The organism is Hellea balneolensis DSM 19091, from assembly GCF_000428525.1.
Classification (GTDB): Bacteria; Pseudomonadota; Alphaproteobacteria; order Caulobacterales; family Maricaulaceae; genus Hellea; species Hellea balneolensis.
Genome location: NZ_AUAC01000002.1, coordinates 344,686 through 402,356, shown reverse-complemented (window position 1 = coordinate 402,356; position 57,671 = coordinate 344,686). Strand labels below are relative to the sequence as shown.

The following is a 57,671-nucleotide window of genomic DNA, read 5'->3' as shown; positions in this document are numbered from 1 at the left end:
TTCAGATATATCAACGCCCCACTCATTCGCGGCGGCTTGTGTTAGCATTTGGCGCATGGATGCGCCTGCCATACGAAAACGGTCAAAATGATTGCGCACAGATGTCGAGCCGTCCGTATTCTGATCGCCATATTTTTTATCGCCCACCGCTTGTTTGATGAAAAGGTCATCCCAAGGCACATCGAGCTCATCTGCAATCATTTGCGCGACCGTTGTAATCACTTGCTGCCCCATTTCAGAGCGCGGATTTGTAATTTGTGTGCGACCATCGGCTGCGATTGAGATCAAGACGAGAGGGCCAATATCGATATTGGAATTGTCAGGGATAGGTGCTGCCGCTTGGGCGAGTGTTTCAGGTTTATTTTGTGAACAGGCTCCGAGCGTAACAGCTAAAGCGAGTCCTGTCCCAGCGCCAACGAAGCCTCGCCTGGAGAGATTTAAAAGCGGCTTATTGGCTGTTTCGATTTTGGGCTTAGCGGTTTGCGCCAGATGCATGAACATAATGTATCTCCTGATCTGTTTCTAAAGTCCGGCAATTTGCTCTCGGAGTCAAATCACGTTGAAATTTCCCGTTGCGGCATTTTTAGGCGCTGCCGTATTTTCCATTCTGGATCGATCCAGCTTTTGGCAGTGGATGCGTCTAACGGCATTTTGCCCAAGATGATATCCGAGGCCTTCTCCGCAACCATTATCGTTGGCGCGTTGATATTTCCGTTAGGCACTGTTGGAAACACTGAGGCGTCTACGACACGCAAGCCCTCAATCCCGATAACTTTCAGGTGATTGTCAACAACAGCAGTGGGATCATCATCTGCGCCCATTTTGCACGTGCCGCAGGGATGATAGGCGCTTTCGACATTGTCCAAAATCCAGGCGTCAATTTCGGCGTCTGTCTGAATATTTGCGCCGGGCTGTATTTCATCACCGCGATATTTATCCATAGCGGGTTGCGCCATAATTTCCCGGGTGAGGCGGATACATTTTCGCCAGATAGAGACATCATCAGGGTGTTTCATGTAGTTAAATAAGATACTGGGCGCATCATCAGGCGCGGCGGAACTAATTTTTACGCGGCCTCTGCTTTTGGGTTTATTGGGGCCTACATGAACTTGGAAGCCATGTCCTTTGATCGAAGGCGTGCCGTCATAACGCATAGCGGCAGGGAGGAAATGATATTGGATATCAGGTGATTTTATACCTGCGTCTGAGCGGATGAAGGCGCAGCTCTCAAAATGATTTGTCGCGCCTAGGCCTGTTTTAAAAAGTAGCCAGCGTACACCTATGAAGAGTTTGCTGAACAGACCGAGTTTACTGTTGAGGCTAACAGCTTCTTTGCAATGGAATTGAAAATAGACTTCGAGGTGATCTTGCAGATTTTCTCCAATTCCGGGGAGGTTATGGAGCGGCGTGATTTGTAGAGCCTTAAGCGTATCCGTATCGCCTATGCCGGAGCGTTGTAATATTGCTGGGGAGCTTATGGCCCCTGCAGAAAGAATGATCTCTTTACGAGCGGAGAGAGTTTGTGTTTTTCCTTTATGCTCTAACTTTACTCCGCTTGCGCGATTGCCTTCAAAGATAACTTTATCCACCAGCACGCCCGTCATCACGGTTAGGTTTTTGCGTTTCATGGCGGGGCGTAGATAGGCGCGAGATGTAGATTCTCTGACGCCGCCGCTTACAGTCATATGCATAGGCCCAAAGCCTTCTTGGCAATAGCCATTATAGTCTTTCGTTTCAGGATAGCCCGCTTCAACACCTGCATCGATAAAGGCCTGATAAAGCGGATTGCCTGACATATTGTTGCCGCCGCTAACGCCCAGCGGTCCGTCACCGCCGCGATAATCATCCTCGCCGCCTTGCCATGTTTCTGCGCGCTTATAATAAGGCAAGCAATCGGCATAGCTCCAGCCCTTGGCGCCAGAGGCGTCCCATTCATTTATGTCGTTAGAATGCCCCCTCACATAGACCATGCCATTGATGGAGGAGGTGCCGCCTAAGCCCTTGCCCCGCGGACATGTGATTTGGCGGTTTTTGACGTGGGGTTCAGGGTCAGAATTATAGCCCCAATTGAAGCGCTTTGACGCCATTGGATAAGACAAAGCCGTCGGCATTTGGACGAAGATACTTTTATCGCTCCCGCCAGCCTCGAGCAGGAGCACGTTGTGCTCTCCGCTCTCCGTGAGGCGGTTGGCGAGGACGCAGCCTGCAGAGCCCGCCCCTAAAATGATATAGTCATAAGTCATGTTTTTAGGGCTTTGCGATTTTTGAAGGTGAGTGTGTAAATGGCGACATAAAGACCAATCACGACGAGGCCAACCCATTCAATTTTAAAAGGCGTGAATTGGTAGAGGAGTATAAGGCCGTATAATAATCCTGCGTGGAGCGCGATATATTGTGGCCCGCCCAAACGTCCGACCGTCAGATTGAAATTTTCCGAATAGAGACGAATGAGCGAGTCGAGCGAGTTAATCACAAAGATCACGCCTACGGTGACCATCGCGCCATTTATGAGCGGCGTGAGCGAAATGCCATTGCTGTGGTAATAATAAAGCACGCTAAACCAGAGCGCGATGGGAATGGAGGGCAGGGTGAGCAGGGCGAGACAAAGCTGCCATGTTTTAAGACCGCCCACAAAGCGCGCCACAAATTGCCCAATCATAATGCTCCATGCAAACCACCAGAAGAGATAGAAGGCATGGTAATCGGTGAGGGGCGAAATAAACTTATGGATATTGCCAAAATAACCGCCAATATTTGAACCCGTCTCGGCGAGGCCACCCACGCCCATACCGCTCTTGGCCCATAACCCTGCGATGAGGGCAAAGAAGAGCGCCGTTGAGCCGAGGCTGAGCCATTTTACATATTTGATATCGGTACTTGATAGCACGGCGAGCAGCACAACAAAGGCAACGAGGCCATATCGCAGAACGGGACTGATACCGCTAATATAATCAGGTAAGTAAGAGAGAAAGAGAAAGCCCGTAAAGGCACAGGTCGCGATGATAACCGCCGTGTTAAGCCACTTCACCCAAGAGATTTGAAAGAGCTTTAACTTGGGTTCCACGACGCAAAAATAAAACGTCGTCAGAAAGTAAAATCCCCAAACCAGAAAGCCCCAAAACCCAAACTCAATCGCGAGTGGATTAGTGAATTGATAGGGCGCTTCAGAAGCATAAGTCGGAAACTCGGTCAGCGGAAACATGATGAGGCCAACGTCTAGGCCCGAGGTAAAAAGAATAGCGATAAAGGTCAGGAGCGGGACAGGGTCAGAGCCGTTGAGCCGCATATTCCGAAAACGGATGATAAGGATGAGAGAGGTGAGAAGGGTCGCCGCTATCGCTATGGTGAGGATTAGTTGCATCTAACCTATCCCATGAAATCGACGCCAAGACCGAAGTCTTGGGCCGCAGCTAATAAGCGCTTGTCCTTTGTCCATAGCAGGCAGTTCTTTTCCAACATGACTGAGGCTAGGAGGTGCATATCAACATAGCCAATGCCGCGGCTATATAACTTCTCAGTTTCGATTAAATTCATGACTTCATCATGCGTAGCAATTTCAACAGGCGGCAATGTTTCCATCGTCTCAATGATAAGCGTCCTGTCGGAGAGAGACCCTAGAGCGACTTCCGCTGTCACATAAGGGTGAATGCTTATTTTATCATCGTTGAGATATGTCCCTAACGTAGGATTGTTAAAGGCCAGAAAATCTACCCAAATGGATGTATCCGCAAGATAGCGCATATTTATTCTGGTCGCCGCCGTGGTGCTGCCCTAAGGTGAGGTTGTGTTCCCCCCAAAAGGGCCAAACGGCGAGCACTTTCACGGGACACGAGTGCTTTGAAAGCGACTCTGACAAGTTCAGACTGGCTTTCAATACCTGTCAGTTCTTTAGCACTTTCATATAACTCATCATCGATTGTAACTGTCGTTCTCATGGCCGGCTCCTCTAATATCATCTTATATTGCATAAAATGATGCAGACAGCAATGACCTAAAACTCCACAACACTCCGAATACTCTCGCCTTTATGCATGAGATGAAACGCTTTATTGATATCTTCAATGCCCATTTTATGGGTGATGAGCGGATCGATTTGGATGCGGCCATCCATATACATATCGACGATGGAGGGCACGTCTGTGCGGCCTCTGGCCCCGCCAAAGGCGACGCCTTTCCAGCTGCGACCTGTGACGAGTTGGAAGGGGCGGGTGGAGATTTCTTTGCCCGCGCCCGCCACGCCAATGATATAGCTCTCGCCCCAGCCTTTGTGACATGACTCTAGCGCCACGCGCATAACGTCAACATTACCGATACATTCAAAGGTATAATCCGCGCCGCCGCCTGTGATATCGACGATATGGCCCGTCAGGTCGCCTTTGATTTTTGTGGGATTGACGAAATCGGTCATGCCGAAATTGCGAGCGATGGCTTCGCGTTCGGGGTTCAGGTCAACGCCGACAATTTGCTTTGCGCCAATCATCTTTAGACCCTGAATAACGTTTAGCCCAATCCCGCCGAGACCAAAGACAACGGCTACGCAATTAGGTTCGGCTTTAGCGGAGTAAATCACCGCGCCAACACCCGTCGTCACGCCGCAGCCAATATAGCAAGCCATATCAAAGGGCGCATCTTTGCGGATTTTCGCGAGGGAGACTTCGGGCAGAACCGTAAAGTTCGAAAAAGTCGAACATCCCATATAATGTAATATTTTCTGACCCTTATAGCTAAATCGCGAGGTTCCATCTGGCATCACGCCTTGGCCTTGGGTTGACCGCACGGATTGGCAGAGATTGGTTTTGGGGTGGAGGCAGAAGTCACATTCGCGGCATTCAGCGGTATAAAGCGGGATGACATGATCGCCCACCTCTAGCGATGTCACGCCTTTGCCGACTTCGCGCACAATGCCTGCACCTTCATGGCCTAAAATAGCAGGGAAAGCCCCTTCAGGGTCATCGCCTGAGAGGGTGAACGCATCCGTATGGCAAATACCTGTGGCTTTAATTTCGACCAGAACTTCGCCCGGTTTCGGGCCTTCGAGATCGACTTCTACGATTTCTAGATCTTTTCCAGCCTCAAAAGCCACTGCCGCACGTGATTTCACAATTTTTCTCCCTCACAGTTTTGTTAATGATTTTCATGCTGACTTAGCACAGCTCTTGCAAGCTGTTAATTTAATCTTCGCGCCTTTTTTGTAAGAGCGCATAAGCCAAGGAAAAGCATGACAGCGTGCATAAAACTAAAGCCATATGGCCAGAGTCAGTATTTCGCCGCTCTTGACGGGTTTCGGGGGCTTTTGGCGCTATTTGTGGCTATTTATCATACGATCTGGTTCTCACACATTAACAGCCTGACGTTTTTCAATAATGGGGCGGTTATTATTGATCTATTTTTTGCGCTATCTGGCTTCCTTATGTTTTACCTCTATGATGGTAAGTTTAATAATGATTCCGACGCCAAAGCCTTTATCAAGAAGCGTTTTGCACGGCTCTATCCGCTGCACCTTTTTATGTTTGTGATATTTTTCGGTTTTGCGATTTTGCGCTTATGGGCTCACAAGGTTGGAATCGCGTCTCATGAGATGGGTGAAATTCTGCCTTTCACAGCGGGCGCAAAAGAGGGGTGGGGCAGCCTTCTAAGTCACCTGACCCTCACTCATGCTATCGGCTTGAATAACAGCCTGACGTTCAATCCTCCGGCATGGACAATCAGCGCGGAATTTTTCACTTATTTTGCATTCCTTGCAATTATGCTTTGGGCGCGCCCGAAATCCCTTTTGAATTTTCTTACTTTGGGCGCAATTGCATTGGCGATATATGCTATGCTTTATCAGTTAAAGCCGAATATGGATATCACTTATGATTATGCTGTTTTGCGATGCATGGCTGGCTTTTTCATCGGTATGATTGCGGCAAAAGCCTATAGAGAATTAAAGCCTAAAGTTCAGGTGATGACGTCTAAAACGCGGATCTACACATTTTCTATTTTAGAGGTCGGCATTATTTTAGCTTCAACCCTTTTCATCATTTTTTGCGGCGGGAAATTTCAATTTTTTGTAGCCCCGTTCTTGCTCGCATTCATTTTGATATTCGCCTTTGATGGCGGTATTATTTCACGTTTTATGAGTCGAAAGGTTTTCCGCTACCTCGCTAAGATATCCTACTCGACCTATATGACTCACGTCATTATTTCGATTGCCTTTTCAATCTTGGGCAACACAGTTCTAAGTCATTTTTCTCAAAATTGGGATGCCGGGTGGGGCGGGGATTTATGGTTGATGATCTATCTGTGTGTTGTCATTGGGGTCTCACATTTGACCTATCATTATGTAGAGGTCCCGGGGAGTAAGCTTGTTCGTGAATTAAAAAGTCCGTCTTCAGCAAAACCCCTAACCAAATCAGTGTAAGACTTGCCCTTTGCGGGAAACCCCGCTAACCCGCGCTCATGACGGAAACGCGCTACGACAAACTCGACCAACTCGGACATATGCAAGGGCTTCCAAGCTCACCCGATGAAGCTGTTTTGGAGCGGGTTAAAAACCCATGTGATGAAAACTATATGGTAAGGCTTGTAGCGCCTGAATTTACCAGCATTTGCCCGGTGACCGGTCAACCTGACTTTGCTCACTTGGTTGTCGATTATTGCCCGGATGAATGGATTGTTGAGAGCAAGGCCTTTAAATTATTCTTAGGGTCTTTTCGCAATCACGGCGACTTTCATGAAGCCTGTACTACGGGCATTGGGCAACGGCTTGTCAAAGAGATTAATCCTAAATGGTTACGTATTGGCGGTTACTGGTATCCACGCGGAGGCATTCCCATTGATGTGTTCTATCAATTTGGAAAGGCGCCTGCGGGCCTTTGGATACCCGATCAAGGGGTTCCCCCATATCGTGGTCGGGGCTAGCAGCTGATATCACTTATTTTATGCAAGACATGACACTTAAAGCGGCAAGCCTTGATACTTGGATCAATGATCTTGTGCAGCCACTGACAGATGCGCTCTCAAGATTCATCTTTTTTTCTGTGCCTGTATTTGGCACAGAGCTTCCTCTCATTGTTTTATGGCTTATCTTTGCGGCCAGTTTTTTTACGGTTTATCTGGGATTTATCAATTTACGCGGCTTTAAACATGCGCTTGATATTGTAAGGGGTAAATTTTCTGACCCCAAACATTTGGGCGAGATCACCCATTTCCAAGCTTTAACGGCGGCGGTGTCAGGAACTGTTGGCATTGGGAATATCGGCGCTGTTGCTGTGACAGTCTCCATAGGTGGCCCGGGCGCTATATTTTGGGTTATTCTGGCAGGTTTCTTAGGCATGACAACGAAATTTGTTGAGTGCACATTGGGCGTTAAATACCGCACGGTAAACGCCGACGGCAGTGTTTCGGGCGGCCCTATGTATTATCTTAGAGATGGGCTTGCAGCTAAAGGCATGGTGAAATTTGGTAAGTTTTTAGGGCTGTTTTTTGCCGCCAGCATCGTGATTGGATGCCTCGGCATCGGGAATATGTTCCAATCCAACCAAGCTTATGTGCAGCTTCTTGAAGTCACAGGCGGTCAAACATCAAGTCTACTCGTAGGCTATGGTTGGGCAGTGGGACTAGTCATGGCGGTTTTGGTCGCTTTGATTATTATCGGCGGCATTAAGTCTATTGCGAACACAACAGTCAAGCTCGTCCCCTTCATGGTGGCACTATATATTATCGGAGCTCTTTTTGTCCTTGTTATGAATGCCGCGCAATTACCTTCAGCTTTTGCCAGTATTTTATCCGGAGCTTTCACATTACAAGGCGCGGGCGGCGGCATGCTGGGCGTTATGATTATTGGCTTTCAGCGCGCGGTCTTTTCTAATGAGGCGGGCTTGGGCTCTGCAGCCATTGCGCATTCAGCTGTAAAGACAGAGGCGCCATTGACAGAGGGCTTCGTTGCATTGCTCGAACCTTTTATTGATACTGTCGTTATATGTACATTGACGGGTCTGGTCCTTGTGACCTGCTTTGACACGGCTACAATAATGAATGGGGATGTAAAAGGCATTGAACTGACCTCTGCAGCTTTTGCGTCTAAACTCTCTTGGTCACCCATCCCGCTTTCTATCGCTGCTTTTCTTTTTGCGTTTTCAACCATGTTGGCCTGGGCCTATTACGGGACCAAAGGCTGGACATATATATTTGGTGAAGGCAAAGGCAAAGAGCTAACATTCAGCCTAATATTTTGCCTCTTTATCGTGATAGGGGCGTCGGTACAGCTCAGCGCCATATTGGATTTTGCAGATGCGCTAATCTTCGTTATGGCAATACCTAACCTTATCGGCCTGTACATATTGGCGCCTGAAGTAAAGCGAGATTTGGCTGAATATTGGCGTGAACTTAAAGATTAGCCAGCGGAAGGGCTGATATTCTCGAATAATTTATTTGGCTTTTCTGGATCAGCTCCTTATCTATGAATATAGCGAATAGAAGGGTCACATCATGGGAACTGTAAATCTCGCGGCAGATCGCAATTCCGATATATGCGTGTGGTCGTTACTCAAACAAGAAGCCGCGACTTATGCTACGAAAGAAGTCGCGCTTTCATCACTCTTACACGCCACAATTTTGGATCAAGATAATTTAGGCGGCGCACTCGTAAACCACCTATCAGAGAAACTTGCGACCCCAGATTTTTCGACGCTTAAGCTTCGTAAGATTTTAACAGAAGCCATGGAAGCGGACCCTAAAATTGTTGAATATGCCGCTAAAGACTTGCTGGCCGTTAAAGAACGCGATCCGGCTTGCACCTCTTTCTTACAAGCCTTTTTATATTTCAAAGGTTTCATGGCGATACAGACTTACCGCTGTTCTCATGCCCTTTATAATAGCGGTCGTGATCTGTTATCTTTTCATCTCCAAAACCGAAGCTCCGAACTTTTTGGCGTCGATATTAACCCGGCCGCGAAAATCGGACATGGCATCATGCTTGATCATGCGACGGGATTTGTTATGGGTGAAACAGCTGTCATCGGAAATGAATGTTCTGTCCTTCAAGGTGTAACATTGGGCGGAACCGGTAAAGCGGATCAAGATCGCCATCCTAAAATTGGGAATCGCGTCCTAATTGGCGCAAATGCCTCTGTTTTGGGTAATATTATTATTGGCGACGGGTCAAAAGTGGCAGCAGGATCCGTTGTCCTGAAGGCCGTGCCTGAAGGCTGCACAGTTGCGGGTGTTCCAGCCAAGCCAGTTGGCGGACCTTGCTGTGACAATCCCGCCAAATCAATGGTGCAAACACTTTAAATCAATATAAGGAGCGGCCCTATGAGCCCTGATCAAATTCTCTCTGTTAAAAATTATCTTTGCAAACGTCTCGGCACGGAAGGTATTTCAATAAAACCCCGTAAAGTGGCTGATAGTGTCGAGGTCTATTTGAATGATGAAATTTTAGGCCTGCTCTATATCGATGATGAGGATAAGAACGATATTTCATATGATTTGAATATCTCCATCCTCCAACAAGATCTCGACGACGCTTAATGGCTGTCTATTCTCTCGATGGCGTCGCGCCAAAATTAGCCGATGATGTCTATGTTGCGCCAAATGCCCAAGTCTTAGGCAATGTGGAAATGCAGGAAGGTAGTTCTGCTTGGTTTGGAGCTGTCTTGCGCGGTGATAATGATCTTATAAAAATCGGCGCGCGGTCAAATGTCCAAGACAATGCTGTTTTGCACACAGACCCTGGAATGCCGCTGACTTTAGGTGAGGGCGTCATTGTCGGCCATTTAGTTATGCTTCATGGCTGCACGATTGGGGATAATAGCCTCATCGGAATCGGCGCGACTATATTAAACGGCGCTAAAATTGGCAAAAATTGTATTATCGGGGCACATGCATTGATTACTGAAGGAAAGGAAATTCCAGATGGATCAATGGTCGTGGGTTCACCAGGGCGCGTCATTAAAACGCTCAGTGAACAGCATTTTGCGATGTTGCGTATGAATTCAGAAATTTATGTGGCTAATGCAAAGCGCTTTAAAGAGGGATTGAAAGAAATTTAAGTTTCTAAATCCCAGAGCTCGCGTATTCTTACGTCCATGTCTGAGCCAATATTAAACCAAGCTGTTTCATTCGCAAAGCTATCTAAAAGGAATAAACGGTCATCCTTGGTGAGGGTCTGGCTCAAGCGGTTGCGGAGTTGCTGAACATTGGTTTCACTTTTCAAAAGCCATACGGAATCTCCTATGCGCTGCGCAATTCCTTCTTGTTGTAACGCTTGTAAAAACTGAAATCCATTTTCTGAGCGGATTTCTGCCATCACCATAAAGACAGTTTTCTTTGCGGAATGTGTCGAGGCAACAGGACTTTCTTGATAAGCGATCTGAGGTATAAATTGGGGCTGTTGCGCCGGACTAGGTGTTGGAGCCAGACTTTGCGGTGCATGTGAGGCTGGCTGCATCTGACGTGCTAGTACGCCGCCGCCAACATTAGACATAGGCCGCAAGACAGTTTGCTGGATGAGGGCTTGTGCATGGGCTATATCTTGTGAAGACCAAGCCGAATATTCAGTGAAATGTTGTGCAGGCGCATAGCTCTGTGTTTCTGAAGCGCTGATCAGGGATTGAGGTGCAACACGGCCTTCACGGACATAGGCCTTCATCTGCGCATCGCTATACGGGCCATACGACTGTCCCGCAACTTGAACATACCATGTGTTTAGAACAGATTGCACAGTTCATTCCTTTCAGCACTATATCTTTTCCGATTCTGCTGAAACGCAAAGAGCCCAGATAAAACTTTTACAGAATTGAAAAAAGAGCTAGAGGCGGAACATGACAACTCCCAAGCGCCCTCGTGAACCCATGTTCAATTTTACTGAGAAAGCTCCGGCTTATTTGGCGGGTATATTTATCGCCATACAGATTTTGATCGGGCTAATGCCTTATGTGATTAGGGTGAACTTGGATAAGTTTGGCGTGTTGCGGCCTCTAGGGAGTAGCGGCACAGATATTACAACACATGCCATTAGCTTGATTGGGCATGGCTTACTGCATGGTGGCTGGGGGCATGTTATCATGAATGCGGGTATGACGATTGTATTTGGTATTGCGCTTATCCGCGGCGCAAAATTACAGGCGGCCTCCCGAGGAAAGGTTTCAAGAGCGAACAGAGATTTTTTAATTATCTTCTTTGCTGGCGTGATTATCGGAGGTGTTTTTCAATGGGGATGGTGGGCTGCCACGAATGCGCAGCTTACCTTGACGGGGGCTGTTGGCGCCTCAGGAGGTGCTTCCGCATTATTTGCGGCGGGCGGCTGGGCAATCGGCGGCCGAGACAAGATGGTTCAATTTGGTGTTGGATGGGCCGCAATCAACCTCGTTATGGTATTGCTGGAGAACTTCATCGGAATAGGTATCGCATGGCCCGCTCATATTGGGGGTTATGTTGCAGGTATGATACTGGCACCACTTTTTGTAATGCCTAAATCTACTCGCCTAACTGTGCTTTAACCGAGGTGCAGGGGCTTGATGGGCCAGACTTGAGCCAGCAATGGCTGCGCCGATAGCGAGAGATATGAGTGTTCCAGCCGTGAAGATGATCGCATTATCGAGTGTCATAAGGTCTGGCTTGTAGAGAAGGGCAGCTTCGGCAAACAACATAACAAGTCCCATTCCTATCATGACAGGGGCGTGACGCCTGACGCCATTAAGCATCATACCAAGTGCTGAGGCTATAATGGCTGAGCCAATAAGAATACCCATTGTTGGGACAACGCTCAAGCCGGGTATGGCTGCTGTAAGGTTTTGAGGCCAAGACGGAATCCATAGCATTAAAGGTATAAGTGCCGATGCGGCTGTCAGCAGAAAAATTCCGGCAAGAGAGATTTGCGTAAATTTATAGCGTATAATTGCGCTGCAAAAAACTGTTGCAAGCGCGAATGAAACAATGGCTTTCCATATTAATAATCCGTTTGAACTCAACGAGGCCGTTTCAGTTGCAATTGCGTCCGGAACCAACCAGAAATATTGAAACCCTATCGCGCCAATTACCGCGGCAAGCCATCCCGCATAAATATGGACTGAACTACCTGTAATCAAATTATCCTCTGCGGCTTTGCCCGCCCTGTGATGAGCTAATCCGCATATAAAAACCGCGGCTGTTCCGAATGTGAGGGGTAAGTTACCCACGCTCCAGTGTGTGAATATTATATTTGCGGCCCAATAATAGGCCGTTAGAACTGCTAAAGTTATAACCATTCCGGATCGAATTTTAGTTCCAATGAATATTTGTGCAGCCCAAATTGCGGGAAACAAAAACATTATATCGGATTGTTCAGTAACGCCTGAGAAATTCAAAGCGCCCCATATGAGTGACGCGCAGATAGATGCTAAAACACAGATACGTGATTTAAGTATAAACCCCACGAAAAGGGGAATAATACTCATTAAAATAAGGCCATCGGTAATAGTGAGGCCTACATTGAAATAAGCCGCCGAGACTATGACTGTTCCCAAGAGACCGCACATGGCTGTGACGACTGAAAGTTCACTTACACGCCATTTGCCGTAGTCCGCAGAGACGTAGCTAGCCCACATACCTGTCCAAAGAAGTGACAAGCTTGCGAATACTTTAGGACCTGTAGACGCATTTAGACTGAACGTCCCAATCGCGAGAAGGAGTGCGGCCAACCAGCAACCCAAGGTTAGTTTTAGGCTAGTTGTCAGGCCTTGATCTTCTTGTAATTCGTCATTTGTGATTAAATCAGGAATTGAGCTTGGGTGATTATCTTGTACCGCTCTTTTAGAAACGTGATTTGAGGGAGACAGAGCAAAGTTTGTTCCATGCTGCTTTACAGTTTCGGAACTTGGGGCATTGTCATTAGCCGTTTTCATGTGATTCTGTTTCACCATCAGAACCAATATGCATTATTTATTCCGAACGCACATCATTTGCACTTATAAGGGGCAAGAAAATTTATTCATCCCCCACTGAGGGGAGGAATGCCTATGAAATATCTACACGGAGCTGTGGATTAAACGATGTCTTTGCTGATACCGAATTTGTAATCCATGATTTTGTTCTCAATTTCATCTGCAACGCTGTCATCGGGTTTCGAAATATCAGGAGAAATATCAGGGTTTGAAGAGGGGCTTTCTGTCCGTCGGCGTGTCTGGTTCATAGATAGAGCTGCGGCAATATCTTTATATTTCTTATCAAGCTCACTTTCCGCTTGTTTGGCTTCAAAGAGAGCTTTCTGAGCTTCTTCGAGCTGATATGTTTGCGTATGGATGAGATCTTCCAAGCGTTTTTTCTCGGCCTGTTGTTCTTTATGAGCCTTTCTAAGCTCAGAAACATCATGCGCAGCGCTTTTTACAATATCGTCTTTTACATTTAGCTGTTCTTGTAAGCTTCTTATCTGGGCTTCTAGCTCAGATGTAGGATCATTTATCATCATACCTTCTAAACGGCGTGATTGTTGATCAAGATTAGATTGAAGGCTGTCGCGCTCCATCGTTAAATTTTCAAACTGGTCTCGCAACTCAGCTCTTTCTTTTACCTGATGTTCAGCTTCTTCGTCGCGGCGCGCGATTTCTCTCTGCAAGTCACGAATAGTGGTTTGAAGCTCTTTCGTTTGCTCGGTGCTACGTTTTTCAGCCAAAGAGGTAACGTCGCGCATCTCGCTTTGGGCGGCAGCTAGTCTTTTTTCGAGACGATTTCGTTCTATATCTTGCTCGCTTCTGATCTTACGTAATGCGGCTAGCTCTCTTGTTGCGGTATTAGCGAGCTCAGTTTTTTGATCAATTTCTCTTGAAAGGGAGGAAATTTTTGTTTCTAGATCCGTGACTTTGTCTTCGCGATTAATAACGTTGAACTCATATTGGGTTTTAAAGGTTTTGATATCTTCATGCAGAGTCTGCATTTCACCTTTCATGGCGTTATTTTGTCTTTTGGCTGTGTTTAACGTAATTCTCAGTTCTTGAGCTTCGGTTCTGAAAGTATCAGCCTGATCTCTGAAATCGGCACAATCCGCTCTGAGCGACTCAACCATTTTTGAGGCTTCGAGATACTCGGTCTGACGTAATTCCAGGGCTGATGAAAGCTCGCTAATTTTCTCGCGTAAAACCTTATTCTCTTTACCTTCCACGCTGAGGGCTGTTTTGTGACGTTCAAGCGCAAGGGCATGACTGTCTGTTTCGGCTCTGGATTTTCTGAGGACACCTTCATAGTCACGTAGTGATTTTGCTGCTTTAGTTAGCTTCCCGCGGGCGTCTTCATATTGCTTTGTTTTTTCATCAAGGCGTTCTTGATGATCTTCGAGATCTGCAGAGATAAGACTGACTTTAGCTTTTAGGCCTTCTACCTCGCCATTTGACGTCCGAATGCGGGCCTTGAGGCGGCGGTTTTCAGGCTCGAGACGATTGAGGACTGAGAAATCAACCTCTGCCTTTTCGACAAAGCCCATCAAGCCTTCTACGCGCTGTAGAGCGCGTCGGTAAAGTTCTTCGCCGCCTTGGATATCAGCGCTAATCTTTGCTACGTCTAAACGCATTTCACTCATATTTAGTCGGCCAGGACCTACCAAGTCTATATCGGGATCAATATTAGCCAATGAACCGTCTTCACTCTGTTCTGTAGTTGCGGTGGAGGAGTCTGGTGCATTGTGGCCTTCAACATCTTTGCGGGCATTTGCTAAAATGTCGTCGATGTTGACCTCTTTTGGCAAATTTCCCGTAGTGACATCGATATTACCAGTTTTGTCTTCAAGCGTAGCTTTAAACTCGGGCGATACAAAATCGTTAAGGCTGTCAGTAAGAAAACGCTCTTTTTCACTATTTTCTGAGGTATTTGTGTCGGAGGCCCCTCCGGATTCATCATTGTCTTTGTGATTTAGTTTTGCGTTTAGTTCTTCTAATTGTTCATCGAGAAGGCGTTCATGGTCCATTTTGGCGATATCTTGCTCAATTTTTGATTTTGGAAGCTCTTTAGTTTTTTTAGTACTAGATTTTTTTTTCTTGAAAAAAGACACAACAACCCTCGATTCTAAAACATACGCCCAGACACAAAATGTCTAGTTAGCTAGAGTTAAAGAGTGCTTAATAGCTCGCATATCTTCCTGCCTCTCTTAAGGGCAACTTTCCTGTTGACCTGACAAGTCGATAAACTATTCCCATATTTTAGCAGTTATAGGGAATTTTATGACACTTGCATTCACTTTTCCAGGCCAGGGTAGTCAATTCGTAGGCATGGGGCGGGAGCTGGCTGAGTCTTTTTCAAGCGCACGAGCTGTTTTTGAGGAAGTTGACGACTCTCTGTCTCAAAACCTATCAAAAATGATGTGGGACGGACCGATTGAAGAGCTGACTTTAACCTCAAATACGCAACCGGCTTTGATGGCCTGCGGTATTGCGGCCATGAGGTCACTTAAAGCTGAGTTTGGAGTCGATATTACTGAGGCTAAATATGTAGCTGGGCATTCGCTTGGTGAGTATACGGCTCTATGTGCGGCAGGGTCGCTCTCATTGTCTGATACCGCTAAGCTATTACGTATTCGGGGGGATGCTATGCAGGCTGCAGTTCCTGTAGGCGCTGGAGCTATGGCTGCGCTCTTAGGTGCCTCTGTCGAAGATGCAGAAGCCGCTGCAAAAGCAGGGCAGACAAAAGGCATATGCCAAATAGCAAATGATAATGCGGTCGGACAGATTGTGCTGTCGGGCGAAAAAGATGCCGTTCAAGCTGCATGTGACGCGGCTAAGGAAATGGGTGTCAAAAAAGCGATGATGCTAAATGTTTCGGCGCCTTTTCATTGTGACATGATGGCGCCAGCGGCAAAGGCTATGAAAGAGGCTTTAGCTGACACTGTTTTTGAGGCGCCTTTATTGCCAGTTATAAATAATGTTCAAGCTTCGCCCGTTACTGACCCCGAAAAATTGCGTGATGACCTTGTAGCGCAAGTCACTGGCCGGGTTAGGTGGCGTGAGTCTGTACAGTGGATGCATGCTAACGAAATTGAGACATTAGCAGAACCTGGCTGTGGTAAGGTTCTAACAGTGATGTTGCGCCGTATTGTTAAGGGCATGAAAGGCGTGACGTTAAATACTGCTGAAGGTCTTGAGGCTTTTGCAACTGAACTTAAAGGATAAAAATAATGTTTAACTTAGATGGAAAACGGGCCTTAGTCACAGGGGCAACTGGTGGCCTTGGCGGCGAAATTGCAAAAATGCTCCACGCAAGAGGGGCGCATGTTGCTATTTCAGGAACGCGGGCTGAAAAGCTACAGTCATTAGCATCTGAATTGGGTGATCGTGTGTCTATTGTGCCTTGTAATCTATCTGACGGAGATGCCGTTGATGCTCTGCCAAAAGCAGCGGAAGCAGCTATGGGCGGGGCGGTTGATATCCTTGTTGCGAATGCGGGTATCACCCGTGACGGGCTGTTGATGCGCATGAAGCAAGACGATTGGGACTTGGTTCAAAAAGTTAATCTTGAGTCCTATTTCAGGCTCTCAAAAGCGTGTTTGCGTCCTATGATGAAATCACGTTGGGGGCGTATTATTGGAATCACATCCGTAGTCGGCGTTACCGGGAATCCAGGACAGACTAATTACGCAGCTTCGAAGGCGGGCATGATTGGGTTTTCAAAGTCTTTGGCTCAAGAAGTGGCCTCACGCGGCGTAACCGTAAACTGCATTGCCCCGGGTTTCATTGCGTCTCCTATGACGGATGCCCTAAATGAAAGCCAGAAAGAAGCGATTCTTACGAAGATCCCTGCAGGTGACCTTGGTTCCGGTGCTGATATAGCCAATGCCGCGCTTTATTTAGCGTCCAACGAAGCTAGTTATGTGACTGGACAAACACTTCACGTAAATGGCGGTATGGCCATGATTTAATTAGAGTTTTACACTCTGGTAACCAATATTTATCTGTGCTATCTACGGTTAAATCACAAAAAAGGGTTGTTTTTAGGACTTTTCGCCTTACTTACGCCTAGCAAATCGCCACAAAACACCGTGGCACTGAAAAAGGAAAAATTATGTCAGACGTACTTGCACGCGTTACGAAGATGGTCGTTGAGCATCTTGATGTCGAAGAAGATAAAGTAACAGGGAATGCTCACTTCATCGATGATCTTGGCGCAGACAGCCTAGACAATGTCGAGCTTGTTATGGCGTTCGAAGAAGAATTCGATATTGAAATCCCTGATGATGCGGCCGAGCACATCCAGACTGTCGGCGATGCCGTTAAGTTTATCTCTGAAAAAGTCGGTTAAGGCCGACTTTTGACGTGCCCGTATCTGAACGCCGACGTGTCGTTGTTACAGGTTTAGGCCTCGTCACACCCGTTGGATGCGGTGTTGAAACCGCATGGGACAATATTCTTTCCGGGAAATCCGGAGCTTCAAAAATAGAACACTTCGATACCAGCGATCTTGCTTGCAAGATTGCTGCTGTCCTGCCGCGCGTTGACGGCCGCGCAGGTGGCTCCCCTGATATGAAGGGCGCATTTGATCCTGATACAGTTATGAGTCCGCGCGATGCCAGGCGTGTTGATGACTTCATTCTTTATGCAATTGCCGCAAGTGATGAAGCCCTTAATGACGCGAATTGGACACCGGCCGAGCAGGGCGATGAGGCCCAAGAACGCACGGGAGTTATGTTTGGCTCTGGTATTGGGGGGCTGCAAGCCACTTATGATGCCTCTATTCTTTTGCATGAACGCGGACCACGGCGTCTTTCGCCGTTTGTCGTTCCTAGTATGCTTATAAACCTCACTGCGGGACAGATATCTATTCGTCACGGCCTAAAGGGGCCCAACCATTCGGTCGTTACAGCTTGCGCGACAGGTGCACATGCTATTGGCGATGCCGCGAGGCTTATACAGCACGGAGATGCAGACGTGATGGTGGCAGGCGGAGCCGAGGCCTCAATTTGCCGCTTGGGTATTGCAAGCTTTGTAGCCTGCCGCGCTATGACGACCGCATATAATGATACACCTGAGAAAGCCTCTCGGCCTTACGACTCCGGCCGTGATGGGTTCCTAATGGGGGAGGGATCCGGCGCAGTCGTTCTCGAAGAATATGAGCATGCTAAAGCCCGCGGCGCAAAAATTTACGCTGAATTTAAAGGCTATGGTCTATCAGGTGATGCGTATCACATCACAAGCCCTGCCCCCGAAGGCGAGGGAGGCTACCGCGCTATGAAAGCCGCTTTGCGCAATTCCGGCTTAGAGGTTACGGATATTGGTTATGTAAATGCGCACGGCACATCCACCCCTATGGGAGATGAACTTGAAGTGAAAGCGGTCGAGCGCCTCTTAGGAGATCACGCCAAAGATGTATCTATGTCATCGACTAAATCCAGTACGGGGCATTTGCTTGGCGCCGCTGGTGCAATTGAAACAATTTTCTCTATCTTAGCGCTGCGCGATCAAATGGCGCCGCCTACGCTAAACCTAGAAGATCCCTCACTGGAAACGGATATTGATCTTGTGCCATTGAAAGCCAAGCCTTTTAAAGGCAATGCTGCAATGTCTAACTCATTTGGATTCGGCGGAACCAATGCAGCGGTAATATTCGCAAAGCCGCCTACAGAGTAATGGCCCGAAAAAATAAGATAAGAAATCGGGCGCAAACCGTGACACACAATCCTGAAACGACAAAGCTCCCTAAAAAGCAAAAGCGCATGTTGGGCTTTATAGCCTTCACATCTATTGTTACGATTTTAGGAGCTGTAATTTTGGGAGCCTATGCTGTCGTTAATTACAGATATGAGGCCGCACCAAAGGGTGAAGTCAATGAAACTGTGTTTGTAGTTCCGCGCGGAAGCGGGTTGTCATCAATTGCCTCGCGCCTTGAAGAAGATGGCCTCATAAAAAGTGCTTTTATTTTTAAACTTGTGACTAAATTACGTGGTAATGAAGGGAGCTTTAAAGCCGGAGAGTTTGTAATTTCTCAGCCTGCATCCATGAGTAAAATTTATGAAACCTTAGCCGAAGGCAAGGCCGTGCTCTACCCTTTTACCGCCCCGGAAGGCTTAACATCAGCGCAGATCATGCGCCTAATGGGAAGTGTGCAGACACTTACAGGAGACATGCCCGAAACTCCAGCTGAAGGTACGATGCTACCCGAAACTTATATGACGCCCAGAGGCATGGCACGAGCGGCGTTGGTTAAGCAAATGCAGGATGCTCAAAGACAGGTGATTGATGAGCTATGGGAAACGCGCCAAGAAGGTTTGCCCCTAAAGTCCAAAAATGAAGCACTCATTTTGGCATCCATCGTTGAGAAAGAAACCGGAGTTGGGGCAGAGCGTGACGTCGTGGCAGGTGTGTTTATTAACCGCCTAAAGATAGGTATGCGTCTACAGACTGACCCGACTATTATTTATGGGATATCAAAAGGTGAGCCGCTGTACAACAAAAAGGGTCAGCGCCGAACACTTTACCGATCTGAGATAGACCGTAAAACACCTTGGAACACCTACCAAATTGATGGTTTGCCGCCGACACCGATTTGCAATCCTGGCGAGGAAGCTATTGCCGCTGTTTTGCAACCTGCCAAGACGGACTATTTGTTTTTTGTCGCTGATGGAACAGGAGGTCATGTCTTTGCCAAGACTAATCGTGAACATGTCAATAACGTCAATAAGTGGCGCAAAATTGAGCGCTCTCGTCAACGCAAACAGCGAGCTGGCCAATGAGTAAACCTTTATCAGGCATGACAGGATTTGCGCGAGCAAGCGGCACGCATGAAGAGATTAGCTGGTCTTGGGAAGTTCGCAGCGTTAATGGTAAGTCTCTTGATATACGGCTCCGCTTGCCAAGTGATTTATCAGAAATGGATGGGGCCATCCGCAAACGCATGAGTAAGGACTTCTCGCGTGGCAACATGCAGGTGAGCTTAAATTTACAACGTGGGGATAGCGGTAAGGCTTACCGTATCAATGAAGCTCTGCTTGATAAGCTTGAAAAGAAAGGCGCTAAGGATTTATCCGTTCTTATGACTGTGCCTGGCATTATCGAAGAAGTGCCGAATAATTTGTTATGTGAAGATAAGAAGTCATTGCATATCAGTCTTCTATCAAGTTTTGATAATCTGTGTAAAAAGCTGAAATCAGCGCGTGACGATGAGGGGAAAGCGCTCACGCCTATATTGCTCGACAATGTCGCCGAGATTGAAACCCACGTTGCAACTGCGAGTCAGCTTGCCGCTGTGCTTCCCGAAACACTTAAGCAAAAGTTGAAAGAAAAGTTTGAAGCTCTTTTGGCAGAGGCTTTACCTGAAGAGCGATTGGCGCAAGAGGCGGCTATGCTCGCTATGAAGGCGGATGTGCGCGAGGAATTGGATCGCCTTAGGGCTCATTGTGTTCAGGCGCGGGACCTCATGTCACAAGGGTCACCGATTGGCCGAAAGCTTGAATTCCTCTCACAAGAATTTAACCGTGAAACAAATACGCTCTGCGCGAAATCCGCTGACATAGAGTTGACACGAACAGGGCTCGCGCTGAAAAGCGTTATTGAACAATTCAGAGAGCAGGCGGCGAATGTCGAGTAAATTAGGTCCATCCCCTTTGGAAGAGATGAAAGCCAATCGCCGCGGCATTATGGTTGTTTTGTCTTCGCCTTCCGGGGCAGGAAAGACGACATTGACGCGCATGCTCTTAAAGGAAAATCCTGATATGGCGATGTCTGTTTCGGCGACTACACGACAACCCCGCCCCGGTGAAAAAGATGGAGAGGATTACTATTTCATCTCTAAGAACAAATTCACTGATATGGTCGATGATGATGAGTTCCTTGAATATGCCAAAGTCTTTGATAATTTTTACGGCACCCCCCGCGCGCCGGTCGAACAAGCCTTGGGTGATGGCCGTGATGTTGTATTTGATATTGATTGGCAAGGCGCGCAGCAACTCACCCAAGCGGCTGCCGATGATTTGGTCAAAATATTTATCCTTCCGCCGAATATGGTCGAACTTGAAAAACGCCTACGTACCCGTGCTCAAGATAGCGATGATGTTATCTCAAAGCGTATGTCGAAATCTGAAAATGAGATTAGCCATTGGCCCGAATATGACTATGTCATCGTCAATGAAAATGTTGAGACAGCGATGGAAGAGTTGCGGACAATAGTGGCTTCGGAAAGAATGCGCAGAAGACGTCAGCCTTGGCTTAGTGGATTTGTGAAGAGCCTTACAACGGGTGGTTAAACAGATGGGTTAGATAATTAAGGGAATGGGGTAATCTCATAACCTGCATGATTCAAAACACGCCTAACCTCTGCGATATGAGACGGCCCGACTTCACAGCACCCGCCTATAATTTTAACGCCAGCTTTTGCCCACTCAAGAGCATATTGTGCATAGAGTTGAGGCGTTAGATCTTGCCGTGCTTTCAGGTTAGCTGTAGTGCCGCCAACTTCTAACAGGGCTACTGATTGGAAGCCATTCGCGTAGCAGCCAATGATCGGAATTTTCTTTGTCATTAAGGGTAAAGCAGCCGTCACCGTTTCGGGCATTGAACAGTTAACAGATACAGCTTTAACCCCAAAGGGAATTACGGTCTCAATGGCATCAGAAAGGCTTTCGCCAGAACGCAATGCCTCAGGATTATTATCGTCGAGCGTAAAACTCACAACTGTGTCTAGCCCTACTTCTGTTGCAGCTTTAACTGCTGTGAAAGCCTCGCGAATGGTTGCCAGTGTCTCGCAAAGCATGATGTCGATGCCGTCTTTTTGAATATTTACAAGACGCCTATATTGGTCGAGGCACTCTTGTTCTGATGGGACTAAACTCGGTTTATAACTCGCAACAACAGGGGGTAAGCATCCTGCGATTTTTATGCCGCCTTGCCCTGATTTTTGCTTCGCACTTGCCGCAATTTCTTTTGCGGATTGGTGAATAGGTTCAAATAAATCAATGCTGGCATCTCTGCTTAATCGCCAAGGAGTAGCGGTGTAATTATTGAGCGCGATGACTTTTGCGCCCGCCTTTATGAAGTCTATGTGAAGCTCTTCTACAAGGCTTGGGTTGTCCAACATAATACGCGTTGACCAAAGGGGCGTTGGTGCAATACCAGATCGGCGTACGAGCTCTTGTCCCATTCCGCCGTCTAATAGTATGACTGATTTATTCATTTTTTAAGGCACCTGCCAATATCTGAAACTCGGCCACACTCAATGTTTCGGGCCGTCTTTGTGGGTCTATGTTACAGGTTTCGCACCAGCTTTCCGACTCAACGCCATATTTTTTGGCAATTGGCTTTAGTGATTTCCTCAGCATCTTTCGTCTTTGTCCAAAGGCAGCCATGGTTACTTCGCCCAATAACTTTAAATCCCTAAAGCGTTTAGCTTCAGGCAAGGGTTCTAGAACTATAACGGCGCTATCAACCTTTGGTGGAGGGCTAAATGCATTAGAAGGAACTTCGAAGCCAAGACGGGTGTCGCATACGCTTTGGGCGAGGATAGCAAGGCGGCCATAGGCGCTATCTCCCGGCGATGCGACCACACGTTCGGCGACTTCTTTTTGAAACATCAATACAGCTTGCGACCAGAAAAGTGGAGTGGCTGTGAGCCAGTTAATAAGCATTTTTGTGCCGACATTATAAGGCAGATTGGCGACGATTTTTATCTCACCGTCTAATTCTTTTCCAATATCGACTTTCAGCGCATTGCCGTGAATGACGCGGAGTTTGCCGCTCGCTCTTGCAATATCATCAAGAGGGGCAAGAAACCGGTCATCCATCTCAATCGCGAGAACTTCAGCCCCATTTTGTACGAGCGCGCGGGTTAATCCGCCAGGGCCAGGACCTATTTCTGCGACACTGACGCCGTCCAAGGGGGCGGCTAGGCGCGCGATCTTATCCGTCACATTCATATCCAAGAGGAAATGCTGCCCGAGCGTTTTATTGGCGCGCAGTTTATGGATTTTGACTGTCTCTGAGAGGGTTGGCAGATTATCCAGAGACATAGGCGGCTCTGTTATTGGCGATGTCTCTGGCGGTTTTGATGGCGGCTATAAGGCTATCTGGTCGGGCTTTGTTCTTACCAGCAATTCCAAAGGCTGTGCCGTGATCGGGTGAGGTGCGGACAATAGGCAGACCGAGCGTGATATTCACACCGCCATGGAAGTCGAGTGTTTTGACGGGTATGAGACCTTGGTCGTGATACATCGCAAGCACCGCGTCGTAGTTTTCGCGTGCCTCGGCATGAAATAGCGTATCGGCGGGTTGGGCATCTGTGACGGTCAAGCCTTCTTCGCGCAGAAGGCGGGCCGCAGGATTAATGATATTGCGCTCTTCCATACCCAGAGCGCCGCCTTCGCCTGCATGAGGGTTTAGCCCTGTTAGGCTGATGCGAGGTTTTGCAATACCGAAGTCACATTTTAACGCGCCGTATATGACACGGGCATTATTTAAAATAGCGTCAGCAGAGAGCTGCGCGGCGGCGTCTTTGAGGGCGAGGTGTACAGTGGCAAGACCGACACGCAAGCCACCGCCTGAGAGCATCATGACGGGGCCTCTGGCATAAGGCGGCTCAATGGATTGTGTTAGCTCGCCGAGATATTCTGTGTGGCCCGGAAATTTAAAGCTAGCTTGGTAGAGAATGTCTTTTGCAATGGGGTTGGTGACCATACCGTCCGCTTCCCCGTTCAAGCATCGCCTAACAGCTCGTTCTATAGACTCAGTTATGGTCATGGCATGATCCAGGGATGGTTGACCTGCCGTCGCTATTCTCCCGTCAAGAGGCAGGACGGGAATGGCTTGTGAGAAAACGTCATGCGCCTCTGCAAGGTGCGATATGGGCCGGACATTTCCGCCTGCATTTTCAATGACGCGGGGCGGAGCTATGACTGCAAAAGTAAATCGCGCCTGATTTTTCAGCGCGTTCCAGGCTTTAACAGTAATTTCGGGGCCAATTCCGGCGGGATCGCCCATTGTTAGAAGGAGCGGCTTTTGAGGCACTACCGCACAACAACGGTCGCTTGGCGGCGAAGATCACGTAAGTGGCGTTTAGACGCCTGCGCGAGCTGTTGATCCATCAGGCGATCTTCAATCTGATCACGCGTAGGAATGTCGGAGCCAGACGCCTCGCGCGAACAAACCATAATGCCTGCCGCGCCGCCTGGACGTTCAATCGGATCGCCTAAGGCACCGACATCAGTGCTTGATAGAACAGCTAAGACTTCATCGGTCAGCTCGCTACTTTTAATCTCGCCCATATCCGCCTGTTCGACGCCGTCTAACGCCTCCACATCATCCTTAAGGGTTTCGCATGACGTCAGCGTATCTTTTAAAGCAATAAGTTGTGACTTAGCCGCTTCAACATCTTCACTGTCAACACGGACTTGCTTTAACTTATAAAGCGTATCTGCTTCTGAGATTTTCTTATCTAAAAGCGCAACAACATAAACGCCGCCCGGAACTTGAATGGGTTTTGACAAGTTGCCTTTTTCCATTTGTTGAATGATTTGATCGATTTCAGGCCGGAGCTCACCTTCGCGAACCCATCCCATATCTCCGCCTTTGGCCGCTGTTGGGGAGCTTGAGAATTGTTGTGCTAAAAGCGGGAAAGGTGCGCCGTCCGCGACTTGTTGCACCATGGCTTGCGCACCTTGCATTGCGCCTTCCATGCCACCAATATCTTCAGTGGCTTCGATATAAATTTCAGCGACGCGGTAATTGGGTTTCGAAGCGTTGGCGGTTAAACGGTTGAGCGTTTCATCGATTTGGGCGTCCGAGATACGAATGCGTGATCCATAAAGGCCATTGATGATACGCTGCCATGCGATTTCAGAGCGAACTTGATCACGCAAAGTTTCAATTGAAACACCAGCTGATGCGAGGCGCTGCACGACTTCATTGGGGTCAAGACCATTCCGGCCAATCAATCTTGCAACACTTTGATTAATCTCTTCATCAGAAATTGTTTGCTCATATTTATCGGACTCTTGAATTTGGATGTGCTCGTCAACTAGATTGCGCAATGCTTGCTGCTGCGCACGGGCAATAGCTTCTTCGGTGCGCTCAATCCCTGTTGTAGCAACCATGAATAATGTGCGTTGCCTCAGATCATGAGTAGTGACGATGTCATCATTCACAACGGCTGCGATACCGTGTGATGTTTGAGCAAAGGCTGTACCTGTAAACAGGAGAGCCGCCGAAGCTGAGAGCAATAGTGTTTTCATCATAAGAGTCATCTTATCCGCATTCGCGTCATTCTGTAATTTGGCTGATTTATACGCCAATTTGCGTTAATGGCAATTCGCCTTTGAGTCTTTATTACACTGATGCGATGATTAGTTTTGTTAAAATTCAGTCAGATATCAGCCGTCTTCAATTTTAGCCAGATAACTGATACCAAAAAACAGGACAAAAAGTGGAATCGTCCAAGCTGCTAATAATATTGGCAGAGCAGATGCTTCCCCAAAAGCGCTCACGACATTATCGGCAAAATAGACTGCAAAGCCCAAAACGCCGCCAATTATCAAAAGCCGTAAAGTTCCGCCTTCACGTGTTAAATGCATCGAAACCCCAGCGGCAATGATTGTCATGGCAATCAGCATGATTGGTAGGGCCAAGAGTTTATTGAGCTGCATTCGCAAGCCGACCGTTGAAAACCCCGCGCGTTCAGTTTTTTTGATCGTTTCAGGAATATCCCAAAAAGGCGGTAGCGTATTATTGCCGGTGGTGTCTTTTATATCATCTATGGTAATAGTAGTTGGTAAAGATACCGCTGTTTGGGTTTGCGACAGCTCGCCTTCCGCGTTTTCAATTACATTGCGAAGTTGCCAATAACCTTGGGTCACGAGTTCAGCCTCTTTCGCATCGAGTCTACGTTCAAATTCAGCCGTACCTTCGGCGTTGATTTCGAAAATATAGAATGTTGCGTTGAATAGTTTCCGTGCCAACATATCTACACGTTCTGCATAGATAACAGTCTGTCCAATATCGTTGCCCTCCCGTAACCAGATATTCTCATTTTTGGCGGATGTGGCTGACCCGGTCACGCGCTCAACAAGATTATCATGTGCATTCATTGCGGAGGAGGCGAGGGGGTTAAAGGCAGCAGCCCATATGACGCCGAGCGTTGCTGTGACGATGATAGCGGGGGATAAAAACCTCCAAGCGGACAGGCCGGACGCTCTAAGGACTATCAGCTCACTTCGGCGATTGAGACTGTAAAGCGTTCCCATGACGCCAAATAGGACTACAAAAGGAATTGTTTGCTCTATGAGTTTGGGCGCTTTTAAAAGTGTCATAAGAAAAACAGTGCCGGAGCCGATATTCTCGTCCGCGCCTATGTTCCGCGTTCCCTCAACAAAATCGACAAGCATGATGATACTTGTGACGACCATAAAAGCCAAAAGTAGCCCTTTAATTATGCGCTTAATGATATAGCGGTTTAGCGTAGAAAACATCATGACGGTGCGTAACGCTCCCGCTTGGATGATTTGGATTTTCGCGTGAATAAGTGCTTTAGGTTGCGGATGCGGCGCCTGCGGAGCAGATACCAAGTGCATCCCGCGCAGACACCCAGTGGAATAGCATATTGAACGATGTTCAAAGAGGGATCGCTTTCTGCCGCGGAGGCAAGGCCAAACCCTGTCAGGCGTATGATAAAGCCGATTGCAACGCATATGGCTATCTTACGTCCATATCCCATCCGTTGGTGCTCGCCGCGTATCATAAAGCACAAGGCTAACATAACCAGAGCCAAATTATATATTGGGGTTGCTAAACGATTATGCCCTTCAGCTTTAAGCTCTTGCCGGTATTTACGGTTGGCATAAACGCGTTGGTCAGGTCGCAGGAGCTCATGTAAATAAAGATCAGAGGGCTTTTTACGCAGGACAGAGTCCATCGCCATGACATCCGATAAGTCGATTTGATAATCGTCAAAAGCGACAAGATCCAAACTTCCGTCATCGAGTATCTGCTGAACATTACCTGTTTTGAGGATGAGGCGCGCGGATTCTTCGCCCCGCGTTAGATAGCCGGATTTGGCTGTATGAGTCGTGGCGCCACTGTCATCGCGCGTGTCGTAAATGATCACATCCTTCATAGCCCCATCAGGCGCAATTTCTCGTGCATAAACGGTCAGGCCTACTGTTGGCGTTACAAATTCACCCGCTCGAACCATTTGGGAAGCGATATCAGTGCGCACCTTTAAAATTTCGCTTCGCATTTGGCTAAAAGCAAAAGGCTGAATAACAAGATTGATAATTAGATGCGCGATAAGGGCGTACATACCAAGTCGCAAAGCGGGGCTAGCGATTTGCCAAGGACTAAATCCTGAGGCCTTAGCGACTATCATTTCGCTGTCCATATTAAGGCGGTTTAACGCATAAAGAGTTGCCATAAACACAGCCAATGGCATTATGATGCTGATCAATTGGGGTAGGGCTAAAATCGTAATATATAAAAAGGTGAGTCCTGATTGACGATTTTCAACTATCAGATCAAGTGTTTGTAGGCTTTGAGTCAATAAAGCTAGGGCTGCGAGAGCAGAAAGCGATAAGAGTAAGGGATAAAGGACTTGCTTCCAGAAATATCTCTGTAGAAGGGTCACTTTATACACTCATACCGTTAAATTAATTAAACTCTAGAATTTTGCTTCTATTACGCGTTGCCTTGCTTTACCACAGTTAAAACAATGAAAAAGTGATTAGAGTCACAACTAAGCTTAGGAGCTTCCCGCATGAAAATTTCATTCGTCGCTGATAAATTGGCCGCCTCCGGATGTGCTGTTATTCCCGTAAAGAAATCGTTGAAGACTGGCGGGGCTGGAGTTGACTACATAAAAGCGCAGGGCAAGCAATTTGCGCAGGCTGCCAAAGCTGCTGGATTTAATGGCGAGAAAGGGAAGAGCTTTAGCCTCTATGCCCCATCTGGCCTTGAAGCTTCACGTGTATTCGTAAGCGGTATTGGTGATGGAAAAGATTTTGACGCTGAAATGTTCGGCGCTAAAGCCGCGAAGTCTCTCATGATGCAGGAGAGTGCTATAACACTTCATTTAGGCGGTATGGATGTTTCCCCAGACGCGGCGGCGCGAGCGGCGGTTGGAATGCGCTTGGCGGCCTATCGTTTTGATCAATATCGAACAAAACTGGCGGCCAATAAGAAGCCTGTTCTTAAAACGATTAAAATTGCGTGTGATGATCCGGCAAAGGCAAGGGCGTCATATAAAAATTATCATGGTCCTGTTTGTGACGGAACGGTTTTAGCCAGAGATCTCGTCAACGAACCCCCCAATGTAATTTATCCAAAAGCCTATGCGGCGCGTATTAAAGAGCTCGAAAAACTTGGACTAAAAGTTCAGATATTAGGTGAAAAACGCATGAAGTCGCTTGGTATGAACACGCTGCTTTGCGTCGGACAAGGCTCAGTTCGTGAGTCTCAAATGGTTATAATGACGTGGAATGGCGGTAAGAAAGGGGACAAACCGGCTTGTATAGTTGGCAAGGGTGTTACCTTTGATACGGGCGGAATTTCATTAAAGCCCGGCGCCAATATGTGGGATATGAAAGGCGATATGGGCGGATCAGCTGCTGTGGTCGGCGCTATGGCAGGACTTGCAGCGCGTAATGCCAAAGCCAACGTCGTGGGTATTGTGGGGTTGGTTGAAAATATGCCGGATGGGAATGCGGTCCTGCCCGGGGATATCATCACATCAATGTCAGGACAAACTGTTGAGGTGCAAAATACAGATGCAGAGGGACGCCTAGTTCTGGCCGATTGCCTGCATTATGCTTCTACTAAGATAAAACCGAAAGCCATGATCAATCTCGCGACGCTGACAGGCGCGATATTAGTGGCCTTGGGCACTGAACGTGCAGGCGTGTTCTCTAATAATGATGGCTTGGCCGCGCAAATCGCAAGCGCGTCTGAGACAACTAAAGAGAAAACGTGGCGTCTCCCAATTGGCCCAGAATATGACCGCCTTCTGGATAGCCCTAATGCGGATATGAAAAATATAGGCGGGCGTTTAGCAGGGTCTATTACGGCCGCACAATTCTTGCAGCGCTTTGTTGGAAAGGGAATCCCTTGGGCCCATATTGATGTAGCGGGGACCGCAATGAAGCCGTCCAATCGGCATGATCCCCGCGAGACGACATTTGGAACCGGTTTTGGTGCGCGTCTGCTTAACCGCTGGATCGCAGATAATTTTGAAGGCTAAGTTTTAAAATCTTTATGGAATATTGGTTTTACCACCTTGAAGCTTCGACCGTAGAAGGCGTTCTGCCGGGCCTTTTGGAAAAAACACGCCAAAAGGGGTGGAAGGCTCTGGTTAAGCTCCCCGTGGAGCAGCTTAAAGAGATGGATGATTATCTCTGGACTTACAAAGATGACAGTTTTCTGCCCCATGGGCGCGATGACGAACCGATGTCCGAGCAACAGCCTATTACGCTCAGTTCCTCAGCGGTAACAGCCTCAGGCCGTCAAGCTGTTTTTTTGCTAGGCGGTACGGATCTGGATGATATGAGCGGAGTTGAACGCTGCATAGTCATGATCAACGGCCGCTCGCAGGACGATGTCTTGCAAGAGCGAAAACGTTGGAGGGCTTTGAAAGAGGCCGGAGCAACACTATCTTATTACCAGCAAAACGATCGAGGATCATGGGAGAAGAAAGCTTGATAAGCTTATGAATAAAAAAGAAATTTATAATGAGGTGGCGCTTCAAATCTCTGCGGTCATTGAAGGCGAAACATCTAAAACTGCTAGATATGCGACAGCGGCGTGTTTGCTGAATGAAGCTTTTGATTATTTCTTCTGGACGGGGTTTTATGTTGTAGACCCGCTCAAAACAACAGAACTTGTTGTCGGACCCTATCAAGGCTCCTTGGGATGCTTGCGCATTCCTTTGGGTAAAGGTGTCTGCGGCACAGCAGCTGAGCTAGGTAAGACTGTAATTGTGGAAGATGTTCATGAATTTCCGGGGCATATAGCTTGTGACAGTCGTTCAAATTCTGAGATTGTTGTGCCTGTCTTTGATAAAGAAGGAAGCCTGGCCGCGGTTTTGGATATTGATTCGACGCAACTTGGCTCTTTCGACACAGAAGATAAAGCGGGTTTGGAGTACATCTGTAAGACTTTGCTAGTTTAAACTTTTTTATGGATATCGAGGGGCTCTCGAACATTCGGACTCGCGATCTTATTTGCGATAAAAATTAAAGCTTCCTGTGCGGTTGAGGCTGAATGGATATCTTTAGCAAAGCTTTCCGGAGCAAAACCTTTTTCAATAGTATGATGCAGCCCGCGAATGATAGGATCCCAATAACCTGTATCATCTAAGAAAACTAAAGGCTTCTCATGCAGGTTGAGCCGCATCCAAGAGAGTATTTCAATCGTTTCCTCCAATGTGCCTATACCGCCGGGCAATACAATAAAGCCGTCAGACTCGTCATACATCATGATTTTTCTGGCATGCATGTCTGGGACCATAATGTGCTCAACATCTGTAAGCGTTTTTTCGACTTCGGCTAAAAACTCGGGCATGATACCTAAGACCTTACCGCCTGATGTGTTCGCAGATCGTGCCACGGCTCCCATTAAACCTAAACCACCGCCACCATAGACGAGGCGATGTTTGGCCTTCGCCAAAGCTTTTCCGACACTTTTTGCTAACGCCATATGCTTAGGATCATGGCCGGGGCTTGCGCCGCAAAATACACAGATTGATGTCATAATTAGGTTATTTCATTTGCGTTATGTCAGTTACGACTTAGGTTACGGTGATTGAGATGACAACGTTGAAAAGACACTAAGTAAAATGAAATCACGTCTAATTTGGATGGTAGTTACAGGATTGGCTTTGGCCTTGATATTACTTGTTGCTGTCCAAACCACATCATTCCTGTCGAGCGTGCCTATTTTTTCTGGTGATGTAGAAATATCAGAGCCCGCTGAGAAAAGTGAGCCTGTAACAGATACGGGCTTTACGCCTGTAATTTTTCGAACTGTAAACGAATTTGGGACCGGGAGCTCTCGCCTGTTGCGCGTGAATGGAACGAGCGAACCTAACGCTGTTCTTATTCTACTAAATCGTAATCAACGTTTGCGTCAGATCAGAGCGGATGACGCTGGTAATTGGGCTCTGGATGTTAATGTTGAGCGGGATCAAACAATGGTACTTGAACTTGTTATGTTTGTTGACGGCGGACTGAATGTTAGAGGGGATGAAACCGTTTTTCGCGTGCCTGTACCCCCGAAAGACGCCGAAGAAATCGATTTAGATAAGCCCGCTTTAATCATGGTCACGGCCCCCGGTGGCCCGACACGAATTGTTCAAACGCCCTTTGGGGGGAGTCCAACAGACGGTCCGCTGACGATGGGGCCAATCGATTACGATGATAGCGGCGGCGTGATTTTTTCGGGCACTACAGAAGAAGAGGGACGCGTTAGAATTTTTGCAGGGCCTTCTGCTATCGGTGAAACTCGTGTTGGTGCAGGAGGGCGCTGGAACTTCATTGCTGGTAATATGTTGCCTTTGGGCGAATATGAGATCGCTGCGGAACTCATTAAATCGGACGGTGTTAAAGCAAGGGTGAGTGTACCTTTCGAAAGATTACCTCCCTCAAGAAATACTGAACTCTCTTTTGTTCCCGATATCAGATATGAACCCTTTCGATGGCAAATACGCCGGCAGCTCTTGGGTGGCGGCGCGCAATATACAGCTATATTTGCCCCTCAGGAAGCCGAGGCGTTAATCGTGGACTAGTAAGCGCGCCTTACTCGGCTGCAATTGGCTGGGCGTCGTCTATAGCCAAGCTTGGATCCGCATCGTCTTCCGGCTTCATATTTGTATCTGTCTTTTTGCCAAAGAGCTTCAGTAGACGTTTCTTCATGACAGTGGGCATAGCGAGCATAACGGGCGTAACAATAAGTGTAAGTATTGTTGCGAAGCCTAAACCGCTAGAAACAACGTAAGAAATAGGCGCCCAAATATCTGATGTACTGGATCCACGCGTAGAAAACTCACCTGTAAAGATATTAGCTTGCCACCCCAAAACCAAAGGCATGAGACCAACAACAGTCGTAAGGGTGGTAAGAATAACGGGGCGTAATCTTTGGGCGGCTGTTCTAAGAGCAGCATCTTCGGGGCTAAATCCATTGGAGAGTAAGCGTTGATAGGTGTCAATTAAAACAATATTGTTATTCACCACAATTCCGGCCAAAGCGATGACGCCTGTTAGGACAAGTATCATGGAAATATAAGGATAGAATGTCAGGCCTAGAATGACGCCAAAGACAGATAGAACAACGGCAGAGAGTGTCAGGAATACGTGATAAAAACTGTTAAATTGCAGCAATAAAATCACGCCCATCATAAACATAATTGCCATAGCCGCATTTTTCCCAAATTGCGCAGCAGCTGCATTTTCTTCGGCCTGCCCTAGAAACTTAATTTGGGTGCCAGGGGGAAGTTCTGCTTCTTCGTCGAACCATTTTTGAAGCTCTTCTACCTGCAAGTTAGTCGCATAATCCTTTCTCGTATTGCCTTGGACGACATAGAAAGGAAGCAAATCACGGCGTTCAATTTTATCTTGGCGAGGTTTCGCGACGCGTTTGACTACGGATGAAATAGGTAACGCGCCCTGCGGGGTTTGAATACGCAGACTATCAAGCTGTGCGAGGTCGCGGGAGGTGCTAGGATAGCGCACGCGAATATCAACTTCTTCCTCCACATTAAGCGGGCGATATTGCCCGACCAGCGCGCCTTCTGTTACGAATTGTAAGGCTGCGCCTATCCGCCCAACATCAAGCCCCAGTCGCCCGGCTTCTGCGCGGTCAACTATGATTTCCCAATCCACGCCGGGGAGGGGAAGGCTGTCTTCAATCTCATAGACACCTTCTATTGAAGCGAGCTTTTCACGCACATAAATTGCGGTTGATTTCAATTGTTCGCGATTTTCAGCCGATATCTGAATACCAATATCTTTGGCGATAGGCGGGCCTTGATCGATAGCTGTAATCTCGGTCAAGACACCGGGTATGCCCGTAGTGACTTGCTCAAGCTCCTCAATTATCTCAGCAAGAGGTCGCGAGCGTTCGTTAAAGGGAAGCAGTTCAGTATAAATTCGCACTGTTGAATCTATGGGAACATTTGACGGACCGTTTAAGCCCTCTCCACCGCCTCCACCACCCGCTGCACCGGGACCTGCAACAGTGTAGATTGAGTCCACGCCATCAACCTTGACAAGCCGGTTCTCTAGTTCTTTTGCAATGGTTAGGCTTTGTTCAGCTGTTGTGTTGCCGCGCGTTCTGGCCAAGACAAAAACCTGGTCGCTGGGTGTCTGGGTGAAAAATTCAACGGGTTTTGGGGGCGGGCCTTTGACGCTGGCACCGAAGACGCTGATGATCAGAAATCCAAGAATGCCCATTGCGAGCAAGACCAAAAGCGGGAAACGAATAAGTTGACGTATCACCTTCACATATCCGCCAGTAAAACCGGTAAGTTTAGAAGGGTCACCATCAGCGCCGGCTAGTAACGCCGCGTTGGAATTTTCTTTTTTCTTTGGTTTAAACCCAATAACTGCGCCTAATGTTGGTAGAAAAATCAAGGCCATCAACATTGAAGCTGTGAGAACATAGATCATGGTACGCGGGAAATAGGACATGAATTTGCCGGTGATCGTTTCCCAAAAGAGAAGCGGTATAAAGGCGGCGAGCGTTGTTGCTGTCGACGACACTATTGGCCAGAACATGCGCTCACCGGCCGTTTGAAAGGCTTCCTTTCGGGGCAGACCTTCATCCATTTTGCGGTCGGCATATTCAATAATGACAATGGCACTGTCTACCAACACCCCAACGGATAGAATAAGCCCAAAGAGGATCATCATATTGATGGTTTCGCCTTGGACGAAGAATAAGAAAAATGCGATCAAGAAACTAGCGGGAATGGCCCAGCCCACGAAGATGGCTGAACGCCAACCGAGTGCTGCAATACAGACTATGAAGACAAGGATAACAGCATTGATAATGGAAGAGGATAATTCGCGCCGCATATCATTGATGTAAACAGACCGCGATTGGCTATAGGTGACATTGATAGTCTCAGGCCAGTCTTCCCGTGAGCTGATATTATCGACCATTTCTTGCACTAAAAGAGCGGTGTCGAGAATATTCTCGCCTTGTCGTTTTGAAATTTCCAGAGACACTGATGTGCGCTGGTTGAAGCGAGCAATGTTCTCAATATCTTTGTACCCACTCCGTACTGTCGCGATATCGCTCATGCGGATTATACTGTTATTTTCGCCGCGGCGCACCACGAGATCAGCAAGGTCTGCGGGGTTCTCTATCAAGCCGGGAAGTTTGATATTGAACTTACCGCTATCTGTTTCCAATGCGCCCGCCGGGATAAGACTGTTATTGCGGTTCACCGCAAGCGCAATTTCATCATATGTAATTCCAAGGCTCTCAACAGTCGGTGGATCTAGTATAGCTTCGAGAACATTTATACGCTCACCTGAAATATTGGCTTCCAAGACCTGAGGCAGACTTTCAAGGCGCGATTGAAGGTCTTTGGCACGTTTTTGTAATTCGCGTTCCGGTACATCACCCCACAGATTTACCGTAATTATAGGCAGCGTTGAGGTTGAGACTTCTTCGACAACAGGTTCTTGTGCTTCTTGTGGGAATTCCGACCGGGCACGGTCAACTTTTTCAAGCACGTCGCGTATGGCTTTATCCTGGTCGTGGGATATATCAAATTCGATAATGACATAAGCGACATTTGTGGCTGCAATGGAGTCTATTTGCTTTACACCTTCGATAGACTTTATCTCGGTTTCCAAAGGCCTGATAAGCAATCGCTCCGCGTCTTCAGGTGAAATCCCCGGCAGGACGACACGCACATTTACAAAGGGCACAGGAATATCGGGTTCGGCATCGAGGGGCAGACGGTCAAGGGCCAATAATCCGCCTATGACAGCAAAAATCATGATGCCGATGGTCATCCGCCAGTTGCGGATTGAGAAGCCAACAATGCCGACAATGCCGCCCATAGCTATTCAGTGGCCCCGCTATAATCCGCGACATCCGGTTCAACTTCTGTGCCATTGGACACAAAATCTTGTCCCTGTACAATGATGCGCGTAGAGTCAGGTAGTCCCGTCACCCATATGCCTTTGCTGTCTTCGTCAATTTGCGAGACGGTTGAGAACTCAACGCGATTATCCTCTGTAAGATGCCGAACTCCTATTGTGCCGTCCGAGTCCAATGTCAGTATTTTGGAAGGGACATGCTGTGCTTTCACAGTTCCAGCTCTGATGGCGACTGTCGCGGTTACGCCGCCTTTAAGGGCATAATCAGCGTTGGGCACCTCGATCTCCGTGCGGAAAGTGCGGGTTGACGCTTTCGCATTGGCTTCGATGAAGCGAATTTTACCATTTATGGTTTGGCCTGTTGCCAGTTCGACATTTGCCTCTTGTCCAATGCTGATCTTCCCGACTTGCGACTCCGTAAGTTCGACCGACACAATTAACGGGTCCATCTCAATCAGTTTTCCACAAGGTTGACCCGGGAGTAAGTAATCGCCGACTTCGGCGATTTGCGAATCGAATATCCCTGAAAACGGGGCGCGCATGTTCACATTATCAAGCTCTATCTGTGCCTGTTTCACAGCAGCGTTCGCCCCGTCCACAGCAGCTTGTAAGGATTTCAGCTGCACTGAAGAACGATACCCTTTTTCAACAAGAGTTTTCGAAGATTGATAATCAAGTTTTCTAGCGTCCAGATTAGCGCGAGCTTGGTCCAGATTGGCTTGACGCGCATCGACATCTTGGCGGCAAAGCGTTGTGCCGCGTTTTATGCGGCGGCCTTCTGTAACAGGTGTGGCTATCACAAGACCGGCGGTCTCGGCCTTAACATCGACTTCACGGTTGGCTTCGGTGCGGCCAAAGAGTTTAAAGCTGTTTTGATGGTCTTCGGCATCGCGATATTCGACCACAACTGTTGGCATAGCCGTTTTTTGTTCGATTTTGGGGGCAGGCGCTTGTGATACGTCTTCTTTGATCGCTGAGTTATAAAAAAACCACAAAGCGATAGCGAGGACAGCTCCTGCCGCAAACAAATATGATCTATTGATTTTCATGGATTTCATACGCCCTTAACTGGCGGAGGGTTTGCAATACGTGACTCAATCTAGGCTTATCCGCGCCAAAGGCAACTGACAATCTTGCAAGAGCGATGGTCAGAATTGCATGGATTTTTCTTTCGACAAGCGGATAGATTTTAATCGCCTATATGATTTGACCCAAATCAGGGTTGACCCTTGCGCGGCGATTAGTAGGGTAACAGATTAGCTTTATTAGACTGGGTTTAGGGGATTAGGTTTGAGCGAGATTATAAACCAATTGGAACTGCGCAGAGACGAAGCGCGGCTCGGCGGCGGGGAGAGCAGAATTGAGGCTCAACATGCTAAGGGCAAGCTTACGGCGCGGGAACGCTTAGAACTTCTGCTTGATCCCGGTAGCTTTGAAGAATTCGATATGTTCGTCAAACACCGTTCCACTGATTTCGGGATGGAGAAGAAACATTTTGCGGGCGATGGCGTCGTCACAGGGTGGGGCACGATTAACGGACGTAAGACTTTCGTCTATGCGCAAGATTTTACCGTTTTTGGCGGCTCTCTCTCTAAGACACATGCGCAGAAGATTTGCAAAATCCAAGAGATGGCGATGAAAAACGGCGCGCCCATTATCGGTTTGAACGATTCAGGCGGCGCGCGCATCCAAGAAGGCGTTGAGGCCCTCGCAGGCTATACAGATGTGTTTCAAAACAATATCTTAGCGTCAGGTGTTGTCCCGCAAATTTCCGTCATTATGGGCCCAAGCGCGGGCGGCGCGGTGTATTCACCCGCGCTGACCGACTTTATCTTTATGGTGCGCGATAGCTCTTACATGTTCCTGACGGGGCCGGATGTTTTGAAAACTGTGACCAATGAGATTGTCACGGCGGAAGAGCTGGGCGGTGCGAAAACCCATACGACCAAATCCTCTGTGGCGGATGGCGCGTTTGATAATGATATGGAGGCGCTAGCGGAAATTCGGCGTCTTTTTGATTTCCTCCCGCTCAATAACCGCACAGGTTCTCCCTCGCGGCCTTTCTTTGATGAGCATGACCGCATTGATACCAGCCTTGATACGATTGTCCCTGATAATCCCAATATCCCCTATGATATGAAGGAACTGGTCGAGAAGGTCGCCGATGAAGGTGATTTCTTTGAGATACAGCGCGACTTTGCCAAGAATATCCTTTGCGGCTTTATCCGCCTCGAAGGCCAAACCGTTGGCGTGATTGCCAATCAGCCTATGGTGCTGGCGGGGTGTCTCGATAGTGATGCCTCACGCAAAGCCGCGCGTCATGTGCGTTTCTGTGACGCCTTTGAAATTCCGATTCTTACGCTTGTCGATGTGCCGGGTTTCTTGCCGGGAACGTCCCAAGAATTTGGCGGCGTGATTAAGCACGGCGCGAAACTGCTCTATGCTTACGGGGAAGCGACAGTCCCGAAGGTCACCGTCATTACCCGCAAAGCTTATGGCGGGGCCTATTGCGTGATGGCGCCCAAACATTTGCGCGGCGATATCAACTATGCTTGGCCCACCGCCCAAATCGCGGTGATGGGGGCGAAGGGGGCAACAGAAATCCTCCACCGCAAAGATTTAGGCGACGCTGAAAAAACTGCCGCCCATATCGCCGATTATGAAGACAAATTCCTAAGCCCCTTCCGCGCCGCAGAACTCGGCTATATTGACGAGGTGATACAGCCGCAAAGCACGCGCAAACGCGTGAACAGAGCCTTTGCAATGTTGAAGGATAAGCAACTCCAGAACCCGTGGAAGAAGCATGGGAACTTGCCGCTTTAAATGGTTGCTCACAACAAATTTGCTTTTGGGCTTACCCCAAGTCAACTTGAGTTTATGAGAGAAAACTCTGATCTGCTACATTTTCAGTTAGGTTTGATTGATACTTATTGCATCCAGTGCGCGAATGTAATCTGTGATGAAGAACTCGAAAAATGGAAACAGTTAAATTTGCTTCAAGCTCTCCAAAAAAGAATTCGTGACGTCTTATATCCCAATAGAGATAGATCGAGGAAATTCCCTTGGGTGAAAGTGAATATTTATCGAGGAGATGTTATTCGTCACTTGTTAGGCCTTAAAAAGTCCGAATTAGAACCGTTTTGGTTACATTATGATTGGTCCGATATTTCTGAATATTATGACGTCGCATTCCAGACACGAAAGAATGACCTATTAATTGAATACCAAGATTCAGCGACGACAAACTACATCAAATTTGGTTTGTTAAACTTTTATAGCGAAGGCAAAATGAGTTTTCCGTCAATTCCTATTAAAATAGATGAAACATTGGAACAGATAACTTTACTACGCAGTTCTGTAACTAATGGGCAAACAAAGTTGCAAGAGATTTTAAATGTCTGAGATTAAAAAAATACTCATAGCGAACCGCGGCGAGATAGCCTGCCGCGTCATTAAAACCGCCCGTAAAATGGGCATCAAAACCGTTGCGGTTTATTCTGATGCTGACCGCAACGCGCTTCATGTCGAGATGGCGGATGAGGCGGTGCATTTGGGCCCGCCTGCGGTGAACCAATCCTATTTGGTGATGGATAAAATCATTGACGCGATTGAGCAAACAGGGGCGGATGCTGTGCATCCCGGCTATGGCTTCCTCTCGGAAAATCCTGAATTTGCAAAACTCCTCGCCAAGAAAAAGATTACTTTTATCGGGCCAAACCCTCACGCCATTGTCTCTATGGGCGATAAAATTACCTCTAAGAAACTGGCTATGGATGCGGGTGTGTCTTGCGTGCCGGGTCATATGGGCCTGATTGAGGACGCCGAAGAAGCCGTTAAAATTTCAAAACAAATCGGCTATCCTGTGATGATTAAAGCCTCTGCTGGTGGGGGCGGGAAGGGCATGCGCATTGCCTATAATGACGAGGAAGCGCGGGAAGGATTTCAATCCTCCAAAAACGAAGCCGCCAATAGCTTTGGCGATGACCGTATTTTTATCGAAAAATTCGTCGAAGAGCCGCGCCATATCGAAATCCAAGTGCTGGGCGATAAGCATGGCAATGTGATTTATCTCAATGAGCGTGAATGCTCTATTCAGCGCCGTAACCAGAAAGTCATTGAAGAGGCCCCGTCGCCTTTCCTAGATGAAAAACTCGTGCGGCGATGGGCGCGGAATCCGTCGCCCTCGCCAAAGCCGTGGATTATGACTCTGCAGGGACGGTGGAATTCATCGTCGATAAGGATAAGAATTTCTACTTCCTTGAGATGAATACACGCCTCCAAGTCGAACATCCTGTCACGGAACTTATCACAGGTGTGGACCTCGTGGAGCAGATGATTAAATCCGCCAATGGCGATAAGCTCGCCATTAAACAGAAAGACGTGAAACTTAATGGCTGGGCAATTGAATCGCGTATCTATGCCGAAGATCCGTTCCGTAATTTCCTCCCGTCTATTGGCCGCCTGAAACGCTACCGCCCGCCTGCGGAAGGCACGCTGTCCAATGGCGCGATTATTCGCAATGATACGGGCGTCTATGAAGGCGGCGAAATTTCCATGTATTACGATCCGATGATCGCCAAGCTCTGTACATGGGGCGAGGATCGCGGCGTGGCGATCAATGTTATGAAAGAGGCGCTAGATAGTTTTGAACTCGACGGTATTGGACACAACATTCCTTTCCTCCAAGCCGTTTATGATCATGACCGTTTTGAACGCGGCGACATCACAACCGCCTTTATCGCTGATGAATATCCTGATGGGTTTATGGGAGCCGATCCTAATAGCGGCCATATGCGCAAAATCGCGGCGGTCTGCGCGCTCATGCATGACATAACAGAGCACCGCGCGGCGGAGATATCCGGGGCTTTACCAAACCATGCGCGCCATATTCCAGATGAGTGGGCGGTGCAGATTGGAGAGCTAAACTTCACCGCCGATATTAATGGTGAGCGCGGATTACGCACTATCGTTATGGATAATCCCGAAGAGGATAAAGCCGCGATAGAGATGGAAGTTATGACGGCGTGGAAGCCGGGCCAAGAGCTTGTGCGGGCCTATGTGGATAATGAGGCGTTTACCTTCAAAAATCATAAATGCGCCGAGGGCTACCGCGTATGGCATCGTGGCTGTGAGTTTAAAGTCGCTGTGCGTACGCCGCGCGGGGCAGAGCTTGCTAAGCTGATGCCGATTAAGGTCGCCCCTGATACGTCCAATCTGCTGTTATGTCCAATGCCGGGCGTTATCGTGTCTGTCTTGGTCGAAGAAGGTCAAGAAGTGCAAGACGGACAGGCCCTTGCCGTGGTTGAGGCCATGAAAATGGAAAATACATTACGGGCCGAAAAGAAGGGCGTAATTTCTAAAATTAATGCGGCGGCAGGAGACAATCTGGCCGTAGATGAAGTGATTATGGAGTTTGCAACGGAGTAGCTTAACGCCTTGGAAAGCTAATTATTAACAAAACCTTGCTTTTTTAATGTTAGGATGTTACTAGAGTTTCATGCAAATTACGCCAACCATTTTTAGAGAGATTTTTGCTTTCTTTTAAGGTTCTGGTTCCTCCGCAGTAAATGCTGCGGGCCTTCTTTGTATTTTTCACCTCTCATTTCCCAAAAGGATCTCATGCTTTATCATTATAACAGACCCGTTAATCAACAACGCCGCACACTTGCCGAACGCTTCTTTCAATGGCGTACATTTAAATCCGACACGCAAGATCTGCGCGAGAAAATAGAATCTGATTTTAAATCTGTTAAATCCGAAACCCGTACAGAAAAGTATTTTCTCATACCCGGACGTCGCAATGTCATGCCGCGTATGATTGATGACGAGCTTTTCGAAGTTCGCTCCAAGTTGAATGACAATGAACCTGTTGAGCTCTGGGAGCGGTCCATAAGTACATCGTTCCCCATGAAACGGACAACATCTGCCACGATTGGGTCTGCTATTCCGCGTTTTAGAGGCTCTTTGAACAGTGTCGCGACACCGGATAGCTTGTGCGAGTCTTTGCAACGCAAAAGCAAATATTTTGAAGCTAAAAAATCGCGAGAAGTTTTCAAAAAAGGTAAAGTGACTGCCGAAATTTCCGAGATAGAAATAGATGGTGAAATCCAATACAGCATAGCTATCCAAAGCACTGAGAAAAAGCCAATTATGGACCTTATCGAAGCTTATGGCCTTAAATCAGCAGATAATACAAATATTGCTGATCATCTTTTGACCGCATAGTTTTAACAGTACATCACCTAAAATAGGCTTGAGTTTCTAATCCTCAGGCCTATTTTTATGCCATGTCGTCAACCATTACACATCAGGACCAAGAGCTGGGTTACACCCCCTTTGAGCCGCCATTTTGGTTGAGACCTTCCCTTGTGCAAACCGCTTTGGCCTCATTTAAATATCGTAAACGCGGTAAGAATCCGATGCTAGATGTTGCGATACCCAAATTATTGAACTGCGAGGATGGCGTAAAATTACGTGGAAGCTATTCACGACATCCGCAGAATAAAGCCCTGGTCATATTTCTTCATGGTTGGGAAGGATCTCAGGACAGCACTTATGTTGTGGCGGGTGGTCGCAGGGTGTTTAATCAGGGCGCGTCTGTCTTTCGGCTGAATTACCGTGATCATGGCGATACGCATGAGCTTAATGAAGGTATATTCCTATCCACCAATTTTAATGAAGTCTTTGATGCAGTTAAACAAGCCGCCGAACTTGCGGATGGTGCGCCCGTTTACATTGTCGGGTTTTCACTTGGCGGAAATTTCAGCTTGCGTATAGCGCGAAGCCTTCGCGATCTAACCATTAAAAACCTCAAGCATATTTTTGCAATTAGCCCCGTTGTTGACCCATGGGCGGCAGCCCCTCTGGTGGACGTAAATCCCATTTATAGGCGTTACTTTTTAAAAAAATGGACAGCATCCCTACGCAAGAAGCAAGCCGTCTTTCCGCATCTCTATGACTTTGACGATATGATCAAAACGAACCGTGTTCTGGCGATCACAGAACAGATTATGCCGCTCTATTCCGATTATCCGACAATGGAAGCTTATTTTAATGCTTACCGGGTTGATCCGCATGATTTAAAGACGTGCCCTGTTCCTATAAGCATCATTACGGCTGCGGATGACGGTATTATTCCGCCGGATGATATTTTGAAACTAGAGCTGAATCATAATGCCCGCCGTATCATTCATAAATATGGCGGTCATAATGGTTTTTTCCAAAGCTTGACGGGGCCGACATGGTATGATGATTACGTGTCAGACATAATATTTGCCGAGTCATAAAAAGATATCATTATGAAATTCATTCTTGGAGCTATTGGGGTTATAATTGTGGTGTTTTTTTTACTCGGTTTGAAATCCCAAAAAGGTAAGGCCAAAGGGCTAGTTGATGGGCATTTAGCAGCGCCTGGATCTGCCCCAAATTGTGTGTCTTCCGAAGTCGACGTGCAGCCCGAGAAAAAAGTGGCGCCTCTTAATGGAACGCTCGACGCCATCAAGGCGGCTATCATTGAGACGGGCGGAACTATAACTTCCGAAACGCCAAATTATGTTTCGGCCACTTATATGTCGAGTATTTTTAAATTCGTCGATGATGTGGAAATCCGGCATGATAAAGAGAATATTTGGCATATTCGTTCGGCGTCACGTGTCGGGTATTCTGACCGCGGGGTCAACCGTAAGCGCGTTGAAGCTATTCGCGCCGAGATAAAATAAAACGTTAGCCTCTCCTAAGTCGTAAATAAAATAAGAGCTAACGCACACCTCAGCACAAAGAGATATAGATGCCATCACGATATAACGAACCTCCACGCAAAATAGATCATGAAAAGGTCAAATCACTAGTCACCGAACTTTTAGCTGCGCTGGGCGAGGACCCAGAGAGAGAGGGCCTGAAAGAAACGCCGCGCCGTATAGCGAATTTCTGGCGGGAATTCATCGAATATGATGCGGGTAAACTAGATACAACATTTAGCGCGGTTAAACACAATCAAATGGTGGCGGTTACGGGGATGCGCGTCTGGTCTATGTGTGAGCATCACATGTTGCCCTTTTGGTGTGACGTATCCATCGCTTACATTGCAGATGATAAAGTTTTAGGGCTGTCAAAATTTGCCCGTATTGCGCATAAGCACGCGCACAAGCTTACCCTTCAGGAACAACTTGTCTCTGATATTGCTAACCACGTTAAAGTCATCCTCGGAACGGATGATGTTGCGGTCATGGCAAAAGGTGAGCACCTTTGTATGACCATGCGCGGAATTAAGACCCCGCATAAAATGATTAGTTCCGCCCTGTCAGGAAAATTCCATAAGGCCGAACAACGCGCAGAGTTTTTACGCTTGGTGGATTAGGCTAACAGGGCTAGTCTTTCTCTATAAAAACAGGAGGAAGGTATGCCAAAATTAACAGGAAACTGCCTATGCGGAGCTGTTCGCTTTGAAGCGGATGGCGACATTGCTATGCAGGGTAATTGTCATTGCACAGATTGCCAACAGGTTTCGGGTTCACCCTTCGCGACGCTCGTATTTATGGAGAGTGATAATGTGGAAGTTACTGGTGAGCTAAAATCATTTAGCCATACCGTTGATAGCGGTAACCAGCTCACAAAAGAATTTTGTACTCATTGCGGCTCTCAAATGTTTGCCAAAGGACGACCCGGAATGATCGGGTTACGCGCCGGGAGTATAAATGAAAAAGAACACATCCAGCCACAGTTCAATGTTTATGCGGGGTCTAAGCTGCCCTGCACTTTGATGGATGATGACATTCCGGCTTTCGATAAGATGCCTGGATGATATATATCATGATGCCAAGTCAATCGATTGCAGATATATATATTAGGAACCCTGGCTTAGCCGCATATTGACGACATCGAGCACTTCAAGCACTGCTTCGGGGATATTTGTCCCTGGTGGGAAGACAGCTTTTGCGCCCATATCTTTTAGCGTTTCGACGTCCTCTGGAGGAACCACACCGCCAACAATAATCATGATGTCGTCATGGCCCTGAGCTTTTAACTCATCACGTAAGCTTGGAACGAGATTGAGGTGACCTGCGGCGAGTGAGCTTGCCGCTATGACATCCACATCATTTTCTATGCCCATTTTTGCGGACTCTTCAGGGGTCTGGAAGAGAGGGCCTATCACTACATCAAAGCCAATATCTTTAAATGCTGTGGCCACGACTTTCTGGCCGCGATCATGGCCGTCTTGGCCCATTTTCGCGATCATGACCTTCGGCTTGCGGCCCTCCAGTTCAGAAAAGGCTTTGATACGTTTGACCGCTTCGGCATAACTAGGGTTACGCTCGTCAAAGGCAGATGAATAAACGCCCGTCACGCCTGCCGGTTTGGCTTCATAACGGCCCCAGACTTTTTCAAGTGCATAGGAAATTTCGCCTACTGTGGCTTTCTTTCGCGCGGCATCCACGGCGAGGGCGAGAAGGTTGCCATGTCCTGTGTCAGCTGATTTTGTAAGAGCGTCGAGCGCTGCCATGGTTTCATCCGTATCGCGGTCGGCTTTGAGTTTATGAATCCGCGCAATTTGCCCCGCGCGAACTTTGTCATTATCGACCTTTAGGATAGGGATGTCGTCTTTCTCGTCGCTAAGATATTTATTCACGCCGACCACGGTTTGTGCGCCGCTATCTATGCGGGCTTGGGTGCGGGCGGCGGATTCCTCGATGCGCAGTTTAGGAATACCTGCTTCAATGGCCGCCGCCATTCCGCCTAGGGCTTCGACTTCCTCGATATGGGCGAGCGCCCGCGCGGCGAGATCATGGGTGAGACGTTCAACATAAAAACTACCCCCCCAAGGGTCGATTTGATCGCAATGTTTGCCTTCGGTTTGGAGGAAGATCTGCGTGTTACGGGCGATTCGGGCTGAGAAATCAGTAGGTAAGGCGAGGGCCTCGTCGAGGGAATTTGTATGGAGGCTTTGCGTGCCCCCATCCACCGCTGCCATGGCTTCGATATGGGTGCGACCTACATTGTTGAACACATCCTGTGCCGTAAGTGACCAACCGGATGTTTGGCAATGAGTGCGTAGCATTGTCGATTTAGGGTTCTGCGGATTAAACGGCGTCAGGAGCTTGGCCCAAAGCAAGCGAGCGGCCCGCATTTTGGCAACTTCCATGAAATAATTCATACCAATCGCCCAGAAGAAAGAGAGGCGCGGGGCGAAGCTATCAATATCCATTCCGGCTGCGATACCTGTGCGAACATATTCAAGGCCATCGGCGAGGGTATAGCCTAGCTCAATATCTGCGGACGCTCCGGCTTCTTGCATATGATAGCCTGAGATGGAGATAGAGTTGAATTTGGGCATGTGTTGAGATGTATGCTCAAAAATATCCGATATTATTCGCATGCTGGGTTTAGGGGGATAGATATAGGTGTTTCGTACCATGAACTCTTTAAGAATGTCGTTTTGGATTGTACCTGCGAGCTGTTCTTGTTTAACGCCTTGTTCCTCGGCCGCCGCGATATAGAGGGCGAGTACGGGGAGAACTGCGCCATTCATTGTCATGGACACGGACATCTTATCCAGAGGAATTTTATCGAACAAAACCCGCATATCGTAGATAGAGTCTATCGCAACGCCCGCCATGCCGACATCACCGGGCACGCGTGGATGATCAGAGTCGTAACCCCGATGGGTCGCGAGGTCGAAAGCCACCGATAGTCCCTTTTGTCCTGCTGCCAGGTTGCGGCGGTAAAAAGCGTTGGAATCCTCAGCCGTTGAGAATCCAGCATATTGACGGATGGTCCAAGGGCGCTGCGCATACATGGTCGGGTAGGGGCCGCGAATATATGGGGTCAGGCCAGGATATGTATTGAGATTTTCTAAACTCGCTATGTCAGAGGCATCATAGGCCGTCTTTATGTCGATGCCTTCGGGAGAGAGCCAAGATTCGCCCTTTCGGTTATACCCAGTCGGAATACCAAGGTCTATTTTCGTGAAATCGGGGTGGCTCATGATGGGACCCGTCGCACTTTCGCCTCGCGATAGGCTGTACTGTCTTTTTCGAGAGTGTGTAAATTCACGCCGAGAATAGGGTTGGCTTTATCTTTACGCGCTTTGGCTGCAGCTTCGATTCTTGTTTTAAATGCATCAATATTTTCTATGCCGCCCTCGCTTTCAATCTGCTGAAATTCTGCCCATGCCTTTTGCGCCAGACTTTCTGTCATGCGCTCATGGAAATAGCTGCCATATGCAGCATCTTTTACCTGGCCCAGATGGCTTTCTTCCATCATCATGAGCTGCATATTACGGGCAATGCGGTGTCCAAAGGGTGTGGCGAGTCCTATAGCATCAGTGAAAGGGCGGGCCATGATGAAATCTGCGCCGCCAATCACAGCGCCAAATCCAGCGCTCATCACGCGGAGCATATTTGTCCAAGGGTCTTTGCTTTGCATCATCCGTTTCGAGGTCACCACGCTAATGGAAAGGGCGCTCTCTTTAACGCCGAAGCTTTCAGCAATGCGAGCGTAAATGCGTCGAGCTGCCCGGAGTTTTGCGATAGTTAAGTGTCCGTCTTGGCTGGCCGAAAGTTCAACGCCTATATGTTTGGCGCCGCTTTGCCCCAAGGTCCGATAAGCGTGCGTCGCAGAAGCTGCTAAATAGGCGAGCTCCTGGGCTTCCGTTCCCCCTCTGTCGTGAACTCCTGCCGCATTGATCGTAATCAGCCTCCATGTCTCAGGCAGTTCTTCGGCAAGTTCTGTAAGGCCTTCTGTTTTTGGGCCAAGGCCAAGACAAATATCCGCGGTCTTAAAGTCCTTAAAAAGCTCTGCATTACGAATGTCGTTATTTGGCGCAATCATTATGGGGATCAGTTCTGAGTAAACCTTATCCATCAAGCGCTTCATTTCATTAGCATTTTTGATCTGTACACCTTTATCGCCAAGTGTAATTCGCAAGGCGCTGGCACCGCCCGTTAGGTCTTCAAGAGCTTGCTTATTCGCATGGGCTATTTCAGGGTCTTGCACGGGCGCGGTTATGTGCCAAGCTCGTCCTTCTAATAGGGGAGCTCCAGCACGAGGAAGGGCCGCTATGTCTTGGGGCCTTTCATTCAGTGTTGATAGCGGTCCGCGTGCGAGTCCGTCATCTGTAATGCGCATTAGGCTGTCTAAATCAGCCCCGCGCAATCCTTTTTCAACAAGGGCTTGCCAACTTTCTTGGGAGGATGACGGGAAGTTATCTGTGAGCTCAAAATTTGACATGCTCTTGTTCTAAGACATTTGAGCGCGAGTTCAACTTATCTCATATCAATCATCCGCTACATGATTGTAAAATCAGAGCGTTCTATATAAAGAACAGTTGTTTTTTATAAAGGATATTGTAATTTGACTCATTAAGCCTTATCTCGCGCACGCAACACAATTTAGAAGAATTTATGTCCAACGCCCCTACAGAAGAAAAAGTCCTTTCCGTCGAACATTTTACGGATCGCCTTTTTCGCTTTGAAATCAGCCGTCCTGCGAGTTTTCGCTTCCGCTCGGGCGAGTTTATTATGATAGGACTTCCAAAAACTGAAGAGCAGCGCAAGCCAATTATGCGCGCTTACTCTGTGGCAAGTCCATCATGGGATGATAAGCTTGAATTCTATTCCATTAAAGTTCCTGATGGGCCGCTCACATCACGGCTTCAGAAAATCCAAGGAGGCGATACTATTCTCTTAGGCAAGAAGCCTGTAGGCACGTTGGTTTTGGATGCGCTTTTGCCGGGTAAACGTCTTTACATGTTTTCGACAGGGACGGGCATTGCGCCTTTTGCTTCGCTTATCCGTGATCCTGAAACCTATGAGCGTTATGATCAAGTAATCTTAACGCATACCTGTCGCCAGAAAGCGGAGCTTTCTTATGGGCTGCGCTTGGTGAATGATTTGAAAGATGACCCGCTTGTGGGAGAAATGGTCGGGGACAAGCTATTGCATGTCGCGTCACTTACGCGAGAGGATTATCCGCTAAAAGGGCGTATCACGACGCTTATCGAGTCGGGTGAGCTCTTTAATAATGCAGGGACGCCGCCATTAAACCCCGAAGAAGATCGCGTCATGATTTGCGGCTCCAAGGATATGATTGATGATACAGCCGCTATTGTTGAAAAATTTGGCCTTAAAGAAGGCTCAAACTCCAATCCAGCTGAGTTCGTAGTTGAAAAATCTTTCGTCGGATAAATCTATTCAGGCTCAAAATCGCCAAGCGTCAATAGAGACACTCTGATTCCAAAGCCGGAATTGTCGCGAATGACGTCACTATCGAAATTATTTCTGTTATAGATAAACTCAACAAGTGTGCAGTCATCCTGATACATAAGACCCAGTTCTTGACGGCGCGTGACTTTGCGGTCCAAGTCTCGATTGGCTTGATAACGAAGACTCCATTTGTCGCTCAATTTTAATCGAACATTACCTGAAACCTCTTCTGGCGGAGCTATGGCGTCAATATCGAGGAGGTTTGCATCTGGATCTGGATCATTAGTCTCTGAGTCAATACGGTAATAACGCCACCCTGTGCTGAGACGCTCGCTACGGAACGTAAAGCCTGTATCAATCCTACGAAACTTATTCGTGTCATCGTCATAACGCAGGCGCGTATTCCAAGAAAATTTGTTATTTATATCGAGTTCAAACAAACCAACTAAATCAGATTTATTCCCAGACAAACCAGTCCCTAGAGCATAATTTACATCACGATTGTCAATGTAACTTTGTCCTAGAAATAAGTGCGCGCGTGTTTTCCCTGCATCGGCAATAAATGAAGCGCCAACATCTGCACGTGTACCTTCTTGCCAGAAATCATATCCTGTAGCTTTGTTGCTTTGCCAGAATAAGGCTTGGTCAATATCAACATTCTGGACGATGCGGGCTGTGGCGGGGTTGCGTCCTGACAATGTAAGGCCGTCTTGTGAGGTTGAGATGACAGACGTACCGTCATCATTGAGAGACAGAAAACGCTCTTGCTTCCCGTCTCCAAAACTTCTTGTAACTTGTGCTCTGGGTTCAATGATCCAATCTACTCCGCCACCTGTCTTTATAAAGGGATAGCGAATATCGACGCCAACTTGGCCAACATTGCGATCAAAGCTAACGTCTTCATAGACATTATCATCGCGGTCTTCGGGTTTAATATCGAAGTAGTCAAAACGCGCATTGGCGAAAGGTTTTACTTCAATCCCTCCTGGAGCGATGAAAGTTTTGCTGTAATCCACGCCAGCTGTGGCGCGCATATAATCTGTTCCGATGTCCCGTGTTAGGGCTGTAAAGTCACCAAAGGCTTTGAGCCGGCCACCAATGGCAGGATCCGTCCAATATTTTTCAATCTCAATTTTTGGTGCGATGATTGGAAGCTCGCGATCATTAGGTTCAATAATGGTTATGAGCCCTGTATCTTCATTTTTTCGGAAGGTTGTGCGCAAATCTTGAAATCCAAAGGCAGATGTGGCGAAGCGGAAGCTGTCATCTTGTCCTATGATAAAAGCTTGTGAGATATTTCGGCGGCTTTCAGCCTCGTAAAGACCAAAACGCTCAGGGTTTTCTTCTTGATCATAACGGTTAAGGTAATTATCATCTGTGGAAAGCTGGGCTCCAAATCCGTATGTCCAGGTTTTATTCGGTGTAAACAGCCCTTTGGCGTAAATGTGAGATCTAAGTTTTCGGCCGCCAGGAAGTTGCGTGGGGTCTGCGAAGTCTTCTGCTTTAAATGTATCGCCATCGCGGTCAAAAAAGCTTGCATAGGTAAAGCTGCCATCGACATCCACAGTACCGGTATTGAATTGACGGGCGAATTGATACCCAATCAGGGGGTTCACTCTTTGGAACACGTGCGGCGTGATCGTGGCTTCGGTGTAGTCATCTATCGCCCAGTAATATGGAACGCGTATATTCAACCCTTTACTTGCAGAGAGGCCCCCAAATGGCGTTAAGAAACCACTCGCGCGACCTGCACTTGGGTCTGGGTGGGCGAGATAAGGAGTCCAAAATAAAGGTAAGCCCAAAAATTCAAAAACGGCATCATTATAGCGTACAGTCCGCGTGTCCTTATCCTGCCGTACTTTTCGTGCTTTGATGCGCCAAGACGGCTTTTTGACTTCACCATCGTCGCCGCGGCAAGGCTCGCAGGCTGTGTAATAGGCATTATAAAGTTCAATTTCGCCGTCTTCAGTCCGCGTTGCAAATGCGGCGGCCATAATGCCGCCATCGGCCTGTCTTGCAGTGAAGTTTGCCGCTTTACCGGCTTCAAGTTCATTAGAGAGTTCTAATTTTTCAGCATATTGTGTTGAGCCATTGGCGTCTATCAGAACCACGTTACCACTCGCGATTACCAAGCCCGTATTCAAATCGTAAACGACCTTTTCTGCACGCAAAGTTCTGTCTTGATATCGGCCCTCTACTTCTCCTGAAGCGGTAATAATGTTTTCGACCTCGTTATTCACGAGTTCATCTGCTTCTAAGTAAATTATATCGGGATCTCGAAAGGGGCTGTCCGCACTCAAAGTGAGTGGCCTGTTTGTGCCGTCGGCGGTTTGCGTAAATTGTGCTGTTGCAGGAGTTGCTAAAAGAATAGGCAATAAGCAGGCCGAAAGCGATAATACACTTTTGTATATTGATTTAGACAATTGTCCCACCTCTATCTCTACAAGCGCTATCCCTAAACGCTTTTTGTAATACCCTTGGCATAGCGAAACCTCTCTATGACGTCTAATGGTTTCATGATGAAAAACACAAAAACGGCATGAAAAATCAGTTATATAATGGACTAGCATAGCGCTAGTAATGTTGAGAGGTTTCGTTTACTTAGGCTTATGACTTTTAAGCTAAACTTCGAGTAGAGTCGCTAATTCGAAGATCAAGGCAATATTTTGGCAATTAAATCTGCAAATTCAGCTGATAATACGGGATTTAGATCAACCGTTGGTCAAGCCTTACTCACAGCTAAGAAGGCCTTTTGGGGCATTGGTATATTTAGCTTTTTTGTAAATTTGCTGATGCTTACGGGACCAATATACATGCTTCAAGTATACGACCGTGTTTTAGCGAGTCGTTCTGTCGAGACACTGTTAGTGATTTCCCTTATAATGGCTTGGCTATACATCTGTATGGGGTTTCTTGATTTCTGCCGTTCACGCGTATTGGTGCGCGTCGCAAATAAGTTTGAGAAAGCTTTAGGCAAGCGAACATTTCGGATTTGGTTGAAACAAGGCTTGATGGGACGCGGGGCTGCCCGACATCAGCCGTTAAATGACCTCAGCACGATGCGTCAATTTTTGTCCGGCAATGCCCCTGGAACATTTTTCGATCTGCCTTGGGTGCCCATCTACATCGCTGCGATTTTTGTTCTGCATTGGCAATTAGGTATTCTGGCTGTTGCAGGATCAATCGTTATTCTTATTTCGGCTATTTACAATGAATGGGGAACCCGAAAGCCTATGATGGAGAGCCTCAAATTACGCCGTGCTGAACAGGCTCTGGCACAACAAGCCCATAGAAATGCGGATACGATTGAATCAATGGGAATGGGCGACCACATGCGCCGCCGCTGGGAAGACTTAAATGCTAGAGGCAGCCAAGAGGGGCAAATATCCAGTGACCGTTCAGGCGGATCTACGGCCTTTTCCAAATCGTTTCGTATGTTCATACAATCCGCTATTCTGGGGCTCGGCGGATATTTGGCTGTAAAGCAAATCATTACGCCAGGAGCCATGATCGCGGGTTCAATCATTTTGGGTCGTGCTCTCGCCCCTATTCAGATGATTATAGGGCAGTGGCGGGGCTTTAATGCGGCTCGGGATGCATATACACGTCTTAACGCTTTTTATGAAATGGTGCCCGAAGATGGCCAGAACACGCAGCTGCCAGCGCCGACAGGACAATTGGCTGTTGAGAATGTTATTGCAGGACCTCCGGGTGCGCATACGGCAGTTCTTACAGGGTTAAATTTCGCCTTGAAGCCTGGGCAAGGTCTTGGTGTGATCGGGCCTAGCGCTGCGGGCAAATCAACACTTGCACGCCTTTTGGTTGGTATTTGGATGCCGCAAAAGGGTGCTGTCAGGCTAGACGGGGCCACATTTGATCAGTGGGATAGGGACGAATTAGGTAATTATATCGGATACTTACCGCAAGATGTTGAATTATTTGACGGAACTATTGGCGAGAATATTTCGCGCTTCAAGCCTGATGCCACGGATGAATCGGTCGTTGAAGCGGCGAGATGGGCGGGTGTACATGAGCTAATCCTGCGTTTGCCGGAAGGCTATGATTCAAAAATTGGCGAGGGCGGTGTTGTCCTGTCGGGAGGACAAACACAGCGTGTGGCTTTGGCGCGGGCTTTATATGGCGAACCAGCTCTGATCGTGCTTGATGAACCTAATGCCAGTCTTGATGCAGAGGGAGACGCTGCTCTGACAAAAGCGATTGCTGAAGCCCGCAAGCGGGGTAAAACGGTCATTGTTATGGCACATCGTCCAAGCGCGATTGCGGCTGTCGATATGCTGCTTATGTTGCGGGATGGAAAACAAGAAGCCTTTGGACCAAAGGATGAGGTCATTAAACATCTGCAACACCAAAAATCCAAGTCGCCAAAAAATCCTGGCCCTGAAGGAAGCTCTCCCAAAAGCAAATCTCCAATAAAACCAAGCGGTAGCGGAGGGTTTTCAATTTCCGCGCCTACAGTTACGGGGCGCAGGTCATGAACATGCAGTTAGACACTAATATGTTAGCGACTATGGCAGAACAAAAACCGGCCAAAGAGCCCTATGACAAGTTTTTGCGCATGGGCTTTATCGGAATCTTCCTTTTAGTTGGCATTGGCTTAGTTTGGGGTTCCTTAGCGCAAATTAAAGGTGCCGTTATTGCGCCCGGTGTTGTCGTTGTTGAGGGAAAGCCGAAAACATTGCAGCACCTTGATGGCGGGATCGTTGGTGAAATATTCGTCAAAGACGGAGACGCGGTCATGGAGGGTGATGTCGTCATGCGCCTCGATCCGACGATGCTTGACGCTAATGAAGACCTTGTGAATACACGCCTGAGAGAAACTATGGCACGCGTTGCTAGGCTCGAAGCAGAGCGTGATGGCTTGGATGTGATTGTTTGGCCAGAAGAACTCACACAAACAAAAGATGACCCGATAGTTGCCTCGGCGATGTTGGGGCAAGAAAAACTGTTCAATGCGCGCCGAATTGCTGCCTTAGGGCAGGTTGAGCAGCTTCAACAAAGAATTGCACAATTCAAGGATCAGATTAACGGTCTTACTTCCCTCATCAATTCAAAAGAAAATCAGGCTATGAAAATACGTGAAGAAGCTGATGCGAAACGAACCTTGGTGGAGAAGGGGTGGTTGGCAAAGCCTGTGATACTTACTTTAGAGCGTGAAGAGTTGCGTCTCAAAGGTGACGTGGCGAACCATCAGTCCGAAATCGCGCGGATTATGAATTCGATTTCTGAAACCGACGTTCAGATATTGCAGTTGCGTCGTGAACGCCAAGCGGAAGTCTTAGCAGAACTACGTCAAGCCGATACCGAGGCTAGCGATTTTAAGGAACAGCTTACAACGGCTTCAGATCAGTTGCGCCGTATTGATGTTATTGCGCCTGTTTCTGGTAAAGTTCATAATATGACTATTACAACACTTGGCGGTGTCGTCACGCCCGGACAAGAAATCATGCAAATTATACCAGCTGATGACCGCCTAATCATCGAAGCGCAGGTTGATCCCGCTGATATCGACCAAATTTATGCCGGACAGAAAACGACAGTCAGGCTTTCCGCCTTTAATATGCGCACGACACCTGAAATGAACGGACTTGTTATTCAATCTTCACCGGATCGGATTATCGATCAAGTGACAGGAATGCCCTATTACTCAGTTAAAATAGAAATACCGCCAAATGAGTTGGCGCGCCTTCCTGAGAACCTGACACTCCTTCCGGGAATGCCTGCCGAGAGTTTCATGCAAACGGATAGTCGTTCTGTTTTAAGCTATATTTTGAAACCCGCGACAGATGCCATGGACCACACCTTCAGAGAAGAGTAATCACACAGGACGCGCGGGATAACCTGTCCAACGCTTTACAGTTTTCATAACCAGTGAGCTTTGTATGCGGTTGACGTGGGGCAGGGCCGCAATGATGCGTTTGTAAATTTGCTCATAACTTTCTGTATCGGGGGCCGCGACTTTGATAAGGTAATCCGCCGAACCCGTAGTGAGGTAACATTCCAAGACTTCCGGACGGGCTAGGGCTGCTTTTTCGAAAGCTGCTAGAACGGCTTCGGATTGGCTTTCCAATGACACTTCGACGAAAAACGTCATGGCATAGCCAAGTTTGCGGCCATTAAGCCGTGCCGCATAATGTTCAATCACATCGTTTTTTTCCAAAATACCGATACGTCTATGTGTTGCCGATGGTGAGAGGCCAACCTGATCGCCAATCTCAGAGACGGATTGCCGGCAGTTCTTTTGTAATGAATCGAGTATTTTATAATCAATTGCGTCTAGCATGGAATATTATCTCTAAAATTATGTATTATATAATAAATCATACGAATAAAATCGTTTATTGCCAGTAAAATTGATATTTCCCGCGCATAAAGGTTTGATATGCGTGGCTTAAATGTGAGGGAGATAAAAATGCTTATTGGGGTTCCAAAGGAAATTAAAAATCACGAATATCGTGTAGGGCTAACGCCTGAGTCTGTGGCTGAGCTTGTTCAAGATGGACAAGGCGTCATCGTAGAGACAAAAGCGGGCGAAGGTATTGGTGCTTCTGATGCAGAATATGAAGCCGCAGGAGCTAAAATCGTAGCCACAGCCCCTGACGTTTTTGAGCGGGCTGATATGGTCATCAAAGTTAAAGAGCCGCAGCCCAATGAATGCGCTATGCTGCGCCCAGGTCAAATTCTATATACCTATCTCCATCTGGCGCCCGACCCACAGCAGACTAAGGCTTTGATAAAGTCCAAAGCGGTTTGTATCGCCTATGAAACAGTTACCGATGACAAAGGACATCTTCCGCTTCTAAAGCCTATGAGCCAAGTGGCGGGGCGATTAGCAATCCAAGTGGGAGCCAAAGCACTCCAGAAGGATAGCGGAGGGCGTGGTGTTTTACTCGGAGGTGTTCCCGGTGTAGCACCTGCAAAAGTAGTTGTTATTGGCGGCGGTGATGTTGGCTTCAATGCTGCGCAAATGGCAGTCGGTTTAGGTGCTGACGTGACTATATTGGAACGCAGTAATGACCGTATGGAGGCCCTTGCAAACTACTTTGGAGTCCAAGCAAAAGTTGTGCGTTCTACGCCTGTAGTATTGGCCAACTTACTTAAAGCAGCGGATATGGTTGTAGGTGCCGTGCTTATCCCCGGCGCGGCTGCGCCTAAACTCGTCACGCGCGATATGTTACCGACCATGCTCGATGGGTCAGTCTTAGTCGATGTTGCTATTGACCAAGGCGGGTGTTTTGAAACGTCTAAAGCGACGACCCATGATGATCCTACTTTTATAATTGATGGTGTTGTTCATTATTGTGTTGCAAACATGCCAGGTGCTGTGTCGCGTACATCAACATATGCCTTAAATGCGGCTACTTTGGTTCATGCTAAACGCATTGCTAAGTTGGGATGGAAAGGGGCGCTTAAGGACGACCCTAACCTCCTAAATGGCTTAAATGTGTGTGAAGGTAAGCTGACTTATGCCGCGGTCGGAGAGGCTTTGGGCATAGACTATATTGACGCCAAAACTTGCCTCTGATGGTTTAGCTCGCAATAAGGTGGGCTATGATTTTAAATTCGTATTTGCCGATCAAGGCATGGCTCGACTCGCGCACAGCAAGACTGCCGGGTGTTCAGCCTGTTGCAATCGATGGTTGGTTAGTCAGGTCTGACACATTTGAAGCGCAGATGACTTACCGGCACGAGTTGGTCACAAAACGGCGAGAAACAGTCTTTCAAGCGATGGATGTCGCTACGGAAGCTTGTCACGAACTCTGCAATTTACTTGGTGAAGAGAATGCCGATGATCACCCTCTTATAAATGCTGCGCTGATTGTTCAGGAAGACCTATGTATTTTGCAAAAACAAGGCGACAGGCATATTTTGACTGCGGCTGTGATGTGCTTCCCATCGAGTTGGGATTTGCATCAAAAAATCGGGCGTTCCATTTCAGCTATTCACGAGCCTGTTCCTGAATTCTCGCCTGTTACAAAAAGTGTTGAAAGGATGTTATCGGCTATTCGTGTTGACCAACCCTTAGGGCGCGCAAACTTTCTGATCTATACCGATCCGGAATTGCATCAACCGCGCGGCGAGGGCATTTCGAAACCTATTGATCCTCAAGCTCCACGTTTCATTCGAGTTGAACGTCAGACTTTTCGCAGAATGCCCGAAACTGGGGCTGTGGTTTTTGCTATTCATACTTATGTCGTTCCTGAGAGTTCATTAACTGCCGAAGAACATAGAGTTTTGGCTCGCCTCAAGCCGGAGCTTATTCGCTCTTAAATGTATAGCTTATGTTGTGATTATATCTATCTCCTGGCTGTAAAACATTCGTTGGGAAATGCTCGATATTTATTGCATTTGGAAAGCCTTGAGGCTCAAGAGCAACGCCATGATTGGCTCCATATGTATTTCCACCTTTACCTTTTAAACTTGGTATGGCTGCCCCTGTGTAAGCTTGTAAGCATGGATAGGTAGAGCAAATGATGACTTTGCGGCCAGTGATGTCTGAACTTAGCTTAGCCATTTTTCGCTTTTTGCTATTATGCTCAAAAGGCGGGCTAACGACATAGTTCTGGTCAAGTGTGTTGTTTTTCCTAATTGATTTGCCGGCATGATAGTCAAGATCAGGGCTGTTATCCGTGAATGATATTTCACCTGTCGGAAGGCCGTCATCATTTTTATGCGTATGGCGATTTGCGAGAATTTGAAGTGTATGATCAGAACATGGGGACGCCCCGCCATTTGTTAGATTAAAATAGGGGTGATAGGTAATATTGACTGGGCAAGCTTTGTTGGTTTGGGCTTGGATATTTAAAGATAGGGTTTTGTCTTGAAAGGTGAAATGCAATTCTGTCATCAATTCACCTGGAAAGCCTTGGTGACCATCAGGGCTTGTGTGCCTTAAAATCAGAGTTTCGCCTTCAATTGTACCCATCCAATTTGCACGATCAAAGCCTTCTGGGCCGCTATGCAGATTATTCTTACCTTCATTCTTGGGAATGTTATATCTTTGACCCGCAAGGTTAAAAGAGGCTTGGCTAATACGATTGGCGACACGGCCAATAGCTGCTCCAAAATAAGGGTGCTCGCCAAGATAATCTTGCAGTGTTCCAAAACCTAGCGTGACGTCTGTTCCGTCAGGAAATCTAAGCGACTGGAGCGTTGCGCCATAACTTAAAATCGTGGCGCGAAACCCTAAGGCTGTTTCGAAAATGTAAGCTTTTACCGTTTCGCCATTGGGAAGGTATCCAAAATTCTCAACTTTTATCATAACTCTTGAATACGCAATTTTACTCTGGATGTAATCACCTTGTCAGCTTACTTCTATGGGGGCATACATGTTAAAAAAGTTTGGAGAACAGCCATGAACGCACAATCTGATTTATCCGCAATGCAAGTCGATGCCGGCTTTAATATTCCTGACCCTATAACTGTGCCGAGTTTAAACGGAA

At 47.6% G+C, this 57,671-nt stretch carries 55 protein-coding genes and 1 pseudogene (2 of these 56 only partly in view); 33 read left to right on the top strand and 23 right to left on the bottom strand.

Annotated elements, in window-relative coordinates:
• The 6 genes in view from F569_RS16060 to F569_RS0102075 are tightly spaced (at most 56 nt apart) and all read right to left on the bottom strand, a layout consistent with a single transcriptional unit that may run on beyond the window.
• On the bottom strand, positions 1 to 501 hold the 5' end (the start) of the coding sequence (locus F569_RS16060; RefSeq protein ID WP_233353569.1) for a xanthine dehydrogenase family protein molybdopterin-binding subunit. It extends 1,839 nt beyond the left edge of the window; 501 of the gene's 2,340 nt are visible here — the first part of the coding sequence; the start codon lies at positions 499 to 501; its stop codon lies off the left edge, out of view.
• Between the two features lie 53 nt (positions 502 to 554).
• A complete protein-coding gene (betA, locus tag F569_RS0102095) occupies positions 555 to 2,243 on the bottom strand; it encodes a choline dehydrogenase (protein ID WP_026940834.1) in 1,689 nt (562 codons plus the stop codon).
• Positions 2,240 to 3,361: a BCCT family transporter gene (locus F569_RS0102090; RefSeq protein WP_026940833.1), complete on the bottom strand. Its 1,122-nt coding sequence runs from the start codon at positions 3,359 to 3,361 to the stop codon at positions 2,240 to 2,242. The genes betA and F569_RS0102090 overlap by 4 nt, the downstream gene beginning before the upstream one ends.
• A gap of 5 nt (positions 3,362 to 3,366) precedes the next feature.
• Positions 3,367 to 3,741 (bottom strand): type II toxin-antitoxin system VapC family toxin, encoded by a 375-nt coding sequence (locus tag F569_RS0102085; protein WP_034387085.1) that lies wholly within the window; start codon positions 3,739 to 3,741, stop codon positions 3,367 to 3,369.
• Positions 3,742 to 3,743: 2 nt separating this feature from the next.
• Positions 3,744 to 3,935 carry a type II toxin-antitoxin system VapB family antitoxin gene (locus F569_RS0102080; protein ID WP_026940831.1) on the bottom strand — a complete coding sequence of 64 codons (192 nt, stop codon included), beginning with the start codon at positions 3,933 to 3,935 and terminating at the stop codon, positions 3,744 to 3,746.
• A gap of 56 nt (positions 3,936 to 3,991) precedes the next feature.
• Complete coding sequence (locus F569_RS0102075) at positions 3,992 to 5,101, bottom strand: S-(hydroxymethyl)glutathione dehydrogenase/class III alcohol dehydrogenase (protein WP_026940830.1); 1,110 nt, start codon at positions 5,099 to 5,101, stop codon at positions 3,992 to 3,994.
• Between the two features lie 117 nt (positions 5,102 to 5,218).
• Here F569_RS0102075 and F569_RS0102070 point away from each other — a divergent pair, with 117 nt between their 5' ends.
• The 6 genes from F569_RS0102070 (at position 5,219) to F569_RS0102045 (ending at position 10,034) form a co-directional block, all read left to right on the top strand.
• Positions 5,219 to 6,403: an acyltransferase family protein gene (locus tag F569_RS0102070; RefSeq protein WP_026940829.1), complete on the top strand. Its 1,185-nt coding sequence runs from the start codon at positions 5,219 to 5,221 to the stop codon at positions 6,401 to 6,403.
• A gap of 38 nt (positions 6,404 to 6,441) precedes the next feature.
• Positions 6,442 to 6,903: a preQ(1) synthase gene (queF, locus tag F569_RS0102065; protein WP_026940828.1), complete on the top strand. Its 462-nt coding sequence runs from the start codon at positions 6,442 to 6,444 to the stop codon at positions 6,901 to 6,903.
• 20 nt (positions 6,904 to 6,923) lie between these two features.
• Complete coding sequence (locus F569_RS16055) at positions 6,924 to 8,381, top strand: alanine/glycine:cation symporter family protein (RefSeq protein ID WP_051279127.1); 1,458 nt, start codon at positions 6,924 to 6,926, stop codon at positions 8,379 to 8,381.
• 91 nt (positions 8,382 to 8,472) lie between these two features.
• Positions 8,473 to 9,276, top strand: coding sequence for a serine O-acetyltransferase (gene cysE / locus F569_RS0102055; protein WP_026940827.1), 804 nt, complete (start codon positions 8,473 to 8,475; stop codon positions 9,274 to 9,276).
• A 21-nt stretch (positions 9,277 to 9,297) separates the two neighbouring features.
• Complete coding sequence (locus tag F569_RS0102050) at positions 9,298 to 9,513, top strand: DUF3126 family protein (RefSeq protein ID WP_026940826.1); 216 nt, start codon at positions 9,298 to 9,300, stop codon at positions 9,511 to 9,513.
• Positions 9,513 to 10,034, top strand: coding sequence for a gamma carbonic anhydrase family protein (locus tag F569_RS0102045; protein WP_026940825.1), 522 nt, complete (start codon positions 9,513 to 9,515; stop codon positions 10,032 to 10,034). The genes F569_RS0102050 and F569_RS0102045 overlap by 1 nt, the downstream gene beginning before the upstream one ends.
• Here the strand turns inward: F569_RS0102045 and F569_RS18640 are convergent.
• On the bottom strand, positions 10,031 to 10,705 hold the full coding sequence (locus tag F569_RS18640) for a DUF4339 domain-containing protein (protein ID WP_154813609.1): 675 nt from the start codon (positions 10,703 to 10,705) through the stop codon (positions 10,031 to 10,033). The genes F569_RS0102045 and F569_RS18640 overlap by 4 nt on opposite strands.
• Positions 10,706 to 10,805: 100 nt before the next feature.
• Here F569_RS18640 and F569_RS0102035 point away from each other — a divergent pair, with 100 nt between their 5' ends.
• On the top strand, positions 10,806 to 11,483 hold the full coding sequence (locus F569_RS0102035) for a rhomboid family intramembrane serine protease (protein ID WP_026940823.1): 678 nt from the start codon (positions 10,806 to 10,808) through the stop codon (positions 11,481 to 11,483).
• On the opposite strand, the gene F569_RS0102030 is transcribed toward F569_RS0102035, so the two are convergent.
• Together F569_RS0102030 and F569_RS0102025 are read right to left on the bottom strand one after the other, a co-directional pair.
• The gene (locus F569_RS0102030; protein ID WP_026940822.1) at positions 11,469 to 12,866 is read right to left on the bottom strand and encodes a hypothetical protein; all 1,398 of its coding nucleotides are present in this window, start codon (positions 12,864 to 12,866) and stop codon (positions 11,469 to 11,471) included. The genes F569_RS0102035 and F569_RS0102030 overlap by 15 nt on opposite strands.
• A gap of 140 nt (positions 12,867 to 13,006) precedes the next feature.
• Positions 13,007 to 14,917 (bottom strand): coiled-coil domain-containing protein, encoded by a 1,911-nt coding sequence (locus tag F569_RS0102025; protein WP_154813608.1) that lies wholly within the window; start codon positions 14,915 to 14,917, stop codon positions 13,007 to 13,009.
• A 253-nt stretch (positions 14,918 to 15,170) separates the two neighbouring features.
• On the opposite strand from F569_RS0102025, the gene fabD reads away from it, so the two are divergent.
• The 7 genes from fabD to gmk all read left to right on the top strand — a co-directional run bounded on the left by fabD (position 15,171) and on the right by gmk (position 21,178).
• Positions 15,171 to 16,115, top strand: coding sequence for an ACP S-malonyltransferase (fabD, locus tag F569_RS0102020; RefSeq protein WP_026940820.1), 945 nt, complete (start codon positions 15,171 to 15,173; stop codon positions 16,113 to 16,115).
• A gap of 5 nt (positions 16,116 to 16,120) precedes the next feature.
• On the top strand, positions 16,121 to 16,861 hold the full coding sequence (gene fabG, locus F569_RS0102015; RefSeq protein WP_026940819.1) for a 3-oxoacyl-[acyl-carrier-protein] reductase: 741 nt from the start codon (positions 16,121 to 16,123) through the stop codon (positions 16,859 to 16,861).
• Positions 16,862 to 17,004: 143 nt separating this feature from the next.
• On the top strand, positions 17,005 to 17,241 hold the full coding sequence (locus tag F569_RS0102010; protein ID WP_026940818.1) for an acyl carrier protein: 237 nt from the start codon (positions 17,005 to 17,007) through the stop codon (positions 17,239 to 17,241).
• 14 nt (positions 17,242 to 17,255) lie between these two features.
• Positions 17,256 to 18,566, top strand: a complete 1,311-nt coding sequence (gene fabF, locus F569_RS0102005; RefSeq protein ID WP_026940817.1) for a beta-ketoacyl-ACP synthase II — start codon at positions 17,256 to 17,258, stop codon at positions 18,564 to 18,566.
• Between the two features lie 38 nt (positions 18,567 to 18,604).
• Complete coding sequence (gene mltG / locus F569_RS16045) at positions 18,605 to 19,669, top strand: endolytic transglycosylase MltG (RefSeq protein WP_233353568.1); 1,065 nt, start codon at positions 18,605 to 18,607, stop codon at positions 19,667 to 19,669.
• Positions 19,666 to 20,523 (top strand): YicC/YloC family endoribonuclease, encoded by an 858-nt coding sequence (locus tag F569_RS0101995; RefSeq protein ID WP_051279126.1) that lies wholly within the window; start codon positions 19,666 to 19,668, stop codon positions 20,521 to 20,523. Before mltG ends, F569_RS0101995 begins: the two co-directional genes overlap by 4 nt.
• A complete protein-coding gene (gene gmk, locus F569_RS0101990) occupies positions 20,513 to 21,178 on the top strand; it encodes a guanylate kinase (protein ID WP_051279125.1) in 666 nt (221 codons plus the stop codon). Before F569_RS0101995 ends, gmk begins: the two co-directional genes overlap by 11 nt.
• Before the next feature lie 17 nt (positions 21,179 to 21,195).
• Here gmk and F569_RS0101985 read toward each other — a convergent pair whose 3' ends face one another.
• The 6 genes from F569_RS0101985 to F569_RS16035 all read right to left on the bottom strand — a co-directional run bounded on the left by F569_RS0101985 (position 21,196) and on the right by F569_RS16035 (position 27,537).
• Positions 21,196 to 22,104 (bottom strand): homocysteine S-methyltransferase family protein, encoded by a 909-nt coding sequence (locus F569_RS0101985; protein ID WP_026940814.1) that lies wholly within the window; start codon positions 22,102 to 22,104, stop codon positions 21,196 to 21,198.
• Complete coding sequence (rsmA, locus tag F569_RS0101980; RefSeq protein ID WP_026940813.1) at positions 22,097 to 22,936, bottom strand: 16S rRNA (adenine(1518)-N(6)/adenine(1519)-N(6))-dimethyltransferase RsmA; 840 nt, start codon at positions 22,934 to 22,936, stop codon at positions 22,097 to 22,099. The genes F569_RS0101985 and rsmA overlap by 8 nt, the downstream gene beginning before the upstream one ends.
• On the bottom strand, positions 22,923 to 23,930 hold the full coding sequence (gene pdxA / locus F569_RS0101975; protein WP_026940812.1) for a 4-hydroxythreonine-4-phosphate dehydrogenase PdxA: 1,008 nt from the start codon (positions 23,928 to 23,930) through the stop codon (positions 22,923 to 22,925). Before pdxA ends, rsmA begins: the two co-directional genes overlap by 14 nt.
• Complete coding sequence (locus tag F569_RS16040; RefSeq protein WP_162143723.1) at positions 23,930 to 25,156, bottom strand: peptidylprolyl isomerase; 1,227 nt, start codon at positions 25,154 to 25,156, stop codon at positions 23,930 to 23,932. Before F569_RS16040 ends, pdxA begins: the two co-directional genes overlap by 1 nt.
• Positions 25,157 to 25,291: 135 nt before the next feature.
• The gene (gene lptG, locus F569_RS0101965; protein WP_162143722.1) at positions 25,292 to 26,389 is read right to left on the bottom strand and encodes an LPS export ABC transporter permease LptG; all 1,098 of its coding nucleotides are present in this window, start codon (positions 26,387 to 26,389) and stop codon (positions 25,292 to 25,294) included.
• Positions 26,386 to 27,537, bottom strand: a complete 1,152-nt coding sequence (locus F569_RS16035) for an LptF/LptG family permease (RefSeq protein WP_162143721.1) — start codon at positions 27,535 to 27,537, stop codon at positions 26,386 to 26,388. Before F569_RS16035 ends, lptG begins: the two co-directional genes overlap by 4 nt.
• A gap of 129 nt (positions 27,538 to 27,666) precedes the next feature.
• Between F569_RS16035 and F569_RS0101955 the strand changes: the two genes are divergently transcribed.
• The 3 genes from F569_RS0101955 to F569_RS0101945 are packed head-to-tail and all read left to right on the top strand — an operon-like array spanning position 27,667 to position 30,072.
• Entirely contained in the window at positions 27,667 to 29,145 is a 1,479-nt protein-coding gene (locus F569_RS0101955) for a leucyl aminopeptidase (RefSeq protein ID WP_026940810.1), read from the top strand.
• A 14-nt stretch (positions 29,146 to 29,159) separates the two neighbouring features.
• Positions 29,160 to 29,603, top strand: coding sequence for a DNA polymerase III subunit chi (locus F569_RS0101950; protein ID WP_026940809.1), 444 nt, complete (start codon positions 29,160 to 29,162; stop codon positions 29,601 to 29,603).
• Between the two features lie 7 nt (positions 29,604 to 29,610).
• The gene (locus F569_RS0101945) at positions 29,611 to 30,072 is read left to right on the top strand and encodes a GAF domain-containing protein (protein WP_026940808.1); all 462 of its coding nucleotides are present in this window, start codon (positions 29,611 to 29,613) and stop codon (positions 30,070 to 30,072) included.
• On the opposite strand, the gene F569_RS0101940 is transcribed toward F569_RS0101945, so the two are convergent.
• Positions 30,069 to 30,653: an LOG family protein gene (locus F569_RS0101940; protein WP_051279119.1), complete on the bottom strand. Its 585-nt coding sequence runs from the start codon at positions 30,651 to 30,653 to the stop codon at positions 30,069 to 30,071. The two genes, F569_RS0101945 and F569_RS0101940, sit on opposite strands and share 4 nt — an antisense overlap.
• Positions 30,654 to 30,738: 85 nt before the next feature.
• Between F569_RS0101940 and F569_RS0101935 the strand changes: the two genes are divergently transcribed.
• Positions 30,739 to 31,686: a hypothetical protein gene (locus tag F569_RS0101935; protein ID WP_026940806.1), complete on the top strand. Its 948-nt coding sequence runs from the start codon at positions 30,739 to 30,741 to the stop codon at positions 31,684 to 31,686.
• A gap of 10 nt (positions 31,687 to 31,696) precedes the next feature.
• Here F569_RS0101935 and F569_RS16030 read toward each other — a convergent pair whose 3' ends face one another.
• Together F569_RS16030 and F569_RS16025 are read right to left on the bottom strand one after the other, a co-directional pair.
• Positions 31,697 to 34,972: an efflux RND transporter permease subunit gene (locus F569_RS16030; protein WP_051279117.1), complete on the bottom strand. Its 3,276-nt coding sequence runs from the start codon at positions 34,970 to 34,972 to the stop codon at positions 31,697 to 31,699.
• Between the two features lie 2 nt (positions 34,973 to 34,974).
• A complete protein-coding gene (locus tag F569_RS16025; RefSeq protein ID WP_162143720.1) occupies positions 34,975 to 36,060 on the bottom strand; it encodes an efflux RND transporter periplasmic adaptor subunit in 1,086 nt (361 codons plus the stop codon).
• A gap of 241 nt (positions 36,061 to 36,301) precedes the next feature.
• Between F569_RS16025 and F569_RS0101920 the strand changes: the two genes are divergently transcribed.
• The 9 genes and pseudogenes from F569_RS0101920 (at position 36,302) to F569_RS0101885 (ending at position 43,811) form a co-directional block, all read left to right on the top strand.
• Positions 36,302 to 37,834, top strand: coding sequence for an acyl-CoA carboxylase subunit beta (locus F569_RS0101920; protein ID WP_026940805.1), 1,533 nt, complete (start codon positions 36,302 to 36,304; stop codon positions 37,832 to 37,834).
• Positions 37,835 to 38,413, top strand: a complete 579-nt coding sequence (locus F569_RS0101915; RefSeq protein ID WP_026940804.1) for a hypothetical protein — start codon at positions 37,835 to 37,837, stop codon at positions 38,411 to 38,413.
• A pseudogene (locus tag F569_RS19810) lies at positions 38,406 to 39,316 on the top strand (acetyl-CoA carboxylase biotin carboxylase subunit); the annotation flags it as partial. The gene F569_RS0101915 and the pseudogene F569_RS19810, both read left to right, overlap by 8 nt.
• 27 nt (positions 39,317 to 39,343) lie before the next feature.
• Entirely contained in the window at positions 39,344 to 40,438 is a 1,095-nt protein-coding gene (locus F569_RS19805) for a biotin/lipoyl-containing protein (protein ID WP_407637002.1), read from the top strand.
• A 192-nt stretch (positions 40,439 to 40,630) separates the two neighbouring features.
• Entirely contained in the window at positions 40,631 to 41,236 is a 606-nt protein-coding gene (locus F569_RS0101905) for a hypothetical protein (protein WP_026940803.1), read from the top strand.
• Between the two features lie 62 nt (positions 41,237 to 41,298).
• Positions 41,299 to 42,297: a YheT family hydrolase gene (locus tag F569_RS0101900; RefSeq protein WP_051279113.1), complete on the top strand. Its 999-nt coding sequence runs from the start codon at positions 41,299 to 41,301 to the stop codon at positions 42,295 to 42,297.
• Positions 42,298 to 42,309: 12 nt separating this feature from the next.
• The gene (locus F569_RS0101895; RefSeq protein WP_026940801.1) at positions 42,310 to 42,729 is read left to right on the top strand and encodes a DUF1499 domain-containing protein; all 420 of its coding nucleotides are present in this window, start codon (positions 42,310 to 42,312) and stop codon (positions 42,727 to 42,729) included.
• A 68-nt stretch (positions 42,730 to 42,797) separates the two neighbouring features.
• Positions 42,798 to 43,367 carry a GTP cyclohydrolase I gene (gene folE / locus F569_RS0101890; RefSeq protein WP_034387069.1) on the top strand — a complete coding sequence of 190 codons (570 nt, stop codon included), beginning with the start codon at positions 42,798 to 42,800 and terminating at the stop codon, positions 43,365 to 43,367.
• 42 nt (positions 43,368 to 43,409) lie between these two features.
• The gene (locus tag F569_RS0101885) at positions 43,410 to 43,811 is read left to right on the top strand and encodes a GFA family protein (protein WP_026940799.1); all 402 of its coding nucleotides are present in this window, start codon (positions 43,410 to 43,412) and stop codon (positions 43,809 to 43,811) included.
• 42 nt (positions 43,812 to 43,853) lie between these two features.
• Here the strand turns inward: F569_RS0101885 and scpA are convergent, their stop codons facing one another.
• Together scpA and F569_RS0101875 are read right to left on the bottom strand one after the other, a co-directional pair.
• On the bottom strand, positions 43,854 to 45,992 hold the full coding sequence (gene scpA / locus F569_RS0101880) for a methylmalonyl-CoA mutase (RefSeq protein WP_154813607.1): 2,139 nt from the start codon (positions 45,990 to 45,992) through the stop codon (positions 43,854 to 43,856).
• Positions 45,989 to 47,236, bottom strand: coding sequence for a methylmalonyl-CoA mutase family protein (locus F569_RS0101875; protein WP_026940797.1), 1,248 nt, complete (start codon positions 47,234 to 47,236; stop codon positions 45,989 to 45,991). Before F569_RS0101875 ends, scpA begins: the two co-directional genes overlap by 4 nt.
• Before the next feature lie 173 nt (positions 47,237 to 47,409).
• Here F569_RS0101875 and F569_RS0101870 point away from each other — a divergent pair, with 173 nt between their 5' ends.
• Entirely contained in the window at positions 47,410 to 48,192 is a 783-nt protein-coding gene (locus F569_RS0101870; protein ID WP_026940796.1) for a ferredoxin--NADP reductase, read from the top strand.
• Positions 48,193 to 48,194: 2 nt separating this feature from the next.
• On the opposite strand, the gene F569_RS0101865 is transcribed toward F569_RS0101870, so the two are convergent.
• The gene (locus F569_RS0101865; RefSeq protein ID WP_162143719.1) at positions 48,195 to 50,585 is read right to left on the bottom strand and encodes an LPS-assembly protein LptD; all 2,391 of its coding nucleotides are present in this window, start codon (positions 50,583 to 50,585) and stop codon (positions 48,195 to 48,197) included.
• A 291-nt stretch (positions 50,586 to 50,876) separates the two neighbouring features.
• Between F569_RS0101865 and F569_RS16015 the strand changes: the two genes are divergently transcribed.
• Both F569_RS16015 and F569_RS0101855 read left to right on the top strand, forming a co-directional pair.
• Positions 50,877 to 52,706, top strand: a complete 1,830-nt coding sequence (locus tag F569_RS16015) for a type I secretion system permease/ATPase (RefSeq protein WP_051279112.1) — start codon at positions 50,877 to 50,879, stop codon at positions 52,704 to 52,706.
• Positions 52,703 to 54,046, top strand: coding sequence for an HlyD family type I secretion periplasmic adaptor subunit (locus F569_RS0101855; protein WP_026940794.1), 1,344 nt, complete (start codon positions 52,703 to 52,705; stop codon positions 54,044 to 54,046). Before F569_RS16015 ends, F569_RS0101855 begins: the two co-directional genes overlap by 4 nt.
• On the opposite strand, the gene F569_RS0101850 is transcribed toward F569_RS0101855, so the two are convergent.
• Entirely contained in the window at positions 54,047 to 54,511 is a 465-nt protein-coding gene (locus F569_RS0101850; RefSeq protein ID WP_026940793.1) for an Lrp/AsnC family transcriptional regulator, read from the bottom strand.
• Positions 54,512 to 54,640: 129 nt separating this feature from the next.
• On the opposite strand from F569_RS0101850, the gene ald reads away from it, so the two are divergent.
• Both ald and F569_RS0101840 read left to right on the top strand, forming a co-directional pair.
• Complete coding sequence (gene ald / locus F569_RS0101845) at positions 54,641 to 55,753, top strand: alanine dehydrogenase (RefSeq protein ID WP_026940792.1); 1,113 nt, start codon at positions 54,641 to 54,643, stop codon at positions 55,751 to 55,753.
• Positions 55,754 to 55,779: 26 nt separating this feature from the next.
• On the top strand, positions 55,780 to 56,499 hold the full coding sequence (locus F569_RS0101840) for a heme-dependent oxidative N-demethylase family protein (protein ID WP_051279109.1): 720 nt from the start codon (positions 55,780 to 55,782) through the stop codon (positions 56,497 to 56,499).
• Here F569_RS0101840 and F569_RS16010 read toward each other — a convergent pair.
• Positions 56,486 to 57,490: an aldose epimerase family protein gene (locus tag F569_RS16010; RefSeq protein WP_051279107.1), complete on the bottom strand. Its 1,005-nt coding sequence runs from the start codon at positions 57,488 to 57,490 to the stop codon at positions 56,486 to 56,488. The genes F569_RS0101840 and F569_RS16010 overlap by 14 nt on opposite strands.
• Before the next feature lie 93 nt (positions 57,491 to 57,583).
• Between F569_RS16010 and F569_RS0101830 the strand changes: the two genes are divergently transcribed.
• Positions 57,584 to 57,671: the start of a class II aldolase/adducin family protein gene (locus F569_RS0101830; RefSeq protein ID WP_084168711.1), read on the top strand. It continues 749 nt past the right edge of the window; only the first 88 of its 837 coding nucleotides appear in the window; it begins with the start codon at positions 57,584 to 57,586; its stop codon lies off the right edge, out of view.

Excerpts from the sequence above, each read along its gene's own strand:
- betA (WP_026940834.1), bottom strand. The coding sequence starts at position 2,243 with ATGACTTATGACTATATCATTTTAGGGGCGGGCTCTGCAGGCTGCGTC.
- F569_RS0102090 (WP_026940833.1), bottom strand. The coding sequence starts at position 3,361 with ATGCAACTAATCCTCACCATAGCGATAGCGGCGACCCTTCTCACCTCT.
- F569_RS0102085 (WP_034387085.1), bottom strand. The coding sequence starts at position 3,741 with ATGCGCTATCTTGCGGATACATCCATTTGGGTAGATTTTCTGGCCTTT.
- F569_RS0102080 (WP_026940831.1), bottom strand. The coding sequence starts at position 3,935 with ATGAGAACGACAGTTACAATCGATGATGAGTTATATGAAAGTGCTAAA.
- F569_RS0102070 (WP_026940829.1), top strand. The coding sequence starts at position 5,219 with ATGACAGCGTGCATAAAACTAAAGCCATATGGCCAGAGTCAGTATTTC.
- queF (WP_026940828.1), top strand. The coding sequence starts at position 6,442 with ATGACGGAAACGCGCTACGACAAACTCGACCAACTCGGACATATGCAA.
- F569_RS16055 (WP_051279127.1), top strand. The coding sequence starts at position 6,924 with ATGCAAGACATGACACTTAAAGCGGCAAGCCTTGATACTTGGATCAAT.
- cysE (WP_026940827.1), top strand. The coding sequence starts at position 8,473 with ATGGGAACTGTAAATCTCGCGGCAGATCGCAATTCCGATATATGCGTG.
- F569_RS0102050 (WP_026940826.1), top strand. The coding sequence starts at position 9,298 with ATGAGCCCTGATCAAATTCTCTCTGTTAAAAATTATCTTTGCAAACGT.
- F569_RS0102045 (WP_026940825.1), top strand. The coding sequence starts at position 9,513 with ATGGCTGTCTATTCTCTCGATGGCGTCGCGCCAAAATTAGCCGATGAT.
- F569_RS0102035 (WP_026940823.1), top strand. The coding sequence starts at position 10,806 with ATGACAACTCCCAAGCGCCCTCGTGAACCCATGTTCAATTTTACTGAG.
- F569_RS0102030 (WP_026940822.1), bottom strand. The coding sequence starts at position 12,866 with ATGAAAACGGCTAATGACAATGCCCCAAGTTCCGAAACTGTAAAGCAG.
- F569_RS0102025 (WP_154813608.1), bottom strand. The coding sequence starts at position 14,917 with ATGGACCATGAACGCCTTCTCGATGAACAATTAGAAGAACTAAACGCA.
- fabD (WP_026940820.1), top strand. The coding sequence starts at position 15,171 with ATGACACTTGCATTCACTTTTCCAGGCCAGGGTAGTCAATTCGTAGGC.
- fabG (WP_026940819.1), top strand. The coding sequence starts at position 16,121 with ATGTTTAACTTAGATGGAAAACGGGCCTTAGTCACAGGGGCAACTGGT.
- F569_RS0102010 (WP_026940818.1), top strand. The coding sequence starts at position 17,005 with ATGTCAGACGTACTTGCACGCGTTACGAAGATGGTCGTTGAGCATCTT.
- F569_RS0101995 (WP_051279126.1), top strand. The coding sequence starts at position 19,666 with ATGAGTAAACCTTTATCAGGCATGACAGGATTTGCGCGAGCAAGCGGC.
- gmk (WP_051279125.1), top strand. The coding sequence starts at position 20,513 with ATGTCGAGTAAATTAGGTCCATCCCCTTTGGAAGAGATGAAAGCCAAT.
- F569_RS0101985 (WP_026940814.1), bottom strand. The coding sequence starts at position 22,104 with ATGAATAAATCAGTCATACTATTAGACGGCGGAATGGGACAAGAGCTC.
- rsmA (WP_026940813.1), bottom strand. The coding sequence starts at position 22,936 with ATGTCTCTGGATAATCTGCCAACCCTCTCAGAGACAGTCAAAATCCAT.
- F569_RS16040 (WP_162143723.1), bottom strand. The coding sequence starts at position 25,156 with ATGATGAAAACACTATTGCTCTCAGCTTCGGCGGCTCTCCTGTTTACA.
- lptG (WP_162143722.1), bottom strand. The coding sequence starts at position 26,389 with ATGATGTTTTCTACGCTAAACCGCTATATCATTAAGCGCATAATTAAA.
- F569_RS0101955 (WP_026940810.1), top strand. The coding sequence starts at position 27,667 with ATGAAAATTTCATTCGTCGCTGATAAATTGGCCGCCTCCGGATGTGCT.
- F569_RS0101950 (WP_026940809.1), top strand. The coding sequence starts at position 29,160 with ATGGAATATTGGTTTTACCACCTTGAAGCTTCGACCGTAGAAGGCGTT.
- F569_RS0101945 (WP_026940808.1), top strand. The coding sequence starts at position 29,611 with ATGAATAAAAAAGAAATTTATAATGAGGTGGCGCTTCAAATCTCTGCG.
- F569_RS0101940 (WP_051279119.1), bottom strand. The coding sequence starts at position 30,653 with ATGACATCAATCTGTGTATTTTGCGGCGCAAGCCCCGGCCATGATCCT.
- F569_RS0101935 (WP_026940806.1), top strand. The coding sequence starts at position 30,739 with ATGAAATCACGTCTAATTTGGATGGTAGTTACAGGATTGGCTTTGGCC.
- F569_RS16030 (WP_051279117.1), bottom strand. The coding sequence starts at position 34,972 with ATGGGCGGCATTGTCGGCATTGTTGGCTTCTCAATCCGCAACTGGCGG.
- F569_RS16025 (WP_162143720.1), bottom strand. The coding sequence starts at position 36,060 with ATGAAAATCAATAGATCATATTTGTTTGCGGCAGGAGCTGTCCTCGCT.
- F569_RS0101915 (WP_026940804.1), top strand. The coding sequence starts at position 37,835 with ATGGTTGCTCACAACAAATTTGCTTTTGGGCTTACCCCAAGTCAACTT.
- F569_RS19805 (WP_407637002.1), top strand. The coding sequence starts at position 39,344 with ATGATTAAATCCGCCAATGGCGATAAGCTCGCCATTAAACAGAAAGAC.
- F569_RS0101905 (WP_026940803.1), top strand. The coding sequence starts at position 40,631 with ATGCTTTATCATTATAACAGACCCGTTAATCAACAACGCCGCACACTT.
- F569_RS0101900 (WP_051279113.1), top strand. The coding sequence starts at position 41,299 with ATGTCGTCAACCATTACACATCAGGACCAAGAGCTGGGTTACACCCCC.
- F569_RS0101895 (WP_026940801.1), top strand. The coding sequence starts at position 42,310 with ATGAAATTCATTCTTGGAGCTATTGGGGTTATAATTGTGGTGTTTTTT.
- folE (WP_034387069.1), top strand. The coding sequence starts at position 42,798 with ATGCCATCACGATATAACGAACCTCCACGCAAAATAGATCATGAAAAG.
- F569_RS0101885 (WP_026940799.1), top strand. The coding sequence starts at position 43,410 with ATGCCAAAATTAACAGGAAACTGCCTATGCGGAGCTGTTCGCTTTGAA.
- scpA (WP_154813607.1), bottom strand. The coding sequence starts at position 45,992 with ATGAGCCACCCCGATTTCACGAAAATAGACCTTGGTATTCCGACTGGG.
- F569_RS0101875 (WP_026940797.1), bottom strand. The coding sequence starts at position 47,236 with ATGTCAAATTTTGAGCTCACAGATAACTTCCCGTCATCCTCCCAAGAA.
- F569_RS0101870 (WP_026940796.1), top strand. The coding sequence starts at position 47,410 with ATGTCCAACGCCCCTACAGAAGAAAAAGTCCTTTCCGTCGAACATTTT.
- F569_RS0101855 (WP_026940794.1), top strand. The coding sequence starts at position 52,703 with ATGAACATGCAGTTAGACACTAATATGTTAGCGACTATGGCAGAACAA.
- F569_RS0101850 (WP_026940793.1), bottom strand. The coding sequence starts at position 54,511 with ATGCTAGACGCAATTGATTATAAAATACTCGATTCATTACAAAAGAAC.
- ald (WP_026940792.1), top strand. The coding sequence starts at position 54,641 with ATGCTTATTGGGGTTCCAAAGGAAATTAAAAATCACGAATATCGTGTA.
- F569_RS0101840 (WP_051279109.1), top strand. The coding sequence starts at position 55,780 with ATGATTTTAAATTCGTATTTGCCGATCAAGGCATGGCTCGACTCGCGC.
- F569_RS16010 (WP_051279107.1), bottom strand. The coding sequence starts at position 57,490 with ATGATAAAAGTTGAGAATTTTGGATACCTTCCCAATGGCGAAACGGTA.